This window comes from Schumannella sp. GW821-FHT10F01 (assembly GCF_058809295.1).
The window spans coordinates 1-54,963 of record NZ_JBXASM010000004.1; the positions used below are offsets into that span (position 1 = coordinate 1).

Here is a 54,963-nt window from a genome sequence, read left to right on the forward strand (position 1 = left end):
GGGGCGGGCGGTGCCGCCGGGGCCGGGGCCGGCTTGGCGACCGGGGCGGGAGCGGGCTTCGGCGCGGCGGGCGCCGGAGCCGGTGCCGGGGCGGCGGCGCTCGCGCCGTACTTGGCGAAGACCTGCACGGCCCAGGTCGAGCCGGCGCCGTCGACGAACCAGCCGACGCCCACGGCGGTGTAGTCGCCGAGGATGTTCGCGCGGTGGCCGGCGGAGTTCATCCAGCCGGCCTCCGTCGCCGCGCCGGAGGCGAAGCCGTGGGCGACGTTCTCGCCGACGCGCGACCAGCCGGCCGGCACCTGCGCCGCGACGTTCGGGTTGTGCGTCATGGCCCCGTTCGCGGCCATCTGCTGCGCCCAGGCCTGCGCGACGGCGGCGAGGCTGCCGTTCGAGCTGAGCGCGCCGAGCCCGTTCGCTGCACGGTCCGAGTTGACCAGGGCGGAGATGTCGCCGGAGTCGGAGGCCCACGCCGGTGCGGCGGCCGCGACGCCCCCGCCGGCGAGCAGGCCCATCGCGAGCACGGCCGCGCCCAGGCGTGCGATGCCCCGACGCTCCCGCTGCGCGCGCGGTCGTGCGATGTCGGTCTGATCCACGAGCTGACCCCCATGTCGCCCTGCAGCACCGCGGTCCCGAGCCGGTGAGATCCCGGGGCGGTGCCTCACCCCATATTCACCCGGAGACGATAGCGGAGGGAGATCGTCCAGCACACGTCCAGGCGCGAGACACCAGGTCGAGGGGTCCCGAATCGACGCGCGGGGCGGCCTCGCTTCGTCGATCCACGACCTCTCGACGCGGTGTGGGCGGGGGTGACGGGCGACACGCCGAGCGGGTGGCAGCGGGCTCGCGCGGCGCGTAGCCTCGTGCGGTATCGAACACGTGTTCGAATCGAGGAGGCGGAGATGGGCGACGAGATCGCGGTCTGGTTCGCGAGCGGGCTGCCCGTGCGCATCGTCTGGCGCGGCGCGCGGTTCCGCGTCAACGACGTGCCGACGCCCCTCACGCCGGCCGACATCTGGTGGCCGCCGGCGATCACCCACCCGCCGCTCGCGGACTGGCGCGGCTGGCGGTTCCAGGCCGTCGACGAGGACGGCGCGGCGGCCGTCTTCGACATCCGGGAGACGCCCGCCGAGCGCCGCTGGCAGCTCGTCGCCGTGCACGGCGAGCATGTGCAGGGTGCCGGGCGCTCGCGCTCCGGCGGACGCCACGCACGGGGCGCGTCGTGACGACCCGCGTGACCACCCGAGCGTCCGCCGGCGCCTGTCTCGTGCCGGACTGCCCGCAGCAGGCGGCCGCGGGTTCGCCGGTCGGGCTGTGCCGCCCGCACGCGGACGAGGTCGCCGACTGGGTGCAGCAGGACGACGGCGTCACCGATCTGCTGCCGTCGCCGTGCCGTGCGTGCGGCTCGCGGCTCGGCGTGCGGTGGCCGTCCGGCTGGCTCTGCGCCGCCTGCGAGTGGCGGGTCGGCGAGGACGCGGATCCCGATCTGCCGCCGCCCCGCATCGACGTCGTCTACTACCTGCGGCACGGCGACCGGGTGAAGATCGGCACGACGATCAACCCGCGGCAGCGGTTCGCCCAGTTGCTGCACGACGAGCTGCTCGCGCTCGAGCGCGGCGGGCGCGCGGTCGAGCATGCGCGGCACCTGCGCTTCGCGGCGGACCGGCTCGGCACCTCCGAGTGGTTCCGCCTCTCGCCGGCGATCGAGGAGCACCTCGTGGTGCTCGGTCGCGGCGCGGTCGACCCGTGGGACGTCTGGGCTCGCTGGCGGAGCGAGGCGCTCGCACTGCGAGGCTGACGCGGGCGGCAGCACACCGACCCACGCGGACCGCGCCGGCTCACCGGGTCCGGAGATAGGCGTCGACGAGCAGGTCGCCCCGGATCCGCCGCAGCTCTGCGATCACGCCGCTGACCGCGGCGCGGCCGGGGCCGGCGGCCACGACGTCGTGCGGACCGAGCGGCGGCAGCCTCCCGGTGCGCACCCGCACGACCTCCCAGCCGGCCCGGCGCAGCAGGCGGTCCTTGCGCCGATCGGACACCTCACGCGGCCCGACGTGCTCGAGCCCGTGGCGCCCGGTGGTGTCGTACTCGACCGCGACCCTGAGGTCGGCGAGCACGATGTCGGGCCAGGCCTCGAGATGGTCGAAGAACGGCTGCGCGAGCCGGACGGCGTTGTCCGTCGCCGGCACGTCGAGCCGCTCCAGCAGCCGGGCGCTGAGCTCGGCCTCGGCGGCGGATGCGCGGCGCGGCGCGCAGCCGCTGGCGAACGCCGTGCCGGGGGCGACATCCGGCGTTCGCGCGCAGAGCGTCCGGAGCGGCCGGCGCGGGCGGGTCGATCGATCCGACCACGCCGCCATCCGGTCGGCCGAGGTCATCGTGGGGAGGCGGCGGGGCTGCGCGCCGGCGGAGCACTCCGGGCACCACGACGACCGGCGCCGTTCCCGTCCGGGTCGCGCGCGCTGCTCGGACGGCGTCGCGACGAAGACGTGCCCGACCTCGCACTGCCAGCGCAGCAGCACCTCCGCGGCGGGCGGGATCTGGGTGAGGGTGATGCCCGCGTTGAGATCCGGGTGGTACTGCCGGATCAGCGCCGGGAACGACGCCCACACGGCGCGGTACGTGCCCACGGGATAGGGCACATCGACGCCGCGCGAGAAGCGCCGTCGCGCCCACCATCGCTCAACGGGCTCCGCCATGAGCCCAGGATGACCGCGGCCGCCGACATGGAGGGCGCCGGTCAGAAGTCGAGCCGCATGACCGCCCGCGCGTCGGAGGGACGGGCCACCTCGGCGAGCCCCGCCGCGGCGAACGCGCCGACCGAGCCGTGGAACATCTCGGCCGCGCTGCCGGGCGCGGTGCGGGGGTAGCCCTCGACGGCCCGGGCGCCCCGATCGCGGGCGTGGTCGACTGCGGCGGCGGCGAGCGCCCGGCTGACGCCGCGGCCGCGGAAGCCGACGCGCGTGACGAAGCAGGTGATCGCCCAGACGCCCTCGTCCGCCTTGTCCTCGTCGCGGCCGGTCCACGGCAGACGGGAGGAGAGCAGCCGCGGGTACGCGGTGCGCGGCTCGACGGCGACCCAGCCGACCGGCTCGCCGTCGAGGAAGGCGAGCAGGCCGGAGGTGCTCGTCGCCGCGGGCGAGCCGCAGTGCGTCTGCGCGATCAGGGCCTCCGCGCGGTCCTCGACCGAGGTCGTGCGCCACTCCGCATTGCGGAGCTTGAACCACTGGCACCGGCAGCCGGGCGGGTCGCCGCGGCCCGCGAACACGGTCTCGAGATCGGTCCGGCTCGCCTCGTTGGCCGGGGCGACGCGGATGATGACGGCGTCCGGGCCCTCGGTGTCGATCATCCCCGAAGCGTGGCAGGCGCCGGCGACATCGTCCAGGATGGGCTCGTGCCCTCGCGTCGGATGCCGGCCTCGCGCCGCTCGGTTCTCTCGATCGGATCGGTCGGCTCGGTGCTGTCCATCGGGTCCGCCTACTCGGTGCTCTCGATCGGCTCGGCGTTCTCCGCCGGCTCGCTGCTCTCCGTCGGGTCCGCGCTCGCGGCGTTCTCCGCGTTCTCGTTCGGCTCCGCGGGCTCGCTGCTGTCGGCGCGGTCCGCGAGGTCGACGCTGTCCTGGCGGGCGGTCGACGGCGTCCGGACCACCGGCGCGCGTCAGCGGCGCGAGCGGGAGACCCGGCGCGCGCTGCTCGGCGCCGTGGTCGCGGTCGGCCTGCTGTCGGCGATGGCCGCGCGGCGGCGCATCCGCTGACCCGGCGGCAGCGCTCCAGCGTCGGCGAGATGACGCCGGTGACTCTGGACGGCGCGGCTCAGCGGCGGAAGAACGAGAACCGCGGGCGCTTGGCGCTCTCCTCGCGGGCGACGCGGCGCGCGTCGGCGAGCAGCGACTCGACGACGGCCTGGTCGGTGAGGTCCGGTGCCCCGGCGTCGACCGCGCTCGTGACCCGCACGCGGCCGAGCCGGAGCGGCAGGTCGGGGTTCACGGTGGTCATGGCTCGAGTGTACTCGCGGGGGTGACATCCGGACCGGACGACCGCGCGGCCGCGCCGCGCCGCCGCGCCGCCGGATAGGCCAGCGCGAAGCCGATGGCGAGGATCTCCGCGACCACCGTGACCGTGTGCACCTCGGTGTCCTGGAACGAGCCGGCCGCGGGGGAGTCGACGACGACCATGCCGTACGCCCAGCCGTCGGCGGACACGATCGGCACGGCGATGAACGAGCGCCAGCCGGCGTCGCGCCCGGTGTAGCCGGGCGGCGGGTCGACGTCGCGATCGTGCACGACGAGGGTGCGGCCGCTGCGTACGCGCTCGATGGCGACGTCGGCCCCCGATCCGCCGGCCACGAAGTCGCCGGGCTGCTCGCCCCGCCCGCCGTAGGCGAGCACGCGGAGCGCGGAGGCGTCCGGCTCCATGGAGTACACGGCCGCTCGGGCACGGTCGACGTGGGCCATGAGCAGCTTCGCCAGCGTGAGCGAGGCGCTCTCCGCGACGGCGAGCAGGCGGTCGGCACGGCGCTCCTGCGGCACGGCCGCGACCTTCGAGACGAGTCGGAGCAGCGGCTGCAACGCGTCCTTCATGGCGATCCTGAGCTCCGCGCGGGCGTCCTCCGCGTCGAGCTCGCGCGCCCGCCGGCGGTAGTCGCGTACGAGGCCGATGACGATGCCGACGAGCACGCAGACCACGCCCCCGACGGCGAGGTACCAGACGGCCGGGACGCCGAGCGCCCAGACCGCGCCGCCGAAGTCGTTCCGCGCGGCGAACAGCCAGCCGCCGACGGCGCCGAGCACGAGGGGGAGGGCGCTGAGCAGCACGCTCCCTGCCGCGGTCCGCCGTCTCGAGTCGCTCACGGGGCAATGCTAGGGGCGGCCGCAGACGGAGCGGTCGACCCCCGCGATCGGTGTGATGCGTCAACTATCGTGGCGGGATGGGCATCGGAACACTGATCCTCCGTCTCGTCGTCGGCGGCGCCTTCGCGGCGCACGGGCTGCAGAAGCTGCGCGGCTGGTTCGGCGGCGGCGGCATTGCCGGCACCGAGAAGGCCATGGCCGGATCGCGGATGTACCCGACGCGGCGGAACGCCTACCTCGTCGCGCTCGCCGAGACCGGCGGCGGCCTCGCACTCGCGGCCGGCGCCGCGACGCCGGCGGCCCAGGCCGCGCTCACCGCCACGATGGCGACCGCGGTGCACAAGGTGCACCTGCGCAACGGCTTCTTCAACACCAAGGGCGGCTGGGAGCTCAACGCCGTGCTGACCGCCGCCGCGCTCGCCGCGACCGCCGACGGCCCGGGGCGGTACTCGGTCGACGCCGCGCTGGGCCGCCGCCGCTGGGGACCCGCCTGGGCGATCGGCGCGCTCGTGCTCGGCATCGCGGGCGCGGCCGGTGCGATCGCGCTCGGCGAGGCGGCTGCGCCGCCCGCGGATCCGGACGGGGCCTGACCCGATCCGCGGTCGCGCCCGCCCGTTCTGCAGGATGAATCCGTTCTGCAGGACGCGGCGCGCAGGAATCGTGTGACCAGCACCGGATGATCCTGCAGAACGGTGCGCCCCGCGTGGCACCATGAGCCCATGGCACCGACCCTGCACATCACCGGCGACGAGGCGGCCGACCGGCTGCTCTCCGACGACCCGCTCGCGCTGCTCATCGGGATGCTGCTCGACCAGCAGGTGGCGATGGAGACCGCCTTCGCCGGCCCCGAGAAGCTGCTGACCCGGTTCGGCTCGCTCGATCCCTCCGCGATCGCGGAGGCGGATGCCGACCGGCTCGAGGCGCTCTACCGGCAGCAGCCCGCCATCCACCGCTACCCGGGCTCGATGGCGCAGCGCACGCAGGCGCTCTGCGCGGCGGTCGTCGAGCACTGGGGCGGGGACGCCACGGCGATCTGGACCCGCGACGCGCCGGACGGCGCCGAGGTGCTGAAGCGGCTCAAGGCGCTCCCCGGCTACGGCGACCAGAAGGCCCGCATCTTCCTGGCCCTGCTCGGCAAGCAGTACGGCGTGCATCCGGACGGCTGGCGCGAGGCCGCCGGCGCCTACGGCGAGGAGGGCAGCCACCGCTCGGTGGCCGACATCGTCGACCCGGAGTCGCTCACGAAGGTGCGCGAGCACAAGCGCGCCGTGAAGGCCGCCGCGAAGTCCGGCAAGGACGGATGACGCCCGCCGGCCCGCACCGCTTCAGCAGGGCCGAGCTCGAGTCGTTCCGCGACGCCGAGGTGCCGCCGCTCGTCGGTCCCGGTCTCCGGCTGCTGATCGTCGGCATCAACCCGGGCCTCTGGACGGCCGCGACGCAGACGCACTTCGCCCATCCCGGCAACCGCTTCTACCCGGCGCTCGCGGCCGCGGGGATCATCCCGCGCGTGCCGGACTTCCCGGCGGGCCTCACCGACGCCGACCGCGCCGAGCTCGTCGCCGCGGGGCTCGGCATCGCGAACATCGTCGCCCGGGCGACGGCGCGCGCGGACGAGCTCGGCCGCGACGAGCTCCGTGCCGGAGCGGAGCGGCTGACGGCCGACGTCGTCCGCTGGGCGCCGCGCGTCGTGGCCATCGCCGGCGTCACCGCGTACCGGCAGGGCTTCGACCGGCCGAAGGCCGCGGCCGGGCGGCAGGAGGAGCGGCTCGGGGGCGCGGAGCTCTGGGTCGTGCCGAACCCGTCGGGGCTCAACGCCCATGACACGGTCGCCTCGCTGGCCGCCGCCTACGCCGAACCCGCGAGAGCGGCGGGGATCCTGCCGGCCTGACGCCGCGCGGGGCAGGATGGGGCCATGCCGAGCACCGCCCCCGATCTGGACGACGACGTCCGCACCGCCCTCGATGCCGCCATCGAGGAGCTCGGGGCGGGGGAGAAGGTCTGGGCCCGCACCGATCCGCGCGCTCGGGCCGCCCTCATCCGCGAGACCCGCAGCGCGATCGCGAACGCCGCGGAGCTCTGGGCGCGCACGGCCAGCGCGATGAAGGGCGTCGAGGGCACGCGCTTCGAGGGCGAGGAGTGGCTCAGCGGTCCGTACGGTCTGCTCACCGGCACCGAGCTGCTCGGCCAGAGCCTCGACCGCGTCGGGGCCGGCCGCTCGACGCTCGCGGGCGAGACGCTCGGCGAGGCGATCGGCGGACGCGTCACGGTCCGCGCCCTGCCGCGCACCCCAGCCGAGGAGACGCTGCTCAACGGCTTCACCGCGGACGTCTGGATGCCGCCGGGCGTCACCGCCGCCCAGGTCCGGGCGGAGACCGGGCTCGGCTCCGCCGCGTGGCGCGAGACGGGCGGCATCGGGCTCGTGCTCGGCGCCGGCAACATCACCGCCATCCCGGCGCTCGACGTGCTCTACGAGCTCATCGCCGGCAACCGTGTCGTGCTGCTCAAGGTGAACCCCGTCATGGCCGACATGGCGCCGGTGTTCGAGCGCGCGCTGGCGCCGCTCGTGCGCCGCGGGCTGCTCCGCGTCGTCACCGGCGGCGGCGACGTCGGCGGGTACCTGACCTCGCATCCGGCCGTCGCCCATGTGCACATCACGGGCAGCCTGCTCACGCACGATGCGATCGTCTACGGCACGGGCACGGATGCCGCCGCCCGCCGCAGCGCCGACCGGCCGCTCATGGCGAAGCCGATCACGAGCGAGCTCGGCGGGGTCTCGCCGATCATCGTCGTGCCGGGCCGATGGACCCGCGCCGACCTGCGCTACCAGGCCGAGCACGTCGCGACGATGCGCCTGCACAACGGGGGCTACAACTGCATCGCCGGGCAGCTCGTCGTGCTCTCCGCCGACTGGCCGCAGCGGGAGGCGTTCCTCGACGAGCTCCGCGCCGCGCTCGACCGGATCCCGGCACGCCCGGCCTGGTACCCGGGCAGCGACGAGCGGGTGGCGGGCGCGCTGCGCAGCTACCCGGGCGCCGAGCGCCACGGCGACGGCGGCGGGCGCGTGCTCGTCGACCTCCAGCCGGGCGTCGACGCGAGCGTCATGGAGACGACCGAGTACTTCTCGCCGGTGCTCGGCGTCGTCGAGCTGCCGGGCGGCGCGGCCGAGTTCCTCGAGGCGGCGGTCGAGCGCGTGAACGACGACGTCGCCGGCACGCTCGGCGTCAACGTGCTCGCCGATCCGGCGACGATCCGCTCGCTCGGGATCGCGTTCGAGGGCGCGATCGCCCGCCTCCGCTACGGCACGGTCGCCGTGAACGCCTGGACCGGCGTCGCGTTCCAGACCGCCGCGGCACCGTGGGGCGCCTATCCGGGCAACGTGCGGTCGGATGCCGGCAGCGGCATCGGCGTCGTGCACAACGCGCTGCTCCTGGCGGGGACGGAGAAGACGGTGCTCCGCGGACCCTTCCGTCCGTTCCCGCGGTCGGCCGCCCACGGGGAGCGCAGCCTGTTCCCGACGCCGCCGTGGTTCGCGACCGTGCGGAGCGCCGCCGAGACCGGGCGCCGGATGGTGGAGTACCAGATCCGCCCGAGCGCGGCGGCGATGGCGGCGGTGCTGGCCTCCGCGTTCCGGAAGTAGCCCGTTCGCGAGCTCAGTCGGCCGCGGCGGCGGCGGTCGCCTCCCGCAGCGCGGCGACCGCGCGCACGAGCGCGAGGTGCGAGAGCGCCTGCGGCGTGTTGCCCCAGTGCTCGCCCGTCGTCGGGTCGACCTCCTCGGCGAGCAGGCCGACGTCGTTCGCGAACCCGGTGAGCCGGGTCAGCAGGGCGCGGGCGTCGTCGATCCGCCCCGACGACGCGTACTGCTGCGCGAGCCAGAACGAGCACGCGAGGAACGGGTTCTCACGCCCCGCGAGGCCGTCGACGCCGGACTCCGTGCGGTAGCGCAGCAGCAGTCCGTCGGAGAGGAGGTCCTGCTCGATCGCGGCGACCGTGCCGAGCATCCGCGGATCGTCGGCGGCCAGGTAGCCCAGCTGGGGGAGCATGAGCAGGGCGGCGTCCACCTCGTCGGTGTCGTAGTGCTGGCGGTAGGTGCCGCGGTCGCGGTCGAAGCCGCGATCCTCGATCTCGGCCGCGAGCCGGTCGCGGATCGCGATCCAGTGCTCCACCGGGCCCTCGCAGCCGTGATCGCGCACGGCGCGGATGCCGCTGTCGAACGCCGCCCAGAGCGCGACGCGGGAGTGCACGAAGTACTGCTCGGGGCCGCGGATCTCCCAGATGCCGCTGTCGCGGCGATCCAGGTTGTCCTCGACGTACTGCAGCAGCGCGAGCTGGAGCGACCACGAGAAGCGGTCCTCCTCGACTCCGGCCTGCCGGGCGAGTTCGAGGGCGACGAGCACCTCGCCGACCGCGTCGCCCTGGTACTGCAGGTAGGCGCCGTTGCCGGAGCGCACCGGGCTGGCGCCGTCGTAGCCCGGCAGCGAGTCGATGTCCCACTCCGGCAGGCGGCGCTCGCCGGCCAGCCCGTACATGATCTGCACGTCGGCCGGGTCGCCGGCCACGGCGCGCAGCAGCCATTGCCGCCACTCCTCGGCGACGCCGGTGAAGCCATGCGTGACGAGCGCCGACAGCGTCAGCGATGCGTCGCGCAGCCAGACGTAGCGGTAGTCCCAGTTGCGGCCGCCGCCAGGATCCTCCGGCAGGCTCGTCGTGGCCGCGGCGACGATGCCGCCGGTGTCCTCGTGGGTCAGCGCACGCAGCACGAGCAGTGAGCGGATGAGGGCCGCGTCGAACTCGCCGGCCACGCGATGCTGGCCCGACCACTCGCGCCACCAGTCGAGCGTGGCGGCGATCCGCTCGTCGACGTCGACCGGCGGCGGCGGCTCGCGGTGCGCCGGATACCAGGTCAGCACGAGGTCGACCTGCTCGCCCTCGAGCACATCGAATTCCGCTGCGTGCATGTGGTCGGCCGGCTCGAGGTGCGGGCCGCGCACGACGACCGCGTCCGGTCCGGCGACGGCCACGAGCATCCGAGACGCCTCGTCGGGCATGCCGGGGTCGGGCATCTGGCGGATCCACGGCAGCGCCGCGGCGTAGTCGAAGCGGAGGCGCAGCTCCGTGCGCATGCGGACGGAGCCGCGGACGCCCCGGACGCGGCGGATGACGTCGGCGCGGCGTCCGCCGTGCGGCATGAGGTCGAGCACCTCCACCTCGCCGTCGTCGGTCGTCCAGCGCGTCACGAGCACGAACGACCCGTCCTCGTAGCGGCGCTCCACCCGGGCCCCCGACTCGACGGGCGCGAGTCGCCACGAGCCCTCCTCGTCGGTGCCGAGCAGGGCGCCGAACGTCGAGGCGGAGTCGAAGCGGGGCAGGCAGAGCCAGTCGATCGAGCCGTCGCGGGCGACGAGCGCCGCGGTCTGGGTGTCGCCGATGAGGGCGTAGTCGCGGATCGGTGACGGCATGGGCACATCCTGCCTCGCCGGCCCGGGAGAACGCGCCCAGCGCGCCCAGCGCGCCCAGCACGTCCCGGGCTGCGCGGCGTAGGGTGCGGCCATGACCCTCCGCGAGATCCCGCTGACCACCATCGACGGGCGGGAGACCACCCTCGCGGACTACGCCGACCAGGTCGTGCTCGTCGTCAACGTCGCCTCGAAGTGCGGCCTCACGCCGCAGTACGAGAAGCTCGAGGAGCTGCAGCGCCGGTACGAGGACCGCGGCTTCACGGTGCTCGGCTTCCCGTGCAACCAGTTCCTCGGCCAGGAGCCCGGCAGCGCCGAGGACATCCAGGAGTTCTGCTCGATGACCTACGGCGTGACCTTCCCGCTCATGGAGAAGACGAAGGTCAACGGCCGGAGCTCGCACCCGCTCTACACGGAGCTGCGTCAGACGCCGGACGCCGACGGCAAGGCCGGCAAGGTGAAGTGGAACTTCGAGAAGTTCGTGATCGCGCCGTCCGGCGCCGTCTCGCGCTTCCGTCCGACGGTCCAGCCGGACGACCCGGCCGTGGTCGCCGCGATCGAGGCCGAGCTGCCCGCCGAGCGCGCCGAGGGCGCCGCCTAGCCCCTCGGGTCCGCCGCACCGCCGCCCGGGTCGCCGCCCGTCTCGCGGCGCCGGACGACGGGCTCGCCCGTCAGTCCGGGTCCGATCCCGAGATCGACGAACCGCACCTCGCCCGCGAGCGCGGACGCCGGTCGCAGCAGCAGCCCGGCCTTGACCGCGCCGAACGTCACCGTGACGTCCGCCGGCAGCAGCACGCCGTCGTCCGGCACGGCGCCGTCGTCGACGCCGATGCCGCTCGGCACGTCGACGGCGACCACGCGGATGCCGGACCGGCGCTCGCCGAGGCGCGGCAGGAGCGCAGCGGCGAGCTCGTGCGCACGGCCGCGGAGCCCGGCGCCGGCCGCGCCGATGCCGAGCATCGCGTCGACGATCACGACCCGCTCGCCGAGGTCGGCGACGACCGTCGACACCGGGGTGTCGCGCCGCTCGAGCACGGCGCCGGCCGCCACGGCCGCGGCGAGCCCGGTCTCGTGGATGCGCGAGCCGGTGGGCACGATCCGCACCTGCACGCCCTCGGCGGCCAGCTCGGCGACCGCGAGCAGCCCGTCGCCGCCGTTGTCGCCCGACCCGGCCAGCAGCACGAGCCTCGCGCCGGGCAGTGCCGCGAGCTCGCGGCGCAGCTCGACCGCGAGGGCCGCGGCCGCACGCCGCATGAGCGGCACGCCGTCCGCGAGCAGGGGCGCCTCGGCCGCGCGCACCCGGTCCGCCGACCAGCCGTCCTGAGGATCGCCCGGCATGCCCGTGCCGCTCAGCCGCCGAGCAGGCGGTCGAGGGCCCGGCGGTCGCGCTTGGTCGGACGCCCGGCGCCGCGATCCCGCAGCCCCATCACGACGCGCTCCTCGCGCGGCGGCGGGGGCGGCGTCCGGTCGAGGTAGCACTCGGCGGCGATCGCGGCGCCGACGCGCTTGACGATCAGCTTCTCGACCGTCACGAGCCGCTCGCCGCCCTCGGTGAGCACGCGCACGTCGTCGCCGACCTTCACCGGCTGCGCCGGCTTCGCGCGCTCCCCGTTGACCCGCACGTGGCCCGCCTTGCAGGCATCCGTCGCGGCCGACCGCGTCTTGACGAGCCGGACCGCGCAGATCCAGGCGTCGATGCGCACGGCCGTCATGCGCCGTGCTCGCTCGTCCGTCGCATCGCGGTCATCCGGCCCGCTCCGTCGTGCGGCGGGCGGTCCGCTCCGGGACCACCTGCTCGCCGTCGGACTGCACCCGGTGCACGAGCTCCTTCCAGGGACCCGTGAGCTGCGAGTCGGGCACCTTCGCCCGGTGCCGCGCCGCCCCGGACACCGCGATGCTCCAGACGAACCGGTCGCGGGCGGCGGGATCGATGGCCGCCGTCTCCCAGGCGACCGACTCGACGACCGACACGATCGACTCGACGTCGTCGCCGCGGGCGGTCAGCCGCCATTCGCGTCGCGCGCCGGCCACGCCGCCCGTGCGCACGACGACGACCTTGACCGAGCTAGCGCTTCGCACCGCCATGGAATGTCACTCCGACTCCCGTCCAGCCCTCGCGCACCGCGTCGACGACGGACGACGCTTCACCGTACCGCGCGACGGCCGCGGCGATCGTGGCGTCGGCGAACTGCGCGAAGGTCGCCGCCGGCTTGAGGCGCCCGCCGGTGATGGTGTCGTACCAGACCTGGCCCGCCTTCTCCCAGGCGCGGCCGCCGATCGCGCGGGCGGCCAGGTAGAAGGCGTGGTTCGGGATGCCGGAGTTGATGTGCACGCCGCCGTTGTCGTCGCGAGTGCGGTTGTAGTCCTTCATGTGCGCTGGCTGCGGGTCGGCGCCGAGCACATCGTCGTCGTAGGCCGTGCCGGGAGCCTTCATCGAGCGGAGCGCGACGCCCTTCACCTGCGACGTGAACAGCCCGGCGCCGATGAGCCAGGTCGCCTTCGCAGCGGTCTGGCCGGCCTGGTACTGCTCCACGAGCGCGCCGAACACGTCGGACACCGATTCGTTGAGCGCGCCGGCCTGGTTCGCGTAGACCAGCCCCGCGGTGTGCTGCGTGACGCCGTGGGTGAGCTCGTGCCCGATGACGGAGACGGAGGCCGTGAACCGCCCGAACACCTCGCCGTCGCCGTCGCCGAACACCATCCGGTCGCCGTTCCAGAACGCGTTGTCGTAGTTCTCGCCGTAGTGCACGCTCGCCTCGAGCGGCAGGCCGGCGCCGTCGATCGAGTCGCGGCCGTAGACCTCCGAGAACAGGTCGAAGGTGGCGCCGAGCCCGTCGTAGGCCTCGTTCACGGTGCCGTCGGCGACCGGGTCGTCGCCCTCGCCGCGCACCTTCGTACCCGGCAGCGTCTCGGTGTGGCGCGCGTCGGAGATCGTGCGCTCGGCGGCGGGTGCGAGCTCGGCGACGAGCTCGTCGTTCTCGTCGATGCTCAGCAGCACGCGCCCGGCCCGGGCCCGTCGGGGCTCGTCGTCGTGCCGGAGCGTCTCGAGCGCCGCGCGCGGGGCGATCGCGAAGCGCTCGGGTGCGGCCTCCGCGACACGGCGGAGCAGGAACGGGGGCACGATTCCGGGGGGCATGCGGCGAGCCTAGGCGAGGCCGCCGACGGGCAGAACGACCGGGTCTCCGCGGTCGTCACCCGCACGCGGCCCACGGCGGGCACGGCGCGCCCGCGGCTAGGCTCGCGGCATGGCGCGGCCCGATCACGATCCCACTCAGCGACGGCCGCACGGGCCGGAGGACGTCTGGGTCGACGGGCCGCAGGGCCGGTTCTGGGGCCGGGTCGGCGCCGCGGGCCTGCTCGTCGTCGACGCGGACGGGGCGGTGCTGCTGCAGGAGCGCGCGATCTGGAGCCACTTCGGCGGCACCTGGGCCCTGCCCGGCGGCGCGCGCAAGGCGGGGGAGTCGGCCGCACAGGGCGCCCTCCGCGAGGCCGACGAGGAGGCCGGCGTGCCGCCCGAGGCCGTCGAGGTGGTCGGCGAGCACGTCCGCGACCTCGGCTACTGGTCGTACACGACCGTGCTCGCCCGGGTCGTCACGCCCTTCGAGGTGCTCGTCGGCGACGCCGAGAGCGTCTCCCTGCGCTGGGTGCCGCTCGCCGAGGTCGACGCGCTGCCGCTGCACCCGGCGTTCGCGGAGGACTGGCCGGCGCTGAAGGCGCGCCTCGCCGCGCTCTGACGGATGCCGGGGCTCCGACGGACGCCAGGAGCACGACGGAGGTCAGACCAGCGCGCCGGCGGGCTCGTCGGCGAGGTCGCGCTTCCAGCGCACGAGCGCGCGGACGGTCTCGCTCGGGTCGTCGGCCAGCGACTCCATGACGTCGGCGGGCACCTGGAAGTTCACGGCCACCCAGCCGCGCACGGCCTCGTCCTCATCGTCCGCGAGGACCCGGAGCACGTCGCAGCTCGTCGTCTCGTTGCGGGCCAGGCAGGCGCGCACGCCCGCGTCGCGGTCGACGAGCAGGCGATCGACCACGTCGGCGGGGGTGTGATAGCTCGAGGCGACGCTCTCGCGGATCTTCGGGTTGGCGTGCTCGGAGAGCAGACGGAGGCGGTTCAGCTTGCTGTCGGTCACCGGGGGCGCCGGGTGCTGCGCGGCGGACTCCTCCGGGCTCAGCATCGACGGGGCCATGGCGGCCAGCTGGCGGCGCTGGGCGGCGGTGTTGAAGCGGATGCACGACATGTCCGCCACGGTACGCCGGACAGACGACGACGGCCGCGGGCGCCGGTCAGCGCGTCCGGTTGCCGGTGATGAACCTGGCCAGGAAGACGATCGCGGCGATGATCAGCAGCACGATGCCGACCCAGAGCAGGAAGTTCAGCGACTGCACGAAGCCGCCGGTGAACAGCAGGACGACTGCGATGATGGCGATGATCACGAGCAGGATGTTCATGGGGGGTAGAGCTCCTCACTGAGACGCGGACGGCGGTCCCAGTTCCGCCGACGGGCCGCGCCGTCTCGACCATCTGAGCGTGTCCGGGGGCTCCTGGCCGGGACTGTCAGCCAGCGCTCAGGCGTTCAGGAAGCGTTCAGCCGGCCTTCGGGATCGCTCCGTCGCAGGGGCGGGAGCGGGATCAGCGCGGACGTCCGGCGGCGGTATCCGGCGTACGCCGGATACCGCTCGGCGCTGATGCGCTCGGTGAAGCGGATCGAGCCGGCGAACAACGCGGCGAGCAGCAGCGCGCCCGCGATCGTCCAGGGAAGCGAGCCCGCGGCGACGACGCCGAACCCCGCCATCACCCACCACTGCCCGAGCTCGAAGCAGTAGTTCGGATGCCGTGACCAGCGCCAGAGCCCCTCCTGCACGAAGCCCGGGCCTGCATCCCGGCCGGCCGCCACCCGCGCCCGCTTCTCCTGCTGGAAGCGCCACTGCTGCTCGTCCGCGATCGTCTCCCCGGCGAGCAGTGCCAGGAACGCGACGGTGAGCACGGCGTCCGCCGCCCCGAATGGCGCGCCCGCGTGCTCCAGCGCGGTCAGCGCGGGGAGCGCGATCAGCACGAGCAGCGCGTTCTGGAACCCGGCGACGAAGAGGGTGTCGAACGCCGCCCATCCCCGTCGGGCCAGTCGCGTGCGCAGGATCGGCCAGCGGTGGTCCTCGACCCCGCGATAGCCGCCCCGCCGGGCGAGGTTGGCGGTCAGGCGGATGCCCCACACCAGCCCGAGCAGCGCCATCACGTCGAGTCGGGTGTCGGTGAAGCCCGCGGCTCCGGCGAAGACCGCGAGGTACACGACCGGCGCGATCGACCAGATCCGATCGGTCCACGACGCGTCGCCGGTCCGGGCCGAGAGCACACGGCACGTCACGGCGATCGCCGCGGCCAGAGCCACGACGACGATCACCGCCGCCGACGTCGACGTCATGGGCGGATCCTACTGAGGGCTCGATCGCACGCAGCGGACCGGCGACGCCGAGGGAGCCTCGGGTCCGCCCGCCATCGATAGACTCGACTCCCAGGAGGTGAGGCCGTGACGATGGTCAGCTCGCGCGTGGTGACGGTGCCGAATGTCCTCACCGTCGTCCGCCTGCTGCTCATCCCCGTCTTCCTCCTGCTCATCGTGGCGGGGGAGTACGCGTGGGCCGTCGCCATCGTGGCGCTGTCGAGCATCACGGACTTCGCCGACGGCTTCATCGCCCGGCGCTTCAACCAGGTGAGCAGGGTCGGCCAGCTGCTCGACCCCGCCGCCGACCGCCTCTTCATCCTGTCGACGCTCGTGGGCATCGCGATCGCCGGCGTCGTGCCGTTCTGGTTCCTCGCGATCGTCGTCGCCCGCGACGTGCTGCTCCTCGTGCTCGGGATCGCGCTCGCGAACCTCGGCTACGGGCCGCTGCCGGTGCACCATCTCGGCAAGATGGGCACGTTCTGCCTGCTCTTCGGCTTCCCGGTGCTGCTGCTCGGCGCCGCCTTCCCGGCGATCGCGCCGGTGTCCGATCCGATCGGCTGGGGAGTCGCCATCTGGGGCGCCTTCCTCTACTGGTGGGCGGGGTGGGCCTACTTCCGCCAGACCGTCCGGCTGGCACGCCGATCCCCGGTGGCGGCGGATGCGGCATCGGATAGTGTGGGCGGCTGAACCTGGAGGAGCCGATGGCCGACGACGACGACCGTGACGCGGGCGCAGCCCGCGCTGTGCCCGCCTCCGCCATCCGCCCCGGCGCGGGCGGGACGGACACGACCGCGCACTATGCGGACGAGTTCGCCGCCCAGCTCGCGGCGATGGAGGCCGGCGTCTCGCCCAGCGAGCAGGAGGCCATCTCGGCCCTGCCGTCCGGATCCGCACTCCTCGTCGTGCGCCGCGGCCCGAACGTCGGCTCCCGCTTCCTGCTCGACGCGGACCTGACGACCGCCGGCCGGCATCCCGACGCCGACATCTTCCTCGACGACGTCACCGTCTCGCGCCGCCACGCGGAGTTCGTCCGCGTCGGCACCTCGTTCCAGGTGCGCGACCTCGGCTCGATGAACGGCACCTACTTCGACGGCGTGCGGATCGACTCCGCGCTGCTGTCCGACGGCGCCGAGGTGCAGATCGGCAAGTACCGGCTCACCTACTACGCGTCGCGACTCGATCTCGCGTCGGCGGCGCGGTAGTGCCCGCCTCCTCAGCCCAGGCCCGCGTGCCTGGGTCGGCGCCCCGACTCAGCATCGGCCAGGTCCTGGCCCGACTGAACCCGGAGTTCCCCGACCTCACCCCGTCGAAGCTCCGCTTCCTCGAGGAGCGCGGGCTCATCTCGCCGGCCCGCACGGAGTCCGGCTACCGCAAGTTCTCGCCCGACGACCTCGAGCGGCTGCGTCTCGTGCTCTCGATGCAGCGCGACCACTACCTGCCGCTCAAGGTGATCCGCACCTACCTCGACGACCTCGACGCCGGCCGCGAGCCGGCGCTGCCGGGGGGCCAGAGCGTCGCGGCCCCGTCGATGCTGCCGAGCGACCGCCGGCTGACGCGCGACGAGCTGCTGCGCGAGTCCGGTGCGACGCCGATGCTGCTGCAGGATGCGGTGTCCGCCTCGCTCGTCGTGCCCGGCGACCACTTCGGCGAGGACGCCCTCGCCGTGCTCCGCTCGCTCGTCGAGCTGAAGCGCTCGGGCATCGAGCCCCGGCACCTCCGCGGCTTCCGCGCCGCGGCGGAGCGCGAGCTCGGCCTCATCGAGAGCGCGCTCATCCCGGTCGCGCGGCGCAAGGACGCGTCGAGCCGGGCGAAGGCGGCCGAGCTGGCCCGCGAGATCGCGGGGCAGCTCGAGGTGGTGCGATCGAGCCTCATCCGGTCGGCGCTGACGCGCCTCCGGTGACCGGTCTGGTCGGATTCGCGCGACACGCCGGGCGCGCCACGCGGATGTCGTTGTCCGCGGGCGCCGGGGTGGCTAGCGTGGAAGACACGGGACTTGAACTTCAAGTTCCAGTTGAAGGTTAGGAATGGCATGAGCGAGACGAGCAGGAGCGACGACGCGCGCTACGACCTCGGTCTGCTGTTCACCGACGGTCTTCCGGACCTCGACGACCAGGCCGGCTACCGCGGAGCCGTCGCCGCGCGCGCGGCCGGCATCAGCTACCGCCAGCTCGACTACTGGGCGCGCACCCAGCTCGTGGAGCCCACCGTCCGCGGCGCCGCCGGCTCGGGCTCGCAGCGCCTCTACGGCTTCCGCGACATCCTCGTGCTCAAGCTCGTGAAGCGGCTCCTCGACACCGGCATCTCGCTGCAGCAGATCCGCACCGCGATCGGCCAGCTCCGCGAGGCGGGGGTCAGCGACCTCGCGCAGACGACGCTCATGTCCGATGGCGCGAGCGTCTATCTCTGCACGTCCGACGACGAGGTCATCGACCTCGTCAGCCAGGGCCAGGGCGTGTTCGGCATCGCCGTCGGCAAGGTGCTCCGCGAGGTCGAGTCGAGCCTCGTCGAGCTCGACCGCAGCCCGGCGGAGGACCCCTCAGACGAACTCGCCCAGCGCCGCGCGAAGCGCGCCGCCAGCTAGCACGTCGTCCGCCTCGGCCGATCCGGCCGGGGCGTCGTCATGCCCGGGCCGCGTCGGAGCGACGGCGTCAGGACTGCTCGGCGAACGAGGGCAGATCCGTCGCGGCCGACTCCGGCAGCAGCGGCAGCACGCCGTTGATCTTCGCCGTGCGCAGCACGCGGTCGAGCAGCAGGTCGAAGTGGTGCGCCATCTCCTGCGCGCTCTCGCCCGGCCAGATGTGCAGCGGCTTCGCGGCGCCCTGCGCCTGCTGCAGCGACGTGCGCTCCGGCAGCTGGGGCGAGAGCACGAGCGGCCCGAACATGTCGCGCAGCTCCTTGATGCGGAACTGGTGCTCGAGCGACTGCACCCGCGCGCGGTTCACGATGATGCCGAGCGGCTGGAGGCGGGGGGAGAGCCCGCGGCGGATCTCCTCGATCGCGCGCAGGGCGCGGTCGGCGGCGGCCACGGAGAACAGGCCGGGCTCGGTCACGACCGCCACGCGGTCGGAGGCCGCCCACGCGGTGCGCGTCAGGGCGTTGAGCGAGGGCGCGCAGTCGATGAGCACGAGGTCGTACTCCCGCTCGACGTGGGCGAGGGCCTCCTCGAGCTTCCAGATGTCGCGGATCGACGGGTGCGGCCCGTCGAAGTTGATCGCCGAGGGCGAGCCGATGAGCACGTCGACGGTGCCGCTGCGGCCGCGTGTCCAGCCCGACGGCGCGATCGCCGAGCGGACGATCTTCTCCTTCGGCGCCGCCAGCACGTCGGCGACGTTGAGGTGGCCGGCGACGGCGATGTCCATGCCGGTCGAGACGTCGGACTGGGGATCGAGATCGACGACCAGCGTCGAGATCCCGCGCGAGAACGCCGCGGAGGCGAGGCCGAGCGTCACCGTGGTCTTCCCCACGCCCCCCTTGAGGGAGCTGACGCTCAGCACGTGCATGAAGGCCAACCTACCTTCACTACGCTGGAAGAACACACAAGCGTGACGGCACAGCCGCTGGCGTGCCGGAGGGAGCCGGATGTTCACCAAGATCCTCGTGGCCAATCGTGGAGAGATCGCGATCCGGGCATTCCGGGCCGCCGTCGAGCTCGGCGCCAAGACGGTGGCCGTGTATCCCTACGAGGATCGCAACTCCCTGCACCGCCTCAAGGCGGATGAGGCGTACCTCATCGGCGAGGAGGGCCACCCGGTCCGTGCCTACCTCGACGTCGCGGAGATCATCCGCGTCGCGAAGGAGTCCGGCGCGGATGCGATCTACCCCGGCTACGGCTTCCTGTCCGAGAATCCGGACCTCGCCCGTGCCGCCGCCGACAACGGCATCACCTTCATCGGCCCGGATGCCTCCGTGCTCGAGATGGCCGGCAACAAGGTGACCGCGAAGGAGCACGCCATCAAGGCCGGCGTGCCCGTGCTCGACTCGAGCCCCGCGACCACCGACATCGACCTGCTCGTCTCGGAGGCCGACCGCATCGGCTTCCCCGTCTTCGCGAAGGCGGTCGCCGGCGGCGGCGGCCGCGGCATGCGCCGCGTCGAGCGCGCAGAGGACCTCCGCGCCGCGCTCGAGGAGGCGATGCGGGAGGCCGACAGCGCGTTCGGCGACGCGACGATGTTCCTCGAGCAGGCCGTGCTGCGCCCGCGCCACATCGAGGTGCAGATCCTCGCCGACCGGCACGGCCACACCATGCACCTGTTCGAGCGCGACTGCTCGATCCAGCGCCGCAACCAGAAGGTCGTCGAGATCGCCCCGGCGCCGAACCTCGACCAGTCGATCCGCGAGGCGCTCTACCGCGACGCGATCGCCTTCGCCGAGTCGATCGGCTACCAGAACGCCGGGACCGTCGAGTTCCTGCTCGACACCGTCGGCGAGCGCGCCGGCGAGCACGTCTTCATCGAGATGAACCCGCGCATCCAGGTCGAGCACACGGTGACCGAGGAGGTCACCGACGTCGACCTCGTGCAGTCGCAGATGCGCATCGCCTCGGGGGAGACCCTCGACGACCTCGGCCTCTCGCGCGAGACCGTCGTGCTGCACGGCGCCGCGATCCAGTGCCGCATCACGACGGAGGACCCGGCCTCCGGCTTCCGCCCCGACACCGGCAAGATCACCACCTACCGCTCGCCGGGCGGCGCCGGTGTGCGCCTCGACGGCGGCACCGTCGACCCGGGCGCCCAGATCAGCCCGCACTTCGACTCGATGCTCGCGAAGATGACCTGCCGCGGGCGCGACTTCTCCACCGCCGTCGCCCGCGCCCGCCGCGGCCTCGCCGAGTTCCGCATCCGCGGCGTCACGACGAACATCCCGTTCCTCCAGGGCGTGCTCGCCGACCCGTCCTTCCAGGCAGGCGACTTCAGCACCCTGTTCATCGGGGAGCGGCCGGAGCTGCTCGAGTACACCGAGTCGCGCGACCGCGGCACGAAGGTGCTGAACTGGCTCGCCGACGTGACCGTCAACCTGCCGAACGGCACGGTCGGCCGTGCGATCGACCCGGCGCTGAAGCTGCCGGAGCTCGACCTCGCCGCGCCGGCTCCGAGCGGCTCGCGCCAGCGGCTGCTCGAGCTCGGCCCGGTCGGCTTCTCGTCGGCGCTGCGCCAGCAGACGGCCCTCGCGGTCACCGAGACCACGTTCCGCGACGCCCACCAGTCGCTGCTCGCCACCCGCGTGCGCACCCGGGACCTCGTCGCGGCGCTGCCGTACACGGCGCGGATGACCCCGCAGCTGCTCTCGGTCGAGGCCTGGGGCGGCGCGACCTACGACGTCGCGCTGCGCTTCCTCGGCGAGGACCCGTGGGAGCGGCTCGACACGATGCGCCAGGCCCTGCCGAACGTGGCCATCCAGATGCTGCTGCGCGGGCGCAACACGGTCGGCTACACGCCGTACCCGACGCAGGTGACGGATGCGTTCGTCCGGGAGGCGGCGGCCTCCGGCATCGACATCTTCCGCATCTTCGACGCGCTCAACGACGTCGGGCAGATGCGCCCGGCGATCGACGCGGTGCTCGAGACCGGCACCACGGTCGCCGAGGTCGCGCTCTGCTACACCGGCGACCTGCTCGACCCGGACGAGAAGCTCTACACGCTCGACTACTACCTCCGCCTCGCGGAGCAGATCGTCGAGGCGGGGGCGCACATCATCGCGATCAAGGACATGGCGGGCCTGCTCCGCGCCGGCGCGGCCGAGAAGCTCGTCGGCGCCCTGCGCGAGCGCTTCGACCAGCCGGTGCACGTGCACACGCACGACACGGCCGGCGGTCAGCTCGCCACCCTGCTCGCGGCGAGTCGCGCCGGGGCGGACGCCGTCGACGCGGCCAGCGCGCCGATGTCGGGCACCACGTCGCAGCCGAGCCTGTCGGCGCTCGTCGCCGCGACGGCGCACACCGACCGCGACACCGGGCTGAGCCTGCGCGCCGTCAGCGACCTCGAGCCCTACTGGGAGGCCGTGCGCACGGCCTACAAGCCGTTCGAGTCCGGCCTGCCGGGCCCGACCGGCCGGGTGTACAAGCACGAGATCCCGGGCGGCCAGCTCTCCAACCTGCGCCAGCAGGCCATCGCGCTCGGCCTCGCCGACCACTTCGAGCGCATCGAGGACTACTACGCCGCGGCGAACCGCATCCTCGGCGACATCCCGAAGGTGACGCCGTCGTCGAAGGTCGTCGGCGACCTCGCGCTCGCCCTCGTGGCGGCCGACGCCGACCCGGACGACTTCGAGCAGAACCCGCAGAAGTACGACATCCCGGACTCCGTCATCGGCTTCGTCGCCGGCGAGCTCGGCGACCCGCCCGGAGGCTGGCCCGAGCCGTTCCGCACGAAGGTGCTGGAGGGGCGCGAGGTGCGGATCGGCGTCGAGGACGTCTCGGACGACGACCTCGGCCTGCTGGACGGCGAGGACGCCGGCGCCCGCCGCGCGACCCTGAACCGGCTGCTGTTCCCGGCGCCGACCCGGCAGTTCGACCAGCTCCGCGAGCTGTTCGGCGACCTGTCGGTCGTCGACACGATCGACTACCTCTACGGTCTGCGTCCCGGCGTCGAGCACGTCGTGCACATGGGCACCGGCGTCAACCTCTTCATCGGCCTCGAGGCCATCGGCGAGGCGGACGAGAAGGGCGTGCGCACGGTCATGACCACGCTCAACGGGCAGCTGCGACCGGTGTTCGTGCGCGACCGCGGCATCGCCGTCGAGGTGACGAGCGCCGAGAAGGCCGACTCCGCGAAGCCGGGCCACGTGCCCGCGCCGTTCTCCGGCGTCGTGACGCTGAAGGTGGCGGAGGGCGACACGGTCGAGGCCGGCGCCGCGGTGGCCTCGATCGAGGCGATGAAGATGGAGGCCGCGATCACCACGCCGGTCGCCGGACGCGTCGCGCGGCTCGCCATCCCGACCACCCAGCAGGTGGACGCGGGCGACCTGCTCGTCGTCGTGGAGTAGGTCGGAGCGCGTCGCGGCCACGTTCTACACTGTGATGTCCGTCGCCTGACGGGCGGAACGGACGGAGGCCGCGATGTCGGATGCGCGCGACCGCACCGGAGCCGGGGACGAGCCCGCCCCCGCGCGCGACGTCGGACGTCACGGCGAGCTCCACCTGCGCGACGACCGGCTCATCGAGGTCCCGGAGCCGATCACGGTGAGCGTCGACCTCGACCTGCCGCTGCCCGTGCACATCGTGCCCGAGGACGAGGCGGCGGTGGCGATCGACGACATCGCGATCCGCGCCGACGGGGCGACCGCCTCCACGACCTCCATCGTCATCCCCGCGCCGCGACCGGTCGCGCAGGCCGAGCCGGAGCCGGAGATCGTGCCGCTGCCGGCGGACGACGCCGCGCTGTACTCGCGCCGCAGCCGCGCCGCCGGCGTCGCCACCTCGCCCGAGCCGGCCGCGATGCTCACGCCCGAGCGGCTGCTCGACCGCCGCGGCTCGCGCCGCGTCGCGCCGGAGGGCTTCTGGCAGCACCTGCTCTACCAGGGCACGTTCCACCTCGTGAACGTCGGCGACTCCGCGGCCGCCCGCGCCCGCAAGGCCGTCGACGCGCGCATCTCGAAGCGGCTCGAGGGCGGCACCCGGTTCGTGCCGGTGCTCACCCGCAAGGGCGGTGTCGGCAAGACCACGATCACCACCCTGCTCGGGATGGCGCTGGCCGACGTGCGCGAGGACCGCATCGTCGCGATCGATGCGAACCCCGACCGCGGCACGCTGTCCGAGCGCGTCGCGAAGCAGACCCGGTCGACCGTGCGCGACCTCGTGAACCACGCGCCGGCGATCACCGACTTCGGCGAGCTGTCGACGCACGTGTCGCGCGACGAGACCCGGCTCGACGTGCTCGCGTCCGACACCGATCCGCTGCTCTCCGAGGCGTTCGACGAGAACGACTACAACGTCGTCGCCGACCTCGTCGCCCGCTACTACTCGCTGGTGCTGACCGACTGCGGCACCGGCATCGTGCACTCCGTCATGCGCGCCACCCTGCAGCGCGCCGACTCGGTCGTGATCGTCTCCGGCGGCAGCGTCGACGAGGCGCGGCTCGCCTCCGAGACGCTGACCTGGCTCGAGGCGAACGGCTACGGCGCGCTCGTGCGCAACGCGGTCGTCGCCATCAACACGGCGACGCAGGGCACGAACCTCGTCAAGCTCGACGAGATCGAGCGGCACTTCCAGTCGCGCGTGCGCGAGGTCGTCCGCATCCCGTACGACCCCGAGCTCGCCGCCGGCAGCGTCGTCCGCTACCGCCAGCTCAAGCCCTTCACCCGCGACTCCGCCCGGCACCTGGCCGCGCTCGTGGTCGACGGGCTGCCCGCCGAACGCGACTAGCGCTCCCGATCCCGTCGAAGGACCCCCGCCAGCTCATGACCGAGCGCCAGATCCGCCTGTTCGGCGACCCCGTCCTCCGCTCGCCCGCCGACCCCGTCGTGCTCGGCGCGGCGGGCAACCAGGGGCTCGTCGACGACCTGCTCGAGACCGTCGAGGTGCCCGGCCGCGCCGGCGTCGCCGCGCCGCAGATCGGCGTCGGCCTCCGCGCCTTCAGCTGGAACATCGACGGCGACATCGGCTACGTGCTCAACCCCGAGATCGTGGAGCTGCGCGGCGAGCCCGAGCTCGTCGACGAGGGCTGCCTGTCGGTGCCGGGCTTCTACTTCCCGCGGCCGCGGCACCCGTACGCGCGGGTGCGCGGCGTCGACCTCGACGGGAACGCGATCGAGGTCGAGGGGGAGGGCGTCATGGCGCAGATGCTGCAGCACGAGACCGACCACCTCGACGGCGTGCTCTACGTGTTCGGCCTCGAGCCGGAGACGCGCCGCGACGCGCTCCGGCTCATCCGCGAGTCGGACTGGTTCCGCGTCTGACGACTCCTGCGGGATAGCCCGCCGACGCCGCCGTCGACGGGCCCGGGGATCGGGTCGGCTGCGGCTAGTGCGCGAGCGAGACGCCCTGCGTCTCCGTCGACGAGGTCGGCGTGTACATCGCCTCGATGTCGGCGGCGAAGTCCTTCACGATCACGTTGCGCTTGATCGACATCTTCGGGGTCAGGTGGCCGGAGGCCTCCGTGAACTCGAGCGGCAGGATCGTGAACTTGCGGATGGACTCCGCCCGCGAGACGCGCGCGTTCGCGCCGTCGACGGCCTTCTGCACCTCGGCGATCACCTTCGGGTGCTTCGCGGCCTGCTCGAGCGGCAGGTCGGCGGCCTCCCCGTTGTTGTTGAGCCAGACCGGCAGCATCTCCGGGTCGAGCGTCACCAGCGCGGCGATGAACGGCTTCTGGTCGCCGACGACGACCACCTGGCCGACGAGCGGGTTCGCGCGGATCGGGTCCTCGAGCCCGGCGGGGGCGACGTTCTTGCCGCCCGCCGTCACGATGATCTCCTTCGTGCGGCCGGTGATCGTGAGGTAGCCGTCCTCGTCGAGGGAGCCGATGTCGCCGGTCTTGAACCACTCGCCGTCGAACGCCGCGGCGGTCGCCTCGGGGTTGTTCCAGTAGCCGCGGAAGACGTCGATGCCCTTGACCTGGATCTCGCCGCCCTCGGCGATGCGGATGCCGACGCCCGGCAGCGCGGGGCCGACGGTGCCGATCTTGAACTTGTCGACGAGGTTCACGCTCGCCGGCGCCGTGGTCTCGGTGAGGCCGTAGCCCTCGAGCACCCGGACGTCGAGGCTGCGGAAGAAATGCCCGAGGCGGGTGCCGAGCGGGGCGGATCCGGAGACGGCGTAGCGGATGCGGCCGCCCATCGCCTTCCGGATGGTCGAGTAGACGAGCCGGTCGAACAGCGCGAACCGGAGCCGGAGGCCGAGCGGCACGCGGCCGGCGTCGAGCGCCTTCGAATGCGCGATCGCGACCTCGGCGGCGGCGCGGAAGATCGCGCCCTTGCCGCCGGCCTCGGCCTTCTGCTCGGCCGAGTTGTAGACCTTCTCGAACACCCGGGGCACGGCGAGCAGGAACGTGGGCTGGAAGCTGCCGAGCGACTCGAGCAGCCGCTTCGTGTCGGCCTGGTGCCCGACCTTGACGCCGGAGTAGACGCTCATCACCGAGATGAAGCGCGCGAACACGTGGGCCGTCGTGATGAAGAGCAGCGTCGACGAGCCCTGCTCGACGACGGGGCCCATCGCGGCGGCCGCGTTGCGCGACAGCTCGACGAAGTTCGAGTGGGTGAGGATGCAGCCCTTCGGCACGCCGGTCGAGCCGCTCGTGTAGATGAGCGTCGCCAGGTCGTCGCCGTTCGCGGCGCTGCGGCGGGCCTCGATCTCCTCGTCGGTCACGGCGGAGCCGCTCGCGGCGAGCTTGTCGAGGTCGCCGAGGTGCAGCTGCCAGACGTCGCCGATACCCGGCAGCTCGCCGCGCACCTCGTCGAAGCGGAGGAAGTGCTCCGGCGTCTCCACGATGAGGCGCGAGGCGCCCGAGTCGTCGAGGTTGAACTGGATCTGCGCGGGGGAGGAGGTCTCGTAGACCGGCACGAGCACCGCGCCGGCGAACCAGGTCGCGAAGTCGATGAGCGTCCACTCGAAGCGGGTGCGGCAGATGAGGCCGATCTTGTCGCCCGGCTGCACGCCGGCGGCGACGAGGCCCTTGGCCAGCTCGACGACGCGGCGGTGGAATTCCGCCGTCGACATATCCGACCAGCCGCCGTCGGCGGTCGGCAGCGAGAACAGCGGAGCGTCGGGGCTCGTGCGCACGCGGTGCAGCAGCAGATCGGTCGCGTTGAGCGACGGGTCCGCCTCGACCAGGGCGGGGACGGTGGACTCGTTCACGGCAGCTCCTTCGACACCGGGGACAGTCCCGTCATCCTACGGTCCCGTGCTGGGGATCCCCCGCTCATAGAATCGGGGGGTGCACGCGATCGGGATCGACATCGGCGGGACCAAGATCGCGGGGGCGGTGGTCACGGATCTCGGCGAGATCGTCGCGGACGACCGCGTGCCGACGCCCGCGGGCGATCCGTCCGCGATCGTCGATGCCGTCGTCGACATGATCCGCCGGCTCTCGTCCGGCACGGAGGTCATCGCGGCGGGCGTCGCCGCCGCGGGCTTCATCGACGCGGCGCAGTCGACCGTCTACTACGCGCCGAACATCAACTGGCGCAACGAGCCGTTCCGCCAGCGCATCACCGAGCGGCTGCCCGACATCGAGATCACGATCGACAACGACGCGAACGCGGCCGGCTGGGCCGAGTTCCGCTACGGCGCCGGGCGGATGACCTCAGACATGACGATGCTCACGATCGGCACCGGGGTGGGCGGTGCGGTCGTCGTGAACGACCACCTGCTGCGCGGCGGCTTCGGCTCGGCCGGCGAGATCGGCCACCTCCGCGTCGTGCCGGGCGGGCTGCCGTGCGGCTGCGGCGCCCGCGGCTGCATCGAGCAGTACGGCTCCGGCCGCGCGCTGCTCCGGATGGCGAACTCCATCGCCGACGCGGGCGGCATCGGCCAGTCGCTGGCGATCGCCCGCGAGCGCGACGGCGCGCTCGACGGCGCGACCGTCGGCGCGCTCATCCAGGACGGCGACCCGGGCGCGCTGGCCGCACTCCGCGAGCTCGGCGGCTGGCTCGGGCAGGCCTGCGCCTCGCTCAGCGCCGTGCTCGACCCGCAGGTCTTCGTGTTCGGCGGCGGCGTCGCCGCGGCGGGGGAGCGACTGCTCGAGCCGATCCGCGAGGCGTACCTCGCGCACCTGCCGGCACGCGGCTACCATCCTGAGGCGCAGTTCGCGACGGCCGAGCTCGTCAACGACGCCGGCGTGGTCGGCGCGGCCGACCTGGCCCGCCTCCGGGCGCAGACGCTCTAGGGAGAAGCCATGTTCTACGCGTTCCTGAAGAACGTCGTGCTGGGCCCGTTCCTGTTCACGGTGTTCCGGCCGTGGATCCGCGGCATCGAGAACCTGCCGCGCGAGGGCGCCGTCATCCTCGCGTCGAATCACCTGTCCTTCATCGACTCGGTGTTCCTGCCGATCGCGGTGGACCGCCGCATCCGCTTCCTCGCGAAGAGCGAGTACTTCACGATGCCCGGCATCAAGGGCTGGTTCATCAAGCAGTTCTTCCTCGGCATCGGCCAGCTGCCGATCGACCGCTCGGGCGGGCGAGCCTCGGAGGCGTCGCTCAACACCGGCCTGCAGGTCCTGGCCGACGGCGAGCAGCTCGGCATCTACCCCGAGGGCACCCGCTCGCCCGACGGCCGCCTCTACCGCGGCCGCACCGGCATCGCCCGCATGGTGCTCGAGGGCCGCGTGCCCGTCGTGCCCGTCGCCATGATCGACACCGAGAAGGCCATGCCGACCGGCACGCTCATGCCGAAGGTGCGCCGCATCGGCATCGTGTTCGGCGAGCCGCTCGACTTCTCGCGCTTCCACGGCCTCGAGGGCGACCGCTTCGTGCTCCGCTCGATCACCGACGAGATCATGTACGAGCTGTCGCGCCTCAGCGGCCAGGAGTACGTCGACGTCTACGCCTCCTCGGCCAAGACGCCGAAGGCTGCGAAGGCCTCCGCGACGGCCCGCGCTGGCCGCGCCCGCGCGAAGGCCGTGGCGCGCGCCGGGGCGGCCTCCTGACCCGTCCCGGTCGTCCGATCGGCCCCGCCGCCGCGTGCCGGTGAGCACTGCCCCGCTCGGATACGCTTGACCCTCGTGACCCTTCCCGCCGAACCCGTCGTCCTCGCCGATCCCGAGGTGGTCGAGGGTCTGGACTATTGGCGGAGCCTCCCGATCAAGCAGCAGCCGGCCTGGTCGGATGCGGCGGCCGCCGCCGCGGCGTCCGCGGAGATCGCGACCATGCCGCCGCTGGTGTTCGCGGGCGAGATCGACATCCTGCGCGAGCGGCTCGCGAACGCGGCCCAGGGCAGGGCGTTCCTGCTGCAGGGCGGCGACTGCGCCGAGACCTTCGCCGGCGCGACCGCCGAGCAGATCCGCAACCGCGTGAAGACGATCCTGCAGATGGCCGTGGTGCTCACCTACGGCGCGTCGATGCCGATCGTGAAGATGGGCCGGATGGCGGGCCAGTTCGCCAAGCCGCGCTCGAGCGACGACGAGACGCGCGGCGGCGTGACGCTGCCGGCCTACCGCGGCGACATCGTCAACGGCTACGACTTCACGCCGGAGTCGCGCCAGGCCGATCCCCGCCGGCTCGTGCAGGGCTACCACACGGCAGCGTCGACGCTGAACCTCATCCGCGCGTTCACGCAGGGCGGGTTCGCCGACCTGCGCGAGGTGCACTCCTGGAACCGCGGCTTCGCGCAGAACCCGGCCAACCAGCGCTACGAGGGCCTGGCCAAGGAGATCGACCGCGCCATCCGCTTCATGGAGGCCGCCGGCGCCGACTTCGACGAGCTCAAGCGCGTCGAGTTCTACACCGGGCACGAGGGCCTGCTCATGGACTACGAGCGCCCGATGACGCGGATCGACTCCCGCAACGGCACACCGGTCGACACGAGCGCGCACTTCCTCTGGATCGGGGAGCGCACGCGCGACCTCGACGGCGCCCACGTCGACTTCTTCTCGCGCATCCGCAACCCGCTCGGCGTCAAGCTCGGGCCGTCGACGACCGCGGACGACATGCGCCGCCTCATCGACAAGCTCGATCCCGAGCGCGAGCCCGGCCGCCTGACGTTCATCACGCGGATGGGCGCGTCGCGCATCCGGGACGCACTGCCCCCGCTGCTCGAGGCCATCAAGGGCATGGACGCGCAGCCGCTCTGGGTCACCGACCCGATGCACGGCAACGGCATCACGACGCCGACGGGCTACAAGACCCGCCGCTTCGAGGAGATCGTCGACGAGGTGCAGGGCTTCTTCGAGTCGCACCGCGCCGCGGGCACGCACCCGGGCGGCATCCACGTCGAGCTGACCGGCGACGACGTGACCGAGTGCCTCGGCGGCTCCGAGCACATCGACGAGGCGACGCTCGCGACGCGCTACGAGTCGCTGTGCGACCCGCGACTGAACCACATGCAGTCGCTGGAGCTCGCGTTCCTCGTCGCCGAGGAGCTCGCGAAGTAGCCTGCCGGCCCTCGCGCTAGAAGTTGTTCTTCAGCGTGATCTTGATCGTCGACCCCTTCGGGGCCGTGCCGCTCTGATCGGGATCGACCTTGTCGACGACGAACGAGCCGGGGCTGAAGTCGGCGAGGCTCTTCACCGGGCCGCCGTTCGTGATCTGCACGACGAACTGCGCGTCGGCCAGCGCCTTCTTCGCCTTGTCCCAGGTCAGCCCGACCACGTCCGGGATCTCCACGGGCGGCGGGCCGGTCGAGACGATGAGCGTGACGGTGTCGTCCGGGCGGATGGGCTTCGAGTAGTCGCCGCCCACGAGCCCGATGACCTGCCCGTCGGGCACCGTGTCGCTCGCGATCTGCTGCTGGTCGGGCGACACCTGGAGGCCCGCCTCCTGCAGCAGCTTCGTCGCGTCGGCGACCGAGTGGTTCGCGATGTCCGGGAAGGGCCCGGCCGAGAGCACGAGCGCGATCGGCTGCTGCTCGCCGTACTGGGTGACGTCCTTCAGGCTCTGCTGCTCGACGCCGTCGATGGTGCCGAGGGCGTCGATCACGTGCCCCTGCTCGATCTGCGGGTCGAACTGGGTCGTCTCCCCGTCGAGCCGCCAGTGCGACTCGACGAGCGTCTTCGCGTCCGACTCGGTCTGGCCGACGAGGGTGCCGAGGTCGTACGGACGCGGACCGTTCGAGACGATGAGCGTGATGAGCGCGTCCTTGTCGGCCGCGGTGCCCTTCGCCGGGTCGGTGCCGACGACGCTGCCCTTGGGCACGTCGACCGACCAGTCCGTCTTCACGTCGGGTGCGACGCGGAAGCCGGCCTCCTGCAGCGTCGAGGTGGCATCCGCGACGGAGGCCCCGGCGACTCCGGGCACGCCGACGCGGGCGCCCGGCCCGAAGCCGAAGTACCAGCCGGCGCCGCCGGCGAGTGCGACGAGCAGCACGACGACGAGGGCGATGATCCAGCCGCGTCCCCGACGGCGGCGCGCGCTGGTCGCGAGGGCGGAGGTCGCCTCCGAGAGCTCCGGCGCCGGCGCGGTGTCGGCGTCCGCGCGGATGACGGGGGCCGGCGGGCGCGGCGGCACGCCGCCGAGCACCTGGGTGGCGGCGTCGGGGGAGACCCCGCGCGGCGCCGCCGGCAGCACGAGCGTGCGCTGCGCCGCGGTCCGCGACGTCGCGGGCGGCAGCGCCGTGCTGAGCTCGGTCTCGGTGTCGCGCAGCTGGTCGAGGAGGGCGCGGGCGTCGGCGGGGCGCTCCTCGGGATCGCGGGCCGTCGCCCAGAGCACCAGCTCGTCGAGCTCGGCGGGCACGCCGGGCAGGGCGATGCTCGGCGCCGGCACGGAGTCGTTCGCGTGCTGGTAGGCGATCTGCATCGGCTGCTCGCCCTTGTACGGCTGCTCGCCGGTGAGCATCTCGTACATCATGATGCCGACCGCGTAGATGTCGCTGCGGGTGTCCGCGACGCCGCGGGTCACGAGCTCGGGGGAGAGGTAGGCGATCGTGCCCAGCAGCGCGGCGCCGGTCGCGGTGTTCGCGCTGGCGGCGCGGGCCAGGCCGAAGTCGCCGATCTTGATGCGGCCGTCGTCGGCCAGCAGCACGTTCTCCGGCTTGAGGTCGCGGTGCACGATGCCGGCCTTGTGAGCGGCGGCGAGGCCCGAGAGCACGGCCTCCGCGATGTCGATCGTCTGCTCCGAGGTGAGCGCGCCGTAGTCGTGCAGCAGGTCGCGCAGCGTGATGCCCGGCAGGTACTCCATGACGAGATACGCGCTCTCGTCGTCCTGCCCCTGGTCGAAGACGTTGACCACGTTCGGGTGCGCCAGACGGGCGGCCGACCGGGCCTCCTGGATGAAGCGCTGCTTGAACTGGCTGTCGTCGGCGAGGTGGCCGTGCATGATCTTCACCGCGACGCGGCGCTCGAGGCGCAGGTCCGTCGCCAGGTACACGGTGGCCATGCCGCCGCGGGCGATGCGTGAGCGCACCTGGTACCGGCCGTCGATCAGCCGGCCGATCATCGGATCGGACGTGTTCGCACTCACGCCCGGAAGTCTAGGGACGGGCGCGGGGAATCCCCTGGTGCAACGCGGAGTCCCGCTCGGTTCGGGGCCGGCCGCGATCGGCTCGCGTCGGGAGGGACACGACCGCCGCGTCGTCTCCGGGATGCCGCGTCATATCCGGGACGGGTCGGGAGATCGCGCGGCGATCAGCCCAGGGTTGGTCAGCCCAGGGTTGGTCGCCGGGGCGGGTCGCCCGGGGCGGGTCAGCCGGGGCGGGTCAGCCGAGCTGGGCGAGCCAGGAGACGGCGCTCGTCTCCCAGCGCGCGTAGGCGTCAGGGTAGGCCGAGACCTGCACGGCCTGCGCCGCCTGCGTCAGCGACATGGCCTGCCAGCCCGGGATGTCGAGCAGCCCGCGCGTCACGCCCGTGTTCGGGTTCGACGGCCCGCCGTAGAAGCGGCGCGCGGCCGAGGCCGGGTCGGTGAGCTGCGCCGGCGTGCCCCAGCCGTAGCTCGGGCGCTGCTGGAACAGGCCGACCGAGTCGAGGTGCCCGGTGGACAGGTTGACGAGGCTCGACTCCTGCATCGCGGTGGCGAGCGCGATCACGATGCCGCGGTCCGGCACGCCGAGCTGACGGCCGACGGCGATGATGGTCGTCGCGTTCGCCGTCATGGTGCCCGTGAGCGGCGTGACGCCCGTGCCGATGGGCGTCACCGCGGCCGCGGTCCGGACCGCCGGCGCGGCGGCGGCCGCGCCCGGGATGGTCAGGGTACGGCCGGCGTAGATCAGGCCGGCGCTCGTGAGGCCGTTGGCCGCGAGCACCGCGGCGGTCGTGGTGCCGAAGCGCGTCGCGATCGCCGAGACGGTGTCGCCGGTGCGGATGACGTACGAGGTCGACCCGGCAGCAGCCGCCGGGGTCGGGGCGGCGGCCGGAGCCGGTGCGGCGGCGGGCGCCGGTGCGGCCGAGCCCGGGATGACGAGGCGCTGGCCCGGGTAGATGATGCTCGACGCGCTGAGGCCGTTGGCCGCGAGCAGCGCGGCGGTGGTCGTGCCCTGGCGCTGCGCGATCCCGGAGACGGTGTCGCCGCTCGCGATCGTGTAGGCGCCGCCGGCGCTCGGTGCGGCCTGGGCGGCGGGTGCGGCCGCCGTGCCGCCCGGGAGCGTGAGCACCTGGCCGGGGAAGATGAGCGAGCGCCAGCCCAGTCCGTTCGCGGCGAGCACGGCCGCGGTGGCGAGCCCGTAGCGGCCGGCGATGGAGGCGACCGACTCGCCCGAGGCGACGGTGTGCGTGGTCGGCACGACGGCGACGGCGGCGGGCGTCACGACGGCGGCGACCGCAGGACGCGCGGCGGCGGCCTTGGCCCGCACCGGCTTCTTCACGGCGGCGTGCGCCGGATCAGCCGGCGCCGCGACGCCGATGCCGACGGCGAGCGCTCCCGCGAGCACGATCGGCATGGTGGCTCGCGCCGCGCCTCCCCAGGGCGCGCGAGCATGGACGGACTGCGTCAATGGTTCTTCCCCGCTCAGCCCGGCTTCCCCTCCGGGCGATCGGTCCACGCTGACACAGAAGTAAAGGCGTGTCAATCAGAGTGATCAGTGTGGATTGTGTTACTGGAGTGACGGAATCCGCTGCTCCGGATGGCGGGCGTGATCGTGGCACGCTGGGGGAGTGACCGACAGCGCCCCCGAGTGGCTGACCCTCCCCGATCTCGTCGAGCGGCTGGAGCTGCCGCTCGGCCGTGTCCGACGGCTGATCGAGGATCGCGTGATCCTCGCCACCCGCATCGACGGCGTGCTCAAGGTGCCCGCGTCGTTCCTCCGCGATCACGAGCCGGTGGCCGAGCTGCGCGGCACGATCGTGGTGCTCGGCGACGCCGGCTACTCCGACGAGGAGATCCTGCGCTGGCTCACGTCGCCGGAGGACAGCCTCGGCGTCGCGCCGATCGACGCGCTGCGGGCCGGCCGCAAGGCCGAGGTGCGCCGCGTCGCCCAGTCCCTCGCCTTCTGAGCAGCCGCCCGCCTTCTGAGCAGCCGCCCGCTCCGGCGCCTCAGGCGCTGCGGCGGGTGACGGCGTCGGCGAGCCGCGCGAGCTCGGTCTTCGCGGCCCGCGTGAGCCGGGCCATGCCGAGCGCGGCGATGGCGTCGCCGACGTTGCGCTCGATCATCCGCTCGACCTGATCGACCGCGCCGCTCTCGCGCAGGGCCGACTGGAGCATGGTGATCTGCGCCGCCTCGAGCTCGGGATCGCCGAGCAGCTCGTCGAGCAGCCGCACGGCGTTCGCGGGCAGGCTGCGGCGGGCGAGTGCGATGAGCACGGTGCGCTTGCCCTCGCGGAGGTCGTCGCCGGCGGGCTTGCCGGTCACGTCGGGGTCGCCGAAGACGCCGAGCAGGTCGTCGCGCAGCTGGAACGCGACCCCGAGCGGCACGCCGAAGCGGCGCAGCGTGTCGAGCTGGTCGGGCTCGGCGCCGGCGAGCGCCGCGCCGATCACGAGCGGCGCCTCGACGCTGTACTTGGCCGACTTGTAGAGGATGACGCGGTGCGCGCGGCGCAGCTGCTCCGTCTCCTCGTGACCGCGCCACGAGCCCTCCTCGAGCACGTCGAGGTACTGGCCGGCCGTGACCTCGGTGCGCATGCGGACGAACTCGGCCCGAGCCGCGGCGGCGGTGGCGGGGTCGGCGGCGAGGCCGGCGTCGAGCAGCTCGTCGCTCCAGCCGAGCAGGAGGTCGCCGAGCAGCAGCGCGGCCGACGTGCCGAAGCGTCCCGCGTCGCCGAGCATCCCGCGCTCCGCGTGCAGCGCCTCGAAGCGCCGGTGCACGGACGGTCGCCCCCGGCGCGTGTCGGAGGCGTCCATGATGTCGTCGTGCACGAGCGCCGCGGCGTGGAACAGCTCCAGCGCGGCGGCGACGGTCGTGACCGGCCCGACCTGCTCGGCGCCGATCGACTCCACGAGGTCGTCGGTCTCCGTGGGCAGTCCCGCGGCCGACTGCCAACCCCAGTAGCAGAACAGGGCGCGGAACCGCTTCCCGCCCGCCAGGAGGTCGCGCGCGATGGCGATGTGATCGGCCAGATCCTCCGACACGCGTTCGAGGTCGACGGACCGATCGTCGAGGAAGTCGTCGATGCGCTCCTGGACGAGATCCACAAGGCGCAAACTCCCAGCCACACGCCTAGCCTACCGAGGGTCGCCGACCTACAATGAGGCATCCACGCAGAGCCGTCCCGACCTGCGTACAACTCGCTCTGGCGGCTGACCGCGCAGAGCGGGGGTCCCGACGAAAGGCCACCGAGATGCCACTGTCCGAGCAGGAGCAGCGACTCCTCGACGAGATGGAGCGCAACCTCTACCACAGCGACGCGGACTACGTCGCGACGGTGGGAGCTCGGAGAGGCCGCCCCGGTGCCGGCGCGATCGCGCTCGGCGTCGTCATCGGACTGATCGGGATCGGTGCGCTCCTCGCAGGTGTCGCGACCCGCGTGCCCGTGCTCGGGATCCTCGGCTTCGTCGTGATGTTCGCTGGCGTCGTCATCGCCGTCGCCCCGCCGCGACGCCTGACCGCGCGCCTCGCACCGCGTCGCCACGGCGCCGACCGCGACTGAACCTCACTGCTCCTCCCGTCGTGATGGGAGGCCCGCCTCCACGTTGAGGTGATCCGGAAGGCCGGCCCATCGGGCCGGCCTTCCGTCGTCTCCGGGCGTCCTCCACCGCACTCCCCGCATCCCTCCCTTTCCCTCCCCGGCGACCCGCCCGCCCCTCCCGGCAGCTCTCGTCGACCCGCGTCGTCGAGCGTTCGAGGGCGGGCCGGCTCCCTCTGCGCTTCGTCATGCCCGGATCCGGACCGCATCGTGGGAATCTCCTCCACTCGGTGCTGGCCCGGAATTCCAGGCCTGTCACCCGAATGGGGCCGTCGAAACGCGGTGATCTCCTAGGTTTGTGGATGGGAGTGGAGTAAAGTGGAGCCAACTTCCACTGGCCGGAGCGAAGGGGGACGTCATGCTGCTCGGCACGTTCACCCCGAAGCTCGACGAGAAGGGACGCCTCGTGCTCCCCGCCAAGTTCTGGGATGACTTCTCCGGCGGCCTCGTCATGACCCGCGGACTCGAGCGCAGCGTCTTCCTCTACAGCCAGCGCGAGTTCGAGGACCTCCACGGCCGGATGCGCGAGGCCTCGCTCACGAACAAGCCGGCGCGCGACTTCATGCGCCTCTTCCTCTCGGGCGCGAGCCAGGAGATCCCCGACAAGCAGCGCCGCATCACGGTGCCGGGCCTGCTGCGCGACTACGCGGGCCTCGACCGCGACCTCACGGTCATCGGCGCCGGCACCCGCGCCGAGATCTGGGACACCTCCGCCTGGAACCAGTACTACGCCGACACCGAAGCCCGCTTCTCCGACACCGACGAGGAGGTGATCCCCGGCCTCTTCTAGCGCCCCGGATCCCGACCCCCAGCCGCACGCCCTGCCGTCACTTCCCCGATGACAGGTCGCTCCCGCCCTGGTCTCACTTCCCCGAGACCAGGTCACCGCGGATGGGGATCAGGGTCCGGGGACGGCCGTCCTCCGCCATGGCTCGTCCCGTCCACATCCCCGTCCTGCTCGAGCGCTGCATCGAGCTGCTCGCCCCCGCACTCGAGCGCGAGGGCGCCGTCGTCGTCGACGCGACGCTCGGCCTCGGCGGCCACGCCGAGGCGCTGCTCGAGCGCTTCCCGGCGATCGTGCTCGTCGGCCTCGACCGCGATCCGGCCGCCCTGCGACTCGCGGGGGAGCGGCTCGCCCCCTTCGGCGACCGCTTCCGCCCCGTGCACACCGAGTACGACCGGCTGCCGGAGGCGCTCGACTCGCTCGGCCTGCCGGCCGCCGACGGCATCCTCTTCGACCTCGGCGTCTCGTCGATGCAGCTCGACGAGGTGGAGCGCGGCTTCTCGTACTCGCAGGACGCGCCGCTCGACATGCGGATGGACACCACCGGCGGAATCACCGCCGAGCAGGTGCTCGCCGAGTACGACGAGGCGTCGCTGCGCCGCATCTTCTTCGAGTACGGCGAGGAGAAGCTCGCCCCCCGGTACGCGCGTCGCATCGTCGAGTCGCGGGTCGCCACCCGCCTGACCCGGTCCGGCCAGCTCGTCGAGCTGCTGGTGGCGGCGACGCCGGCCGCGGTGCAGCGCGAGCGGTCGGGACACCCCGCGAAGCGCGTGTTCCAGGCGCTGCGCATCGAGGTGAACCAGGAGCTGGCCATCGTCGAGCGCGCGATCCCGGCCGGCCTCGACGCGCTCGCGCTCGGCGGCCGCATCGTCGTCCTCGCGTACCACTCGCTCGAGGACCGCATCGTCAAGCGCGCCCTCGCGGCGCGCACCGTCTCGACCGCCCCGCGGGGGCTGCCCGTCGAGCTGCCGGAGCACCGGCCCTCGTTCCGACTCCTGGTGCGCGGCGCCGAGCAGGCGGACCAGCAGGAGAAGACCACCAATCCCCGGGCCGCCTCCGTGCGGCTCCGGGCGGCCGAGCGCATCGCGGAGGCGGCATGAGCACCACCCTGGCCCTGGCCCGCCCCCTCCGGTCTCCGGAGACGGAGCAGGAGCACACCCGGCACCTCGAGATCGCGCCCGATCGCGCGCAGCGGCGCGCTCGCCCGCGCCTCATCTACGCGCTCATCGTGGTGGGCGGCATCGGCATGATCCTGCTCGCGCAGCTGCTGCTGAGCATCTCGCTCGCCGACGGCGCGTACCGCATCAGCTCGCTGCAGGTGCAGCAGCGCGACTACTCGCGCCAGGAGAAGGCGCTGAGCGAGAAGCTCTCCGTGCTCGGCTCCACCCAGAACCTCACCGGCCGCGCCGAGGAGCTCGGCATGGTGACGAGCGGCAGCCCGGTGTTCCTCGACGCGACCACCGGGGGCGTCACCGGCAGCGCGACGCCCGCCGGCGGCAGCCTCGTCGGCTCGTCCGGCAACCTCGTGGGCAACTCGCTGCTCGGCGGCGACGGCATCGACGCCTCGGCCGAGCAGGCGGCGCAGGACGCGGCGGCCGGCCAGACGCCGGCCACGGAGGAGGACGGCGGCATCGCGACGGCCGACGGCGGCACCGGCTCCACCGGCGCAACGGGAACCGGTTCGACCGGCACCGGCGCGACGGGCGGCGGGTCGACCGGGACGACGGGCGGCGCGAACGTACCATCGGGCCCGGGCGTCATCCCGTCGCCGACCACGCACTGATCACGCATCGACCGGAGCCCAGGTGAGCCACTCCCGCAGCACCCGACGCCGCCTGGCCGTCACCCTGCTCGTCGTCGCGACGCTCGTCGTCGGCTGCGTCGTGCGGCTCGTCGACCTGCAGGTGATGCGCGCCGACGCCCTCACGGCGGCAGCCGACAAGCAGCAGCGCCTCTCGATCACGACCTACGGCTCGCGCGGCGACATCGTCGACACGAACGGCGTCGTGCTGGCCTCGAGCGTGCAGCGCTGGAACATCACCGCCTCGCCGCGCCTCGCGCTCGGCGGCGACGCGACGTTCGACCGCACGGACGAGAAGGGCGCGAAGACGACCGTCACGGTCGACGAGGCGCTGGCCGAGGTCGCGGACGTCACCAAGGGCGACGCGCAGCAGATGCGCGACACGCTGACCGCGGCCGTCGCGAAGAACCCGGACGCCGACTTCGCGTACCTCTCGAAGTCGGTCGGCCTCGCCGCCTACGACGAGGTGCGCGCGCTGAAGATCCCATGGGTCTACTCGGAGCCGGACACCAGCGCCCGCAGCTACCCGAACGGCGCCGTCGCCGGCAACCTGCTCGGCTTCATGGGCACGGACGCGCCGCTGGCGGGACTCGAGCTCACCCAGCAGGCCTGCCTCGCCGGCACGGACGGCTCGCAGAGCTACGAGCGCAGCCCGCAGGGCGTGCGCATCCCCGGCTCGACCGTGGAGACGAAGGCGGCCGTCGACGGCGGCACCCTGCAGCTCACGATCGACCAGGACCTGCAGTGGTACAGCCAGCAGGTGCTCGCCGAGCAGGCGGCGGTCTACGGCGCGAAGTGGGCCACCGCCTCCGTCGTCCGCATCAAGGACGGCCACATCATGGCCGCGGCCGACTGGCCGAGCGTCGACCCCAACGACGTCTCGGCGACGGCCGCGACCGATCGCGGATCGCGCTTCTTCAGCGCCTCGTTCGAGCCGGGCTCGATCATGAAGCCGGCCACGGTCGCGTCGCTCCTCGACGCCGGCGCGATCACCGCCGACGACAAGCTCGTCGTGCCGGGCCGCTACGACAAGGGCTTCCCGAAGGGCGCGTTCATCAAGGACGTGTTCCCGCACGGCGACATGCACTGGACGGTCGCGGGCATCATCGAGAACTCGTCGAACATCGGCATCTCGATGCTGAGCGAGAGCCTCAGCGTGCAGAAGCGCACCGAGTACCTCAAGAAGTTCGGCTTCGGCTCGAAGACCGCGGTCGGCTTCCAGGCCGAGACCGCGGGCATCGTGCAGAACCCGATCGGCATCGACCCGATCTCCGACAAGGCCCAGCAGTTCGGCCAGGCGATCTCGGTGACCTCGGCGCAGATGGCGAGCATGTACCAGACGCTCGGCAACGGCGGCGTGCAGGTGCCGCTGACGCTCGTCGAGGGCTGCACGCACGCCGACGGCACCGTCACCGGCCAGCCCGACACCACGCCGACCCGCGTGGTCTCCGAGCAGGCGGCGGACGCGACGCTCCTGATGATGGAGACCGTGGCGACCACGTCGAACATCTCGAAGACGGTCTCGATCCCGGGCTACCGGATCGCGGCGAAGACCGGCACGGCGCAGGTCGCGACCCCGTCGGGCAAGTACGGCTCGGACCGCGTGGTCTCGGTCGCGGGGCTCACCACGGTCGACAACCCGGAGTACGCCGTCGTGGTCACCCTCGGCAACCCGGATAAGGTGAAGACGTCAGCAGCGGCCGCCCCGGCGTTCGCCGCGATCATGAAGCAGGTCATCAAGACGTACCGGGTACCGCCGTCCACGACGCCGGTCCCGAACATCCCGCTCACCTGGTGAGCGGAACGGCTAGGAAGCGAGGCCACGTGGGCTCACGGATCCCTCCGGTCCTCCGCCCCGAGCATCCGACCCCCCGGTCGCTGGCCCAGCTGGTGCGCGAGTTCGACCTCGAGCACCACGGCTCCGTCGACGGCGTGGACCTCACGGGCGTGACCGTCGTCTCCTCGGAGGTGCAGCCGGGCGACCTCTACGTGGGGCTGCGCGGGGCGAAGCGGCACGGCGCCGAGTTCGCCGCCGACGCTCGCGAGGCGGGCGCCTCCGCGCTGCTCACGGATGCCGAGGGCGCCGCGATCGCCGCCGACGCGGGACTGCCCGTCGTCGTCGTGCCGTCGCCGCGCGAGGCGCTCGGCGAGCTGGCGGCGTGGGTCTACCGCACGCAGGAGAACCCGCCGCTGATCTTCGGCGTCACCGGCACGAACGGCAAGACGTCGATGTCGTACCTGCTCGAGGGCATCCTCCGGCAGCTCGACATCGTCACCGGCCTCAGCTCCACCTCCGAGCGCCACATCGGCGACCTCAGCGTCGTCAGCCGCCTCACGACGCCGGAGGCGAGCGAGCTGCACGCGCTGCTGGCGCGGATGCGGGAGGCCGGCGTGCGCGCCGTCGCGATCGAGGTCAGCGCGCAGGCGCTGAGCTGGAACCGGGTCGACGGCATCGTGTTCGACGTCGTCGGCTTCACGAACCTCAGCCACGACCACCTCGACGACTACGCCGACATGGAGGAGTACTTCCGGGCGAAGCTCGCGCTGTTCGAGCCGGATCGTGCCCGCCGCGGCGTCGTGTCGCTCGACACGCCGTGGGGCGCCCGGGTCGTCGACGAGTCGCGCATCCCGGTCACCACCATCTCCGCCACGCCCGGCGTCGAGGCGGAGTGGACCGTCGAGGTGCTCGACGAGTCCGCCGAGCGCACCGCGTTCCGCCTCACGGGCCCCGAGGGCCGCACGCTCGAGACGAGCGTGCCGCTCATCGGCTGGCACATGGCCGCCAACGCCGGGCTCGCCATCGTGCTGCTCGTCGAGGCCGGCTTCGAGCTCGGCGTGATCGGCCAGGCGCTGGAGGCCGACGGCGGCATCCGCGCCTACCTCCCCGGCCGTACCGAGCGGGTGTCCGGCGACCGCGGACCCGCGGTCTTCGTCGACTTCGGCCACAGCCCCGACGCCTTCGAGAACACCCTCGCCGCCGTGCGCAAGTTCACGACCGGCCGCACGATCATGGTGTTCGGCGCCGACGGCGACCGCGACGCGACGAAGCGGCTCGAGATGGGCCGCGTCGCGGCGGAGGGCAGCGACGTGCTGGTCATCACCGACCACCACCCGCGCTTCGAGGACCCGGCGTCGATCCGCGCGACCCTGCTCGAGGGCGCGGCCCTCGCCGAGCACCAGCCGGAGCGCACGCTCGAGGTGAGCCCGCCGGAGGCCGCCATCCGCGCCGCCGTCGACCTCGCGACCGAGGGCGACTCGATCCTCTGGGCCGGTCCCGGCCACCAGGACTACCGCGACATCCGCGGCGTGCGCACCGAGTACTCGGCGCGCGACGAGGCCCGCGCGGCCCTGCACGAGGCGGGCTGGGCGTGATCGCGCTCGAGCTGGCCGAGGTGGCGCGCATCCTCGGCGGACGGCTGGTGTCCGGCTGCGCCGACTCCGCGACGGTCGTGGCCGGCAGCGTGCAGACCGACTCCCGGCTGGTCGAGGAGGGCTCGATCTTCTTCGCGCTGCCGGGCGAGAGCACCGACGGCCACCTGTTCGCGCCGACCGCCGTCGAGGCGGGCGCGGCGCTGCTCGTCGTCGAGCGCGAGCTCGACGTCGAGACCCCGCAGATCGTCGTGGCGGACGGCGTGCTCGCGCTGGCCGACCTCGCCCGTGAGGTGATCGCCCGCATCCGCGCGCTCGGCCGCCTCCGCGTGGTCGGCATCACCGGCTCGAACGGCAAGACGACGACGAAGAACCTGGTCGCCGCGATCCTGTCGGCCGTCGGGCCGACCGTGTTCCCGCAGGCCTCGTTCAACAACCACGTCGGCGCCCCGATCACCATGCTCAGGGCCGACGAGCAGACCGAGTTCCTCGTCGTCGAGATGGGCGCCTCGGCCCCCGGCGAGATCGCGCGCCTCGTCGGCATCGTCGTGCCCGACGTCTCGGTCGTGCTCAAGGTCGGGCTCGCGCACGCCGGCGGCTTCGGCGGCATCGAGGCGACCCAGCGCGCGAAGGCCGAGATCGTCACCGCGCTGCCGGCCACCGCGGCCGCCGTGCTCAACACCGACGACCCGCGCGTCGAGGCGATGGCGGGGGAGACCGCCGCCCGCATCGTCCGCTTCGGCACCGGCCGAGCCGCGGACGTGCGCGCGGAGGACCTGTCGGCGGACGCCGCCGGCACCTCGTTCACGCTCGTCGCGGACGGCGTCTCGAGCCCTGTGCGCCTGCGGATCCTCGGCGAGCACCACGTGCTCAACGCCCTCGCCGCGCTCACGGTCGCCCGCGAGCTCGGCGTCGACCGCGACGGCGCGATCGCCGCCGTCGAGGCCGTGCCGCGCGCGGAGCGCTGGCGGATGGAGCTGCTCGAGCGGCCGGACGGCGTGAGCGTCATCAACGACGCCTACAACGCGAGCCCCGACTCGACGGCCGCGGCGCTGAAGACGCTCGCCCAGCTCACCCGCGACGGGCGGCGCTCGATCGCCGTCCTCGGCGAGATGAGCGAGCTCGGGGAGTACGCGGACGAGGAGCACGACCGCATCGGCCGGCTCGCCGTCCGCCTCGACATCAAGCAGCTCGTCGTCGTCGGCGCGGGCGCGCGCCACATCCACAACGCGGCCGGGCTCGAGGGCTCGTGGGACGGGGAGTCGCTCGCCGTGCCGGACCAGGACGCCGCCTACGATGTGCTGCGTGGACTGCTGCGGCCGGGTGACGTCGTGCTCGTGAAGTCGTCGAACTCCGCCGGCCTGCGCTTCCTCGGAGACCGGATCGCGGCGGCCGCCGCGGTGCCGGCCGCGCCGGGCCGGTCCGCAGCAGGGGAGGACGCCTCGTGATCGCCCTCCTCGTCGCCGGTGCCGTCTCGATGGCGTTCACGCTCTTCCTCACCCCGCTGTTCATCCGGCTGTTCCGCCGTCTCGGCTGGGGCCAGTTCATCCGCGACGACGGCCCGCAGACGCACCACGCGAAGAAGGGCACGCCCACGATGGGCGGCATCATCTTCATCCTCGGCACCGGGGTCGGCTACCTGGTCGGGCATCTCGTCGCCCGCGAGCCGTGGACGCTCGTCGGCATGCTCGTGTACTTCCTGATGTTCGGGCTGGGCGCGGTCGGCTTCGTCGACGACTTCCTCAAGACCCGCAACCAGCGCAGCCTCGGGCTCGGCGGCTGGGCGAAGATCATCGGCCAGGTGATCGTCGGCACCGTCTTCGCCGTCGTCGCGCTGATGTACCCGAAGGACGAGAACCAGCTCTCCGCCGCCTCGACGAAGATCTCGTTCCTGCGCGACATCGACTGGCTCGACCTCGCCGTGTTCGGCACGGTCGGCGCCGTCATCGTGTTCGTGATCTGGACGAACGTCATCGTCGTCTCCGCCTCCAACGCGGTGAACGTGACCGACGGACTCGACGGACTCGCGACCGGCACCGCCGTGTTCTCGATCTCGGCGTACCTGTTCATCGGCTTCTGGCAGTTCAACCAGTCGTGCTTCAACCCGAACCTCGACGACGCCGTCGCGTACAAGTGCTACGAGGTGCGCGATCCGCTCGACCTCGCCGTGATCGCCGCGGCCATCGCGGGCAGCCTCGTCGGCTTCCTCTGGTGGAACACGACGCCGGCGCGCATCTTCATGGGCGACACCGGCTCGCTCGGCCTCGGCGGCGCGCTCGCCGGCCTCGCGATCCTCAGCCGCACCGAGCTGCTGCTCGTGCTCGTCGGCGCCCTGTTCCTCGCGGTGACCGGCTCGGTGATCGTGCAGCGGGCGTACTTCAAGATCACCCGCGGCAAGCGCATCTTCCTCATGAGCCCGATCCATCACCACTTCGAGCTCAAGGGCTGGGCCGAGGTGACGATCGTCGTGCGCTTCTGGATCATCGCCGGGCTGTTCGTCGCCCTCGCGGTGGGCATCTTCTACCTCAACTGGATCAGCATCTGATCGTGCGCGACCTCGCCGCCCTGACCAGCTGGCACGCCGACTGGCGCGGCCTCCGCGTCGCCGTGCTCGGGCTCGGCGTCACCGGGTTCTCCGTCGCCGACACGCTCGTCGAGCTCGGCGCCGAGGTGCTGGTCGCCGCGGCGCACGGCTCCGACGAGCACCTCGGGCTGCTCGAGGTCATCGGCGCCGGCTGGGTGGAGGCCCCCGACGCGGACGGCGTGCCGCCGGAGCTCGCGGGCTTCGGCGCCGAGCTCGTCGTCGTGTCGCCGGGCTATCCGCCGTCGCATCCGCTGCTCGCCTGGGCGGCCGAGCAGGGCCTCCCGGTCTGGGGCGACATCGAGCTCGCCTGGCGGGTGCGCGACAAGGTGCGCGCGGCCGAGTGGATCTGCATCACCGGCACGAACGGCAAGACCACGACGACCCAGCTCACGGCGACCATGCTCGTCGCGGGCGGGGTGAAGGCCGCGCCGGCGGGCAACATCGGCATCCCGGTGCTCGACGCCGTGCGCGATCCGGAGGGCTTCGACGTGCTCGTCGTCGAGCTCTCCAGCCATCAGCTGCACTGGCTCGGCCGGAACGCGGGCGGTGCGATCGCGCCCCTCGCGAGCGTCTGCCTCAACCTCGCCGACGACCACCTGGTCTGGCACGGCTCGGCCCGGGCCTACCGCGACGCCAAGGCGAAGGTCTACGCGAACACCCGCGTCGCGTGCGTCTACAACCTCGCCGACGAGGCGACCATGGTCATGGTCGAGGAGGCGGAGGTGCAGGACGGCTGCCGCGCGATCGGCTTCGGCCTCGGCATCCCGAGCCCGTCGAACCTCGGCATCGTCGAGGACGTGCTCGTCGACCGCGCCTTCCTCGACGACCGCCGCTCGTCGGCGCTCGAGCTCGGCACGCTCGACGACCTCCGCGGAGCCGGCCTCGCGTCGCGCCACATGGCGCAGAACGTGCTCGCCGCCGCCGCGCTCGCCCGCGCCGCCGGGATCGCGCCGTCCGCCATCCGCGACGCGGTGCGGGGCTTCCGCGTCGGCCCGCACCGCACCGAGACGGTGCTCGTGCACGCGGACGTCACCTGGGTCGACGACTCGAAGGCCACCAACGCGGATGCCGCCGCCGCCTCGCTCGGCGCGTTCGAGTCGGTCGTCTGGGTCGTCGGCGGCCTGCTCAAGGGCATCGACATCGCGCCGCTCGTGCGCGACCACGCCCCCCGGCTCCGCGCGGCGGTCGTGATCGGGGTCGAGCGGGAGGCGGTGCGCGACGCGTTCGCGCGACACGCGCCCGGCGTCCGCCTGGTCGAGGTCGAGGAGCCCGACACTGATCGGGTGATGCCCGCGGCCGTGGCCGCGGCGCAGGCGCTCGCCCGCCCGGGCGACGTCGTCCTGCTCGCCCCGTCGGCGGCATCCATGGACCAGTTCACGGACTACGCGGACCGCGGGCGGCGATTCGCCGACGCGGTGCGGCAGCAGGCAGAGGGGGGAGCCCGTGACCACGATGCGCCGGCCGGCGGCTCCGACGAGGACGCCGCGCACGACGGCACCGGGCTCGACGACCGCGGCTCGGACGAGCCCGGCGGCAAGCCCGGCTCCTGAGCGCGAGCCGCTGCGGTCCGGCGGCAGCGGCGGACCGGGCGGTCCGCGACGCGGGCCGCGCGCGGTCGTCGCCGTGCGGAAGCTGTTCGCCGCGGAGACGCCGGAGTACTTCCTGCTGCTCGGCACGACGCTGTTCATGGTCGTCTTCGGGCTCGTCATGGTGCTCTCGTCGTCGTCGGTCGAGGCCGGCCGCGACGGCGGCAACTTCTTCAGCCGCTTCCTGAGCCAGGGCAGCTTCGCGCTCATCGGCATCCCGGTGATGCTGCTGTTCGCGCGCGTGCCGCAGCGCTTCTGGCAGAAGTGGTCGTGGCACTTCGTCGCGATCGGCGTCGGCCTCCAGCTGCTCGTGTTCGTGCCGGGCCTGAGCTACGACTACGGCGGCAATCAGAACTGGCTCAAGATCGGCGGGTTCACGGCCCAGCCGTCGGAGCTCGTCAAGCTCGCGCTCGTCGTGTGGCTCGGCAGCGTGCTCGCGAAGAAGGCCACGCCGATCGCCACCTGGCGCCAGATGCTGCTGCCGATCGGCCCGGTCATCGCCGTCGCGATCGGCTTCGTGCTGCTCGGCAAGGACCTCGGCACGGCCACGATCATGTTCGCGATCGTGCTCGGCGCGCTGTTCTTCGCCGGCGCGCGCCTGCGGCTGCTGCTCGCCTCGCTCGTGGTCAGCGTCGGCTTCGCCGTGCTCTTCTCGATGACGAGCGAGAACCGGCAGAACCGCATCCAGGCCTGGCTCGACGGCTGCCAGAGCCCGCGCTGGGCGGCGCTGCAGTGCTACCAGACGCTGCACGGCTGGTGGGCGCTGGCCGACGGCGGGGTCTTCGGCGTCGGACTCGGCAACTCGCGCGGCAAGTGGAACTGGATCCCCGAGGCCGACAACGACTTCATCTTCTCGATCATCGGGGAGGAGCTCGGGCTGGTCGGCGCCGTGCTCGTGGTGCTGCTGTTCGCGCTGCTCGCGTTCTCGTTCATCCGCATCATCCGGATGCAGCGCGACCGCTTCCCGATGCTCGTCACCGCCGGCGTGATGGTCTGGATCATCGCGCAGGCCTTCGTCAACATCGCGGTCGTGCTCGGCCTGCTCCCGGTGCTCGGCGTGCCGCTGCCGCTCATCTCCAAGGGCGGCACGGCGCTCATCACGACGCTCGGCGCGATCGGCATCGTGCTCTCGTTCGCACGACGGCGACCGGAGCCGCTGCCGAGAGGGGCCACGGCCCGGTGACCGTCTACCTGTTCGCCGGCGGGGGCACCGCCGGCCACGTCAACCCGCTCCTGGCCACGGCCGACCGGCTGCGCGAGCGCGAGCCCGGCGCCGAGGTGCTCGTGCTCGGCACGGCCGAGGGCCTCGAGGCGCGGCTCGTGCCGGAGCGCGGCTACGAGCTGCTCACGATCCCGCGGCTGCCGTTCCCGCGTCGTCCCGACGCCGCCGCGCTGCGCTTCCCGGGCGCGCTGAAGGCCTCCGTCGACCGGGTCCGCGCCATCCTCCGCGACCGGCACGTCGACGTGGTCGTGGGCTTCGGCGGCTACGCGGCCGCCCCCGCCTACCTCGCCGCGCGCGCGGAGTCGGTGCCGCTGGCGCTGCACGAGCAGAACGCGAAGCCGGGCATCGGCAATCGCCTCGGCGCCCGCCTCACGACGCACGTCGGCGTGACCTTCCGCTCGACGCCGCTACCGCACCGCACGCTCATCGGGCTGCCGCTGCGCCGCGAGCTCGAGCGCATCGACCTGCCCGCTGCACGTGCGGAGGGCCAGCGGATGCTCGGCCTCGACCCGCTGCGCCCGGTGCTGCTCGTCACCGGCGGCTCGACCGGCGCGAAGCGCCTCAACGAGACCGTGTCGCAGAGCATCGCCACCGTGCTCGGCGCCGGCTGGCAGGTCGTGCACCTCACCGGCTCCCGCACGCCGGTGGCCGATCCCGGCCTCGCCGGCTACTCGATCCACGAGTACGCGGACCGGATGGACCTCGTCATGGCCGCCGCCGACCTCGTCGTCTCGCGGGCCGGGGCCGGCACCGTCGCCGAGCTGACCGCGCTCGGACTGCCGGCGGTGCTCGTGCCGTACGCGGCCGGCAACGGCGAGCAGGCCTTCAACGCGCGCGACCTCGTCGAGGCCGGGGGAGCCGTGCTCGTCACCGATGCTGCGTTCACCCCCGACTGGGTCGAGACGGAGCTCGTCGGGCTGCTCGCGGACCGCGCGCGCATCGCCGACATGGCCGTCCGCTCGGGCGCCCTCGGCGTGCGCGACGCCGCCGACCGGATGGTCGACCTCGTGCACGCCGCCCGCGACGGCGCGGTGCAGGCCGCCGCGACGCGGGGCGGGACCGCGCCCGACGGCGGCGGGCGCGCCGCCGACGTAGGGTCGGACACGTGATCGCCCCGGACCTCGACCTCGAGCTGCCGGAGACCATCGGCGCCGCCCACTTCGTCGGCATCGGCGGCTCCGGCATGAGCGGCATCGCCCGGCTGTTCCTCGCCGCCGGCCACCGCGTGACCGGGTCGGACGCGCGCGAGAGCGATGCCGTCCGCACCCTGCGCGAGCTCGGCGCCGAGGTCGCGATCGGCCACGACGCGGCGAACCTCCCGGCGGACGCCGAGGTCGTCGTCGTCACCGGCGCGCTATGGCAGGACAACCCCGAGTACCGCGCCGCGCTCGACCGGGGGCTCCCGGTGCTGCACCGTGCCAACGCGCTGCACTGGCTCTCGCGTGGGCAGCGGATCGTGTCCGTCGCCGGCGCGCACGGCAAGACCACCTCGACCGGCATGATCGTGACCGCCCTGCGCGAGCTCGGCGCCGATCCGAGCTTCGTCAACGGCGGCGTCATCCAGGGCTACGGCACGAGCGCGGCGTTCGGCACCGGCGCCGAGTGGGTCATCGAGGCCGACGAGTCGGACGGCTCGTTCCTGCTCTACGACACGGCCATCGCGCTCATCACGAACGTCGACGCCGACCATCTCGACCACTACGGCTCGACCGCGGCGTTCGAGCAGGCGTTCGTCGACTTCACGCAGGCCGCCCGCGAGCTCGTGGTGGCCTCGGCCGACGACCCCGGGGCGGTGGCCGTGACCGCGCGGCTCGAGGGCAAGCGCGTGCTCACCTTCGGCCGCAGCGACACGGCCGATGTGCGCATCCTCGCGATCGAGGAGGGCGCCGCCGTCGGCTTCCGGATCGCCTACGCCGGCACCGAGTACGCGGCGAGGCTCGCGGTGCCGGGCGCTCACAACGCGGTCAACGCGACCGGCGCGTTCACGGTGCTCGTCGGCATGGGATTCGAGCCGGCAGCCGTGCTCGCCGGCCTCGAGCTGTACGCGGGCGCGGGCCGCCGCTTCGAGCTGCACGGCGAGGTGCACGGCGTCCGCGTGTTCGACGACTACGCGCACCACCCGACCGAGGTCGAGGTCGCGCTGCGCACCGCGCGCTCCGTCGTCGGGGAGGGACGCGTCATCGCGGTGCACCAGCCGCACCTCTACAGCCGCACGCAGCTCATGGCCGGCGACTTCGCCGAGGTCTACGAGCGGCTCGCCGACCACACGGTCGTGCTCGACGTGTTCGGCGCCCGCGAGGACCCGATCCCCGGCGTCACCGGCGCGCTCGTCTCCGAGCGCTTCGCCGACCCGACGCGGGTCGCGTACCTCCCGGACTGGCAGGAGGCCGCGGAGCACGTCGGCCACGTCGCGCGCCCCGGCGACCTCGTCATGACGCTGAGCTGCGGCGACGTGTACCGGATCATCCCGCAGCTCCTCGGCGCCCTCGACGCGCCCGGCTCGGGAGCCGCCGCGCGATGAAGCGGCCGGAGGGCTTCGACCGGCCGGCCGAGCCGGCGCGTCCCGCCGAGCGGCCGACGGGACGACCCGCCCGGCGCGGATCGTCGACGAGCGCCGCGTCGACGGGTGCCCCGTCGACGGCGACGACCGGAGCGTCGACGACCACCGCGACGCGGCCGTCGACGCCCTCTTCTCCGCCGGAGGAGCCACGACCGTCCTCCCGCCCGGCCCGCAGTCCGCGTCCGCCTCGCACCCGCTCGCCGGAGAAGGAGGCCGCCGCCCTGCTCAAGGCCGCGCAGCGGGCCCGCCGGCGCGAGGAGCAGCGGGAGGTGCGCCGCTTCACGCGCGGCGCCCGCCGCCGTCGCGCCGCCTGGATCTCGTCCGGGCTCGTGCTGCTCGCGCTCGTCGGCATCCTGGCCGCCGCCGTCTTCTCGCCGCTGCTCGCGCTGCGCCATATCCAGATCGACGGCGCCTCGCGGCTCGACGCGACGCAGCTCGAGCAGGCCGTCGACGGCCAGCTCGGCACCCCGCTCGCGCTGCTCGACCGCGACCGCATCACGCGCGAGCTGCGGCCGTTCTCGCTCATCCGCAGCTACTCGACCGAGATCGTGCCGCCCGACACCCTCGTCATCCACGTCGTCGAGCGCACCCCGGTCGGCGTGCTCGAGTCGGACGGCGGCTTCCAACTCGTCGACCCGGCGGGGGTGCCGGTCGCCGAGAGCCAGGGGCGGCCGGACGGCGTGCCGCTGATCCAGCTGCCGGCCGGCAAGGGTGTCGACGCGCCCGCGTTCGCGGCCATGTCGGAGGTGCTGCTCGCGCTGCCCCCCGACCTGCTGGCTCGCGTGGACACGATCTCCGCCACGACGCCGGACGACGTGCGCTTCGTGCTGCGGGGCGGCACGCAGACCGTCGTGTGGGGCACGGCGGACGACTCCGCGGCGAAGGCGCGCACGCTCGCCGCGATGCCGGAGTACCGGGCGGGCTCGTCCGGCACCTTCACGGTCACCTCCTCGAGCACCGCGATCTTCCTCGCCGGCTGACGGTCCGCCCCCGCCTTCGACGAGATGGGGCACAGATTCCCCGCGACACGCGCCGCGCCTGGGGCGCGCGCGGGGGAGCGGCACCTACCGTGAACCCAGCATCTCAAATCGTGAGCAAAACTTCACCTTCTAGTTGAGGTTGAGGGTTTACTCGAAGGGGCCGGACGTGACTTCCAACCAGAACTACCTCGCCGTGATCAAGGTCGTCGGCATCGGCGGCGGCGGCGTCAACGCCGTCAACCGCATGATCGAGCTCGGCCTCCGCGGCGTCGAGTTCATCGCGATCAACACCGACGCCCAGGCGCTGCTCATGAGCGATGCGGACGTCAAGCTCGACGTCGGCCGCGAGCTCACCCGCGGCCTCGGCGCCGGCGCGGACCCGGAGGTCGGCCGGCGCGCTGCCGAGGACCACGCGGAGGAGATCGAGGAGGCGCTGGCCGGCGCCGACATGGTCTTCGTCACCGCGGGCGAGGGCGGCGGCACCGGCACCGGCGGCGCCCCCGTCGTGGCCCGCATCGCGAAGTCCATCGGCGCCCTCACCATCGGCGTCGTCACGAAGCCGTTCGGCTTCGAGGGCAAGCGCCGCCAGCAGCAGGCCGAGCAGGGCGTCGCCTCCCTCAAGGACGAGGTCGACACGCTCATCGTGGTGCCGAACGACCGGCTGCTCGAGATCAGCGACCGAGGCATCAGCATGCTCGAGGCGTTCAGCACCGCCGACCAGGTGCTCCTCGCCGGTGTGCAGGGCATCACCGACCTCATCACGACCCCCGGCCTCATCAACCTCGACTTCGCCGACGTGAAGAGCGTCATGCAGGGCGCCGGCTCCGCGCTCATGGGCATCGGCGCGAGCCGCGGCGCCGACCGCGCGATCAAGGCCGCCGAGCTCGCCGTCGCGAGCCCGCTGCTCGAGGCGTCGATCGACGGCGCGCACGGCGTGCTGCTCTCGATCCAGGGCGGCTCGAACCTCGGCATCTTCGAGATCAACGACGCCGCGCGGCTCGTGCAGGAGGCGGTGCACCCCGAGGCGAACATCATCTTCGGCGCCGTCATCGACGACACGCTCGGCGACGAGGTGCGCGTGACCGTGATCGCCGCCGGATTCGACGGCGGCGAGCCGACGCAGAAGGCCGTCGGCCCGATCTCGATCGACGCGGGCGTCGCCACGGCCGACGAGCCCGCCACGAGCGCGGCCCTCGCGAGCGCCGCGCCGCCGAACCCGGCCGAGGCCGCGCCGGCCTGGACCCGCGCGCCCGAGCCGAGCGCCCCGGCGCCGGACCCGCAGTTCTCGGACGACGACGACGACCTGGACGTGCCGGACTTCCTGCGCTGACCGAGGACGCGGGACGGGAGCGGCACGTGCCGGACAGCGGGCGACCGGATCCGCCGCGCCCCGACCCCGATCCCGGCCTCGCCGAGCGTCTCGCGACGACGGATGCCCGGATCGCGGACGCCGCGCGGGAGGCCGGACGCGACCCCGCGGAGCTGACCCGCATCGTCGTCACGAAGTTCCATCCGGCGCGGCTCGTGCGCGACCTGCGCGCCCTCGGCGTCCGCGACGCGGGGGAGAGCCGTCACCAGGAGGCGTCAGCGAAGGCCGACGAGCTGGCCGACCTCGACGTGGTCTGGCACTTCGTCGGGCAGCTGCAGAGCAGGAAGGCCCGGCCCGTGCGCCGCTACGCGCACGTGCTGCACTCCCTCGACCGCGACTCGGTCGTCGACGCCCTCGCGGAGCCGGGTGAGGAGGGACGCATCGACGCGTTCCTGCAGATCGACCTCGGCGCCGATGCCGCCGGCGGGCCCGGACGCGGCGGCGCCGCGCCGGACGACGCCGAGCGGCTCGCCGAGCGCATCGCCGCCGCCCCCGGCCTGCGCCTCCTCGGCGTGATGGCCGTGGCGCCGCTCGGCGAGGAGCCGCGCCCCGCGTTCGCGCGCCTCCGCGCCGTCTCCGAGCGGGTGCGCGGGGTCGCCCCCGGGGCCGATGCGATCTCCGCCGGGATGTCACAGGACTTCCGCGAGGCGGTGCTCGAAGGCGCGACACACCTCCGCATCGGGACGGCAATCACGGGAATCCGACCCGAACGCGGTTAATCTGGCGGCGATCACCGGGATATCGGAGGAACAGATGGCGAACCCGCTGCGCAAGACCATGGTCTATCTCGGCCTGGCCGACGAGGACTACGACGAGCAGCCGGTCGAGGCTCCTGCTGAGGAGGCCGCGGCGCCGGCTCAGCAGGCCCAGCGTGCTCCTGTGACCCCGCTCCGCCGCCCCGTGCCCGTCCGAACGCAGGCCCCCGCTGAGATGAACGAGATCCTCACCGTCCACCCGCGTCAGTACCGCGACGCCCGCACGATCGCCGAGAGCTTCCGCGAGGGCATCCCGGTCATCATCAACCTGAGCCAGATGAGCGAGGGCGACGCCCGCCGGCTCATCGACTTCGCGTCGGGGCTCTCGCAGGGCCTCTACGGCAAGATCGAGCGCGTCACGAACAAGGTGTTCCTGCTCTCCCCGCAGCACGTCGCCGTCAGCGGCGACCAGGGCGAGGCGGACTCCGAGGTCGAAGCCGCGTTCTTCGCCCAGTAGCCCGGATCCGACGAGTCCTGAGCCGTTCCGCGGCCGTCCAGCGCGTCGTCGGTATCCTGGTCTGCGTGGCGCCCGGTCGCGGGAGCCTCTGACGTTGCCAGCACCGATCCCCGCTGGACACCGAGAGAAGTGAGAAGGTCCCGGTCATGCCCCTGACACCCGAAGACGTCGTCAGCAAGCGCTTCAACTCGACCAAGTTCCGCGAGGGCTACGACCAGGACGAGGTCGACGACTTCCTGGACGAGGTCGTCGTGGAGCTGCGCCGTCTCAACGCCGAGAACGACGAGCTGAAGCAGCGCCTCATCGCGAGCGAGGCCCGCATCAACGAGCTGCAGCGCAGCGGCGGCTCGTCCGCCGAGGCCGCGGCCCCGTCGGCCGTGCCCGCCCCGATCCCGGCCGTCGAGCCCGAGCCCGTCCCCGCCGCGCAGGCGGAGGCCGTGGCCGAGCCGGTCGCGGAGCCGGAGCCGGTCGCCGAGCCCGTCCCGGTCGTCGAGCCGGAGCCCGTCGCCGCCGTGCCGGCGCCCGTCGCCGGTGGTTCCGAGGCCGACGAGACCACCTCGACGAACGACCTGCTCAAGCTGGCGCGCCGTCTGCACGACCAGCACGTGCAGGAGGGCATGGAGAAGCGCGACGCCCTCATCGCCGAGGGCCACTCCACCGCCGCCAAGCTCGTGTCGGACGCCCAGGAGCAGTCCACCGCGCAGCTCGCTGCGCTGGAGGAGCAGAAGACGACGGTCCTCGGCTCGCTCGAGGAGCAGAAGTCGAGGCTCGAGGGGTCGATCGAGCAGCTCCGCGGCTTCGAGACCGAGTACCGCGCGAAGCTCAAGAGCTACATCGAGGGCCAGCTGTCGGAGCTGAACTCGTCGGGTGACACCGTCGCCCCCTCGTCGCCGACCGGCGAGGTGCCCACGACGTCGGCGCCCTCGTCGTCGCCGACCCCGTTCGCGGCCGCCGCCGCGCCGGGAGCGGCGCCGCAGCGCGCCGACGCCAGCGGCTTTGCCGGAAACGCCTGACGCGTCCGTCGCGGACCCGGGCCCCGTCGGGGTCCGGGTCCGCGCGCGCGTGCTCGTCCTGCTCTTCGGCCTCGCGATCGCCGTGCTCGCCCTCGACCAGGGCGTCAAGGCCGCGGTCGTCGCCGGGCTGCGGCCCGGCGTCGCGTACCCCGTGATCGGCGAGCTGCTCCAGTTCCGCTACGTCACCAACTCGGGCGCGGCCTTCTCCGCGCTGAGCGGCTCCACCTGGGTGCTCTCGCTCATCGCCCTCGGCGTCGTCGTGTTCATCGTCTGGTTCGCGCGCCGCATCCGCTCGTACTCGTGGGCCGTCGTCTTCGGCGTCGTGCTCGGCGGCGCGCTCGGCAACGTGACGGACCGGATGATCCGGCCGCCCGGCGTCGGCCGCGGCCACGTCGTCGACTTCATCCAGGTGCAGTACTTCCCGGCGATCTTCAACATCGCCGACATCGCCGTCTGCGTCGCGATGGGCCTGTTCATCCTGCTCACGCTCCGCGGGGTCCGCCTCGACGGCAGCCGGCACGTCGCCGCGCCGACGCCGGCGGACGGCGAGGACGCCGCAGCGGACGCGGTCGAGACCCGCGCGACCGACGAGCGTCCGGCCGGCGACGACGGCGCGGACCGCACCCGGAGCGCGGGGGAGTGAGCGAGTCCCGCTCGCTCCCGGTGCCGGACGGCCTCGCGGGCGACCGCGCCGATGCGGCGCTGGCCCGGCTGCTCGGCTTCTCGCGCTCCTTCGCCGTCGAGGTGATCGAGGCGGGCGGCGTGCGGCAGGACGGCGCGCTGCTCGGCAAGTCCGACCGGCTGTCCGCCGGCGCCTGGCTCGAGGTCGAGTGGACGCCGCGCGGCGAGCCGACCGTCGTGCCGCAGCTCGTGCCGGGCTTCGAGATCGTCCACGACGACGACGACATCGTCGTGATCGACAAGCCGGTCGGCGTGGCCGCGCATCCGACGACCGGCTGGGACGGCCCGACCGTGCTCGGCGCGCTGGCCGGCGCCGGCTACCGCATCAGCACCTCGGGCGCCGCCGAGCGCCAGGGCATCGTGCACCGGCTCGACGCCGGCACGAGCGGGCTCATGGTCGTCGCGAAGAGCGAGCGGGCCTACACGGAGCTCAA

The 54,963-nt window shown here is 73.3% G+C and carries 57 protein-coding genes (1 of these 57 only partly in view); 39 read left to right on the forward strand and 18 right to left on the reverse strand.

Annotated features, from left to right (window positions below; all coding sequences use genetic code 11):
• A partial coding sequence (locus AC1RSJ_RS06295) for a CAP domain-containing protein (RefSeq protein WP_493117490.1) occupies positions 1–593 on the reverse strand: 593 nt, incomplete at its 3' end.
• Between the two features lie 306 nt (positions 594–899).
• Between AC1RSJ_RS06295 and AC1RSJ_RS06300 the strand changes: the two genes are divergently transcribed.
• Positions 900–1,223 carry a DUF6504 family protein gene (locus AC1RSJ_RS06300; RefSeq protein ID WP_493117491.1) on the forward strand — a complete coding sequence of 108 codons (324 nt, stop codon included), beginning with the start codon at positions 900–902 and terminating at the stop codon, positions 1,221–1,223.
• The gene (locus AC1RSJ_RS06305; protein WP_493117492.1) at positions 1,220–1,795 is read left to right on the forward strand and encodes a GIY-YIG nuclease family protein; all 576 of its coding nucleotides are present in this window, start codon (positions 1,220–1,222) and stop codon (positions 1,793–1,795) included. The genes AC1RSJ_RS06300 and AC1RSJ_RS06305 overlap by 4 nt, the downstream gene beginning before the upstream one ends.
• A gap of 40 nt (positions 1,796–1,835) precedes the next feature.
• On the opposite strand, the gene AC1RSJ_RS06310 is transcribed toward AC1RSJ_RS06305, so the two are convergent.
• Positions 1,836–2,693, reverse strand: coding sequence for a zinc-ribbon domain-containing protein (locus AC1RSJ_RS06310; RefSeq protein WP_493117493.1), 858 nt, complete (start codon positions 2,691–2,693; stop codon positions 1,836–1,838).
• 41 nt (positions 2,694–2,734) lie between these two features.
• Positions 2,735–3,343: a GNAT family N-acetyltransferase gene (locus AC1RSJ_RS06315; protein WP_493117494.1), complete on the reverse strand. Its 609-nt coding sequence runs from the start codon at positions 3,341–3,343 to the stop codon at positions 2,735–2,737.
• A gap of 45 nt (positions 3,344–3,388) precedes the next feature.
• Between AC1RSJ_RS06315 and AC1RSJ_RS06320 the strand changes: the two genes are divergently transcribed.
• On the forward strand, positions 3,389–3,748 hold the full coding sequence (locus tag AC1RSJ_RS06320) for a hypothetical protein (protein ID WP_493117495.1): 360 nt from the start codon (positions 3,389–3,391) through the stop codon (positions 3,746–3,748).
• 58 nt (positions 3,749–3,806) lie between these two features.
• Here the strand turns inward: AC1RSJ_RS06320 and AC1RSJ_RS06325 are convergent, their stop codons facing one another.
• Positions 3,807–3,989, reverse strand: coding sequence for a hypothetical protein (locus AC1RSJ_RS06325; protein WP_493117496.1), 183 nt, complete (start codon positions 3,987–3,989; stop codon positions 3,807–3,809).
• Positions 3,986–4,843, reverse strand: a complete 858-nt coding sequence (locus AC1RSJ_RS06330) for a GAF domain-containing protein (RefSeq protein WP_493117497.1) — start codon at positions 4,841–4,843, stop codon at positions 3,986–3,988. Before AC1RSJ_RS06330 ends, AC1RSJ_RS06325 begins: the two co-directional genes overlap by 4 nt.
• Before the next feature lie 77 nt (positions 4,844–4,920).
• Here AC1RSJ_RS06330 and AC1RSJ_RS06335 point away from each other — a divergent pair, with 77 nt between their 5' ends.
• From AC1RSJ_RS06335 to AC1RSJ_RS06350, 4 genes are all read left to right on the forward strand, one after another.
• On the forward strand, positions 4,921–5,433 hold the full coding sequence (locus tag AC1RSJ_RS06335; RefSeq protein WP_493117498.1) for a DoxX family membrane protein: 513 nt from the start codon (positions 4,921–4,923) through the stop codon (positions 5,431–5,433).
• 129 nt (positions 5,434–5,562) lie between these two features.
• Entirely contained in the window at positions 5,563–6,147 is a 585-nt protein-coding gene (locus AC1RSJ_RS06340; RefSeq protein ID WP_493117499.1) for an HhH-GPD-type base excision DNA repair protein, read from the forward strand.
• Positions 6,144–6,731, forward strand: a complete 588-nt coding sequence (locus tag AC1RSJ_RS06345; RefSeq protein WP_493117500.1) for a mismatch-specific DNA-glycosylase — start codon at positions 6,144–6,146, stop codon at positions 6,729–6,731. The genes AC1RSJ_RS06340 and AC1RSJ_RS06345 overlap by 4 nt, the downstream gene beginning before the upstream one ends.
• Positions 6,732–6,755: 24 nt before the next feature.
• Positions 6,756–8,480: an aldehyde dehydrogenase family protein gene (locus AC1RSJ_RS06350; protein ID WP_493117501.1), complete on the forward strand. Its 1,725-nt coding sequence runs from the start codon at positions 6,756–6,758 to the stop codon at positions 8,478–8,480.
• Between the two features lie 13 nt (positions 8,481–8,493).
• Here the strand turns inward: AC1RSJ_RS06350 and AC1RSJ_RS06355 are convergent, their stop codons facing one another.
• Positions 8,494–10,299 carry a glycoside hydrolase family 15 protein gene (locus tag AC1RSJ_RS06355; RefSeq protein ID WP_493117502.1) on the reverse strand — a complete coding sequence of 602 codons (1,806 nt, stop codon included), beginning with the start codon at positions 10,297–10,299 and terminating at the stop codon, positions 8,494–8,496.
• Between the two features lie 91 nt (positions 10,300–10,390).
• Here AC1RSJ_RS06355 and AC1RSJ_RS06360 point away from each other — a divergent pair, with 91 nt between their 5' ends.
• Positions 10,391–10,897, forward strand: coding sequence for a glutathione peroxidase (locus AC1RSJ_RS06360; RefSeq protein ID WP_493117503.1), 507 nt, complete (start codon positions 10,391–10,393; stop codon positions 10,895–10,897).
• Here the strand turns inward: AC1RSJ_RS06360 and AC1RSJ_RS06365 are convergent.
• The 4 genes from AC1RSJ_RS06365 to AC1RSJ_RS06380 are packed head-to-tail and all read right to left on the reverse strand — an operon-like array spanning position 10,894 to position 13,432.
• The gene (locus tag AC1RSJ_RS06365; RefSeq protein ID WP_493117504.1) at positions 10,894–11,634 is read right to left on the reverse strand and encodes an NAD(P)H-hydrate epimerase; all 741 of its coding nucleotides are present in this window, start codon (positions 11,632–11,634) and stop codon (positions 10,894–10,896) included. The genes AC1RSJ_RS06360 and AC1RSJ_RS06365 overlap by 4 nt on opposite strands.
• Before the next feature lie 11 nt (positions 11,635–11,645).
• Positions 11,646–12,008, reverse strand: coding sequence for an RNA-binding S4 domain-containing protein (locus AC1RSJ_RS06370; RefSeq protein WP_493117505.1), 363 nt, complete (start codon positions 12,006–12,008; stop codon positions 11,646–11,648).
• A 31-nt stretch (positions 12,009–12,039) separates the two neighbouring features.
• A complete protein-coding gene (locus AC1RSJ_RS06375; protein ID WP_493117506.1) occupies positions 12,040–12,381 on the reverse strand; it encodes a protealysin inhibitor emfourin in 342 nt (113 codons plus the stop codon).
• On the reverse strand, positions 12,362–13,432 hold the full coding sequence (locus AC1RSJ_RS06380) for a M4 family metallopeptidase (protein ID WP_493117507.1): 1,071 nt from the start codon (positions 13,430–13,432) through the stop codon (positions 12,362–12,364). Before AC1RSJ_RS06380 ends, AC1RSJ_RS06375 begins: the two co-directional genes overlap by 20 nt.
• 109 nt (positions 13,433–13,541) lie before the next feature.
• Between AC1RSJ_RS06380 and AC1RSJ_RS06385 the strand changes: the two genes are divergently transcribed.
• Positions 13,542–14,030 carry an NUDIX hydrolase gene (locus tag AC1RSJ_RS06385; protein WP_493117508.1) on the forward strand — a complete coding sequence of 163 codons (489 nt, stop codon included), beginning with the start codon at positions 13,542–13,544 and terminating at the stop codon, positions 14,028–14,030.
• Between the two features lie 42 nt (positions 14,031–14,072).
• Here the strand turns inward: AC1RSJ_RS06385 and AC1RSJ_RS06390 are convergent, their stop codons facing one another.
• The 3 genes from AC1RSJ_RS06390 to AC1RSJ_RS06400 all read right to left on the reverse strand — a co-directional run bounded on the left by AC1RSJ_RS06390 (position 14,073) and on the right by AC1RSJ_RS06400 (position 15,713).
• Positions 14,073–14,534 carry a hypothetical protein gene (locus AC1RSJ_RS06390; protein WP_493117509.1) on the reverse strand — a complete coding sequence of 154 codons (462 nt, stop codon included), beginning with the start codon at positions 14,532–14,534 and terminating at the stop codon, positions 14,073–14,075.
• A 46-nt stretch (positions 14,535–14,580) separates the two neighbouring features.
• Positions 14,581–14,745, reverse strand: coding sequence for a hypothetical protein (locus AC1RSJ_RS06395; RefSeq protein ID WP_493117510.1), 165 nt, complete (start codon positions 14,743–14,745; stop codon positions 14,581–14,583).
• A 125-nt stretch (positions 14,746–14,870) separates the two neighbouring features.
• Positions 14,871–15,713 carry a DUF1295 domain-containing protein gene (locus AC1RSJ_RS06400; protein ID WP_493117511.1) on the reverse strand — a complete coding sequence of 281 codons (843 nt, stop codon included), beginning with the start codon at positions 15,711–15,713 and terminating at the stop codon, positions 14,871–14,873.
• A 111-nt stretch (positions 15,714–15,824) separates the two neighbouring features.
• Between AC1RSJ_RS06400 and AC1RSJ_RS06405 the strand changes: the two genes are divergently transcribed.
• The 4 genes from AC1RSJ_RS06405 (at position 15,825) to AC1RSJ_RS06420 (ending at position 18,315) form a co-directional block, all read left to right on the forward strand.
• Entirely contained in the window at positions 15,825–16,421 is a 597-nt protein-coding gene (locus AC1RSJ_RS06405) for a CDP-alcohol phosphatidyltransferase family protein (protein WP_493117713.1), read from the forward strand.
• Positions 16,422–16,435: 14 nt separating this feature from the next.
• Positions 16,436–16,936: an FHA domain-containing protein gene (locus AC1RSJ_RS06410; protein ID WP_493117512.1), complete on the forward strand. Its 501-nt coding sequence runs from the start codon at positions 16,436–16,438 to the stop codon at positions 16,934–16,936.
• Complete coding sequence (ftsR, locus tag AC1RSJ_RS06415; RefSeq protein WP_493117513.1) at positions 16,936–17,634, forward strand: transcriptional regulator FtsR; 699 nt, start codon at positions 16,936–16,938, stop codon at positions 17,632–17,634. Before AC1RSJ_RS06410 ends, ftsR begins: the two co-directional genes overlap by 1 nt.
• A 129-nt stretch (positions 17,635–17,763) precedes the next feature.
• Positions 17,764–18,315: a MerR family transcriptional regulator gene (locus tag AC1RSJ_RS06420; protein ID WP_493117514.1), complete on the forward strand. Its 552-nt coding sequence runs from the start codon at positions 17,764–17,766 to the stop codon at positions 18,313–18,315.
• A 67-nt stretch (positions 18,316–18,382) separates the two neighbouring features.
• Here AC1RSJ_RS06420 and AC1RSJ_RS06425 read toward each other — a convergent pair whose 3' ends face one another.
• Positions 18,383–19,234 (reverse strand): ParA family protein, encoded by an 852-nt coding sequence (locus tag AC1RSJ_RS06425; RefSeq protein WP_493117515.1) that lies wholly within the window; start codon positions 19,232–19,234, stop codon positions 18,383–18,385.
• A gap of 79 nt (positions 19,235–19,313) precedes the next feature.
• On the opposite strand from AC1RSJ_RS06425, the gene AC1RSJ_RS06430 reads away from it, so the two are divergent.
• The 3 genes from AC1RSJ_RS06430 (at position 19,314) to AC1RSJ_RS06440 (ending at position 24,626) form a co-directional block, all read left to right on the forward strand.
• Positions 19,314–22,715 carry a pyruvate carboxylase gene (locus AC1RSJ_RS06430; RefSeq protein WP_493117516.1) on the forward strand — a complete coding sequence of 1,134 codons (3,402 nt, stop codon included), beginning with the start codon at positions 19,314–19,316 and terminating at the stop codon, positions 22,713–22,715.
• A gap of 73 nt (positions 22,716–22,788) precedes the next feature.
• Positions 22,789–24,093 (forward strand): MinD/ParA family ATP-binding protein, encoded by a 1,305-nt coding sequence (locus tag AC1RSJ_RS06435; RefSeq protein ID WP_493117517.1) that lies wholly within the window; start codon positions 22,789–22,791, stop codon positions 24,091–24,093.
• Positions 24,094–24,128: 35 nt separating this feature from the next.
• Positions 24,129–24,626, forward strand: coding sequence for a peptide deformylase (locus AC1RSJ_RS06440; protein ID WP_493117518.1), 498 nt, complete (start codon positions 24,129–24,131; stop codon positions 24,624–24,626).
• A 64-nt stretch (positions 24,627–24,690) separates the two neighbouring features.
• On the opposite strand, the gene AC1RSJ_RS06445 is transcribed toward AC1RSJ_RS06440, so the two are convergent.
• Entirely contained in the window at positions 24,691–26,523 is a 1,833-nt protein-coding gene (locus AC1RSJ_RS06445; protein WP_493117519.1) for an AMP-dependent synthetase/ligase, read from the reverse strand.
• Positions 26,524–26,602: 79 nt separating this feature from the next.
• Here AC1RSJ_RS06445 and AC1RSJ_RS06450 point away from each other — a divergent pair, with 79 nt between their 5' ends.
• The 3 genes from AC1RSJ_RS06450 to AC1RSJ_RS06460 all read left to right on the forward strand — a co-directional run bounded on the left by AC1RSJ_RS06450 (position 26,603) and on the right by AC1RSJ_RS06460 (position 29,755).
• Positions 26,603–27,553: an ROK family protein gene (locus AC1RSJ_RS06450; protein WP_493117520.1), complete on the forward strand. Its 951-nt coding sequence runs from the start codon at positions 26,603–26,605 to the stop codon at positions 27,551–27,553.
• Positions 27,554–27,562: 9 nt separating this feature from the next.
• Positions 27,563–28,312, forward strand: coding sequence for a lysophospholipid acyltransferase family protein (locus AC1RSJ_RS06455; protein ID WP_493117521.1), 750 nt, complete (start codon positions 27,563–27,565; stop codon positions 28,310–28,312).
• A gap of 75 nt (positions 28,313–28,387) precedes the next feature.
• Positions 28,388–29,755: a class II 3-deoxy-7-phosphoheptulonate synthase gene (locus AC1RSJ_RS06460; protein ID WP_493117522.1), complete on the forward strand. Its 1,368-nt coding sequence runs from the start codon at positions 28,388–28,390 to the stop codon at positions 29,753–29,755.
• 16 nt (positions 29,756–29,771) lie between these two features.
• On the opposite strand, the gene pknB is transcribed toward AC1RSJ_RS06460, so the two are convergent.
• Both pknB and AC1RSJ_RS06470 read right to left on the reverse strand, forming a co-directional pair.
• Entirely contained in the window at positions 29,772–31,754 is a 1,983-nt protein-coding gene (gene pknB, locus AC1RSJ_RS06465) for a Stk1 family PASTA domain-containing Ser/Thr kinase (protein WP_493117714.1), read from the reverse strand.
• Positions 31,755–32,013: 259 nt separating this feature from the next.
• A complete protein-coding gene (locus AC1RSJ_RS06470) occupies positions 32,014–33,189 on the reverse strand; it encodes a LysM peptidoglycan-binding domain-containing protein (RefSeq protein WP_493117523.1) in 1,176 nt (391 codons plus the stop codon).
• A 214-nt stretch (positions 33,190–33,403) separates the two neighbouring features.
• On the opposite strand from AC1RSJ_RS06470, the gene AC1RSJ_RS06475 reads away from it, so the two are divergent.
• A complete protein-coding gene (locus tag AC1RSJ_RS06475) occupies positions 33,404–33,742 on the forward strand; it encodes an Rv2175c family DNA-binding protein (RefSeq protein WP_493117524.1) in 339 nt (112 codons plus the stop codon).
• A gap of 40 nt (positions 33,743–33,782) precedes the next feature.
• Here the strand turns inward: AC1RSJ_RS06475 and AC1RSJ_RS06480 are convergent, their stop codons facing one another.
• A complete protein-coding gene (locus tag AC1RSJ_RS06480) occupies positions 33,783–34,898 on the reverse strand; it encodes a polyprenyl synthetase family protein (protein ID WP_493117525.1) in 1,116 nt (371 codons plus the stop codon).
• A 125-nt stretch (positions 34,899–35,023) separates the two neighbouring features.
• Between AC1RSJ_RS06480 and AC1RSJ_RS06485 the strand changes: the two genes are divergently transcribed.
• From AC1RSJ_RS06485 to AC1RSJ_RS06575, 19 genes are all read left to right on the forward strand, one after another.
• The gene (locus tag AC1RSJ_RS06485; RefSeq protein WP_493117526.1) at positions 35,024–35,332 is read left to right on the forward strand and encodes a DUF3040 domain-containing protein; all 309 of its coding nucleotides are present in this window, start codon (positions 35,024–35,026) and stop codon (positions 35,330–35,332) included.
• Between the two features lie 394 nt (positions 35,333–35,726).
• A complete protein-coding gene (gene mraZ / locus AC1RSJ_RS06490; protein ID WP_493117527.1) occupies positions 35,727–36,158 on the forward strand; it encodes a division/cell wall cluster transcriptional repressor MraZ in 432 nt (143 codons plus the stop codon).
• Positions 36,159–36,295: 137 nt separating this feature from the next.
• A complete protein-coding gene (gene rsmH, locus AC1RSJ_RS06495) occupies positions 36,296–37,252 on the forward strand; it encodes a 16S rRNA (cytosine(1402)-N(4))-methyltransferase RsmH (protein WP_493117528.1) in 957 nt (318 codons plus the stop codon).
• Complete coding sequence (gene ftsL, locus AC1RSJ_RS06500; RefSeq protein ID WP_493117529.1) at positions 37,249–37,935, forward strand: cell division protein FtsL; 687 nt, start codon at positions 37,249–37,251, stop codon at positions 37,933–37,935. The genes rsmH and ftsL overlap by 4 nt, the downstream gene beginning before the upstream one ends.
• 22 nt (positions 37,936–37,957) lie before the next feature.
• On the forward strand, positions 37,958–39,751 hold the full coding sequence (locus tag AC1RSJ_RS06505) for a peptidoglycan D,D-transpeptidase FtsI family protein (protein WP_493117530.1): 1,794 nt from the start codon (positions 37,958–37,960) through the stop codon (positions 39,749–39,751).
• A gap of 26 nt (positions 39,752–39,777) precedes the next feature.
• A complete protein-coding gene (locus AC1RSJ_RS06510) occupies positions 39,778–41,325 on the forward strand; it encodes a Mur ligase family protein (RefSeq protein WP_493117531.1) in 1,548 nt (515 codons plus the stop codon).
• Entirely contained in the window at positions 41,322–42,770 is a 1,449-nt protein-coding gene (locus tag AC1RSJ_RS06515) for a UDP-N-acetylmuramoyl-tripeptide--D-alanyl-D-alanine ligase (RefSeq protein ID WP_493117532.1), read from the forward strand. Before AC1RSJ_RS06510 ends, AC1RSJ_RS06515 begins: the two co-directional genes overlap by 4 nt.
• Positions 42,767–43,867: a phospho-N-acetylmuramoyl-pentapeptide-transferase gene (gene mraY / locus AC1RSJ_RS06520; protein ID WP_493117533.1), complete on the forward strand. Its 1,101-nt coding sequence runs from the start codon at positions 42,767–42,769 to the stop codon at positions 43,865–43,867. The genes AC1RSJ_RS06515 and mraY overlap by 4 nt, the downstream gene beginning before the upstream one ends.
• The gene (murD, locus tag AC1RSJ_RS06525; RefSeq protein WP_493117715.1) at positions 43,867–45,456 is read left to right on the forward strand and encodes a UDP-N-acetylmuramoyl-L-alanine--D-glutamate ligase; all 1,590 of its coding nucleotides are present in this window, start codon (positions 43,867–43,869) and stop codon (positions 45,454–45,456) included. The genes mraY and murD overlap by 1 nt, the downstream gene beginning before the upstream one ends.
• Positions 45,457–45,529: 73 nt before the next feature.
• Positions 45,530–46,675, forward strand: coding sequence for a putative lipid II flippase FtsW (gene ftsW / locus AC1RSJ_RS06530; RefSeq protein ID WP_493117534.1), 1,146 nt, complete (start codon positions 45,530–45,532; stop codon positions 46,673–46,675).
• The gene (locus tag AC1RSJ_RS06535; RefSeq protein ID WP_493117535.1) at positions 46,672–47,823 is read left to right on the forward strand and encodes a UDP-N-acetylglucosamine--N-acetylmuramyl-(pentapeptide) pyrophosphoryl-undecaprenol N-acetylglucosamine transferase; all 1,152 of its coding nucleotides are present in this window, start codon (positions 46,672–46,674) and stop codon (positions 47,821–47,823) included. The genes ftsW and AC1RSJ_RS06535 overlap by 4 nt, the downstream gene beginning before the upstream one ends.
• Entirely contained in the window at positions 47,820–49,235 is a 1,416-nt protein-coding gene (murC, locus tag AC1RSJ_RS06540; RefSeq protein ID WP_493117536.1) for a UDP-N-acetylmuramate--L-alanine ligase, read from the forward strand. Before AC1RSJ_RS06535 ends, murC begins: the two co-directional genes overlap by 4 nt.
• On the forward strand, positions 49,232–50,254 hold the full coding sequence (locus AC1RSJ_RS06545) for a cell division protein FtsQ/DivIB (protein ID WP_493117537.1): 1,023 nt from the start codon (positions 49,232–49,234) through the stop codon (positions 50,252–50,254). The genes murC and AC1RSJ_RS06545 overlap by 4 nt, the downstream gene beginning before the upstream one ends.
• Before the next feature lie 166 nt (positions 50,255–50,420).
• Positions 50,421–51,584, forward strand: coding sequence for a cell division protein FtsZ (gene ftsZ, locus AC1RSJ_RS06550; RefSeq protein WP_493117538.1), 1,164 nt, complete (start codon positions 50,421–50,423; stop codon positions 51,582–51,584).
• A 26-nt stretch (positions 51,585–51,610) separates the two neighbouring features.
• Positions 51,611–52,342 (forward strand): YggS family pyridoxal phosphate enzyme, encoded by a 732-nt coding sequence (locus AC1RSJ_RS06555; protein WP_493117539.1) that lies wholly within the window; start codon positions 51,611–51,613, stop codon positions 52,340–52,342.
• A 34-nt stretch (positions 52,343–52,376) separates the two neighbouring features.
• Entirely contained in the window at positions 52,377–52,835 is a 459-nt protein-coding gene (locus tag AC1RSJ_RS06560; RefSeq protein WP_493117540.1) for a cell division protein SepF, read from the forward strand.
• A gap of 146 nt (positions 52,836–52,981) precedes the next feature.
• Positions 52,982–53,848 (forward strand): DivIVA domain-containing protein, encoded by an 867-nt coding sequence (locus tag AC1RSJ_RS06565; protein WP_493117541.1) that lies wholly within the window; start codon positions 52,982–52,984, stop codon positions 53,846–53,848.
• 49 nt (positions 53,849–53,897) lie between these two features.
• Complete coding sequence (gene lspA, locus AC1RSJ_RS06570) at positions 53,898–54,491, forward strand: signal peptidase II (protein ID WP_493117542.1); 594 nt, start codon at positions 53,898–53,900, stop codon at positions 54,489–54,491.
• Positions 54,488–54,963, forward strand: the 5' portion of a protein-coding gene (locus AC1RSJ_RS06575; protein ID WP_493117543.1) for an RluA family pseudouridine synthase. It continues 448 nt past the right edge of the window; 476 of the gene's 924 nt are visible here — the first part of the coding sequence; its start codon is at positions 54,488–54,490; its stop codon lies beyond the right edge, outside the window. Before lspA ends, AC1RSJ_RS06575 begins: the two co-directional genes overlap by 4 nt.

Bases quoted from the DNA above. Each gene is read 5' to 3' on its own strand.
- AC1RSJ_RS06300 (WP_493117491.1), top strand. From the start codon at position 900: ATGGGCGACGAGATCGCGGTCTGGTTCGCGAGCGGGCTGCCCGTGCGC.
- AC1RSJ_RS06310 (WP_493117493.1), bottom strand. From the start codon at position 2,693: ATGGCGGAGCCCGTTGAGCGATGGTGGGCGCGACGGCGCTTCTCGCGC.
- AC1RSJ_RS06315 (WP_493117494.1), bottom strand. From the start codon at position 3,343: ATGATCGACACCGAGGGCCCGGACGCCGTCATCATCCGCGTCGCCCCG.
- AC1RSJ_RS06325 (WP_493117496.1), bottom strand. From the start codon at position 3,989: ATGACCACCGTGAACCCCGACCTGCCGCTCCGGCTCGGCCGCGTGCGG.
- AC1RSJ_RS06335 (WP_493117498.1), top strand. From the start codon at position 4,921: ATGGGCATCGGAACACTGATCCTCCGTCTCGTCGTCGGCGGCGCCTTC.
- AC1RSJ_RS06340 (WP_493117499.1), top strand. From the start codon at position 5,563: ATGGCACCGACCCTGCACATCACCGGCGACGAGGCGGCCGACCGGCTG.
- AC1RSJ_RS06345 (WP_493117500.1), top strand. From the start codon at position 6,144: ATGACGCCCGCCGGCCCGCACCGCTTCAGCAGGGCCGAGCTCGAGTCG.
- AC1RSJ_RS06350 (WP_493117501.1), top strand. From the start codon at position 6,756: ATGCCGAGCACCGCCCCCGATCTGGACGACGACGTCCGCACCGCCCTC.
- AC1RSJ_RS06355 (WP_493117502.1), bottom strand. From the start codon at position 10,299: ATGCCGTCACCGATCCGCGACTACGCCCTCATCGGCGACACCCAGACC.
- AC1RSJ_RS06360 (WP_493117503.1), top strand. From the start codon at position 10,391: ATGACCCTCCGCGAGATCCCGCTGACCACCATCGACGGGCGGGAGACC.
- AC1RSJ_RS06365 (WP_493117504.1), bottom strand. From the start codon at position 11,634: ATGCCGGGCGATCCTCAGGACGGCTGGTCGGCGGACCGGGTGCGCGCG.
- AC1RSJ_RS06370 (WP_493117505.1), bottom strand. From the start codon at position 12,008: ATGACGGCCGTGCGCATCGACGCCTGGATCTGCGCGGTCCGGCTCGTC.
- AC1RSJ_RS06375 (WP_493117506.1), bottom strand. From the start codon at position 12,381: ATGGCGGTGCGAAGCGCTAGCTCGGTCAAGGTCGTCGTCGTGCGCACG.
- AC1RSJ_RS06380 (WP_493117507.1), bottom strand. From the start codon at position 13,432: ATGCCCCCCGGAATCGTGCCCCCGTTCCTGCTCCGCCGTGTCGCGGAG.
- AC1RSJ_RS06385 (WP_493117508.1), top strand. From the start codon at position 13,542: ATGGCGCGGCCCGATCACGATCCCACTCAGCGACGGCCGCACGGGCCG.
- AC1RSJ_RS06390 (WP_493117509.1), bottom strand. From the start codon at position 14,534: ATGTCGTGCATCCGCTTCAACACCGCCGCCCAGCGCCGCCAGCTGGCC.
- AC1RSJ_RS06395 (WP_493117510.1), bottom strand. From the start codon at position 14,745: ATGAACATCCTGCTCGTGATCATCGCCATCATCGCAGTCGTCCTGCTG.
- AC1RSJ_RS06400 (WP_493117511.1), bottom strand. From the start codon at position 15,713: ATGACGTCGACGTCGGCGGCGGTGATCGTCGTCGTGGCTCTGGCCGCG.
- AC1RSJ_RS06405 (WP_493117713.1), top strand. From the start codon at position 15,825: ATGGTCAGCTCGCGCGTGGTGACGGTGCCGAATGTCCTCACCGTCGTC.
- AC1RSJ_RS06410 (WP_493117512.1), top strand. From the start codon at position 16,436: ATGGCCGACGACGACGACCGTGACGCGGGCGCAGCCCGCGCTGTGCCC.
- AC1RSJ_RS06420 (WP_493117514.1), top strand. From the start codon at position 17,764: ATGAGCGAGACGAGCAGGAGCGACGACGCGCGCTACGACCTCGGTCTG.
- AC1RSJ_RS06425 (WP_493117515.1), bottom strand. From the start codon at position 19,234: ATGCACGTGCTGAGCGTCAGCTCCCTCAAGGGGGGCGTGGGGAAGACC.
- AC1RSJ_RS06430 (WP_493117516.1), top strand. From the start codon at position 19,314: ATGTTCACCAAGATCCTCGTGGCCAATCGTGGAGAGATCGCGATCCGG.
- AC1RSJ_RS06435 (WP_493117517.1), top strand. From the start codon at position 22,789: ATGTCGGATGCGCGCGACCGCACCGGAGCCGGGGACGAGCCCGCCCCC.
- AC1RSJ_RS06440 (WP_493117518.1), top strand. From the start codon at position 24,129: ATGACCGAGCGCCAGATCCGCCTGTTCGGCGACCCCGTCCTCCGCTCG.
- AC1RSJ_RS06455 (WP_493117521.1), top strand. From the start codon at position 27,563: ATGTTCTACGCGTTCCTGAAGAACGTCGTGCTGGGCCCGTTCCTGTTC.
- pknB (WP_493117714.1), bottom strand. From the start codon at position 31,754: ATGATCGGCCGGCTGATCGACGGCCGGTACCAGGTGCGCTCACGCATC.
- AC1RSJ_RS06470 (WP_493117523.1), bottom strand. From the start codon at position 33,189: ATGCCGATCGTGCTCGCGGGAGCGCTCGCCGTCGGCATCGGCGTCGCG.
- AC1RSJ_RS06485 (WP_493117526.1), top strand. From the start codon at position 35,024: ATGCCACTGTCCGAGCAGGAGCAGCGACTCCTCGACGAGATGGAGCGC.
- mraZ (WP_493117527.1), top strand. From the start codon at position 35,727: ATGCTGCTCGGCACGTTCACCCCGAAGCTCGACGAGAAGGGACGCCTC.
- rsmH (WP_493117528.1), top strand. From the start codon at position 36,296: ATGGCTCGTCCCGTCCACATCCCCGTCCTGCTCGAGCGCTGCATCGAG.
- ftsL (WP_493117529.1), top strand. From the start codon at position 37,249: ATGAGCACCACCCTGGCCCTGGCCCGCCCCCTCCGGTCTCCGGAGACG.
- AC1RSJ_RS06545 (WP_493117537.1), top strand. From the start codon at position 49,232: ATGAAGCGGCCGGAGGGCTTCGACCGGCCGGCCGAGCCGGCGCGTCCC.
- AC1RSJ_RS06560 (WP_493117540.1), top strand. From the start codon at position 52,377: ATGGCGAACCCGCTGCGCAAGACCATGGTCTATCTCGGCCTGGCCGAC.
- AC1RSJ_RS06565 (WP_493117541.1), top strand. From the start codon at position 52,982: ATGCCCCTGACACCCGAAGACGTCGTCAGCAAGCGCTTCAACTCGACC.